The organism is Snodgrassella sp. B3088 (genome assembly GCF_026535815.1).
GTDB classification, from domain to species: Bacteria; Pseudomonadota; Gammaproteobacteria; order Burkholderiales; family Neisseriaceae; genus Snodgrassella; species Snodgrassella alvi_E.
The window spans coordinates 427-58,097 of record NZ_JAFNPG010000007.1; the positions used below are offsets into that span (position 1 = coordinate 427).

The following is a 57,671-nucleotide window of genomic DNA, read 5'->3' on the forward strand; positions in this document are numbered from 1 at the left end:
ACGTACCCTCAGCAAACAGACCGCCAGCGGTACCCAGTATTACCTCTACGATGCCGAACACCGCCTAATCGAAGTTCGTATCGAAAAATTAAACCGTACCGAACGTTACGGCTATGTCTACGATGCCTTAGGCCGACGTATCGAAAAACANCCAGATAGACCGGGCGGGCAAAGCCTGCAACCGTACCCGTTTCCTGTGGGACGGGCTGAGAATGATTCAGGAAACCCGTACTGACAGAAGCAAAAGCGTCTATATCTACACGGATGAAAGCGGCTATGAACCCTTAGCCAGAGTGGAGACCACCACCGGTACGGAACAGAAAGTGCTGTACTACCACACCGATGTCAACGGCGCCCCGGAAGAACTTACTGATGAAGATGGTCATATTGTATGGGCATGCAGCTATCAGCTGTGGGGCAAACCGATACAGGAAATCGAACACAGTCAGATACAACAGAACCTGAGGTATCAGGGACAGTATTTAGACAGAGAAACGGGCTTACATTACAATACTTTCAGGTACTATGACCCGGATATAGGCAGATTCACGCAGCCGGACCCGATTGGGTTGCTGGGTGGGTTTAATTTGTATCAGTATGCGCCTAATGGGTTGANATTGGATTGACCCTTGGGGTTGGGCTCCTTGGAAGAAAGGAGGCTTTGATGACTGGTTTAATAATGCCTCACTCGATGAAATCAGGGCTAATAAAAAAGCAGTTGAAACAGCTTTACGCAATGGTGGAGGCAAACATGAAATGTTCCCTGTTAGCCTAGCAGCAAAAGCTAAATCATTAGGGTTTACTGCTCAGGAATTAAAGGCAATGACAGTTCCCACTAAAGATATTTATTTTGTTGATGTTACAAATAAAAAAACTGGGGCACTAATTCAAGGAGATCATCATGGTACTAAGGCTGGTTCATATTTTCATAAAGAGTTAATTAAAAGATTAAATAGAGCTAAATCGAAAAAACAAGCAATGGATATAATTGAACAAACCCATAAGAAGCATATGAGATATAAATCAGGATGTTAACTAAGGAATAGTTAAATATGAATAAAATTGATATAAATAAAGTTACCATTCAATTATGGATAGGNCAATAACTTTTTAGAGGAAGAAAAATATCAACAATATTTTCAACAGTTTGAGGGTATACAAAAGGATGTATTAAACCCAAAACCAAGATGTTTATTTTGTGCAGATATTGGAGAAATCGCTTATATTACAGAAAAATTAGTTGTATTAGAAAGATTTAGTTCTTCTCAGAAAATTGAATACATTATTGATAGCATAAAAGTGAATAAAAATGAGAAAAAAAGAATTTATGAGAAATGCATTGAATTAGGTATATCAAAAGCTAATGCTTTATTTTGGTATAAAGCAAGTGAATTAACACTTAAAAAACCATACAAAGAAAACTATAACGGACTTAAATATATCGGAATATTTAATATTTAAGTTTTATTATTAACATACAAATTATTGATAATAGTTGAGATTATATATAGAAGCCTAAATTATTTTGCTTAGGCTTTTGATTAGAAAATATTTATTATCTGTTTGAATTTATATACAACTATAGTTATTAACCCTCCTCTACTTCAGGCTAAGGACGCTACCAGTACGACAACCTCGACCGACTGGTGAGTAAAAAACATACTCAGCAAGGACAGACCGATTACCACTATGACCGCACCGGCCTAATCGAAAGCTGTCGTAACCAAGTCTATTGGGAAACCTGCAATACGATGCCGAACACCGCCTGACCGAAGTTCGTATCGAAAAATTAAACCGTACCGAACGCTACGGCTATGTCTACGATGCCTTAGGCCGACGTATCGAAAAACACCAGATAGACCGGGCGGGCAAAGCATGCAACCGTACCNTGGGCTGAGAATGATTCAGGAAACCCGTACTGACAGAAGCAAAAGCGTCTATATCTACACTGATGAAAGCGGCTATGAACCCTTAGCCAGAGTGGAGACCACCACCGGTACGGAACAAAAAGTGCTGTACTACCATACCGATGTCAATGGTGCCCCGGAAGAACTCACTGATGAAGACGGTCATATTGTATGGGCATGCAGCTATCAGCTGTGGGGCAAGCCGATACAGGAAATCGAACACAGCCAGATACAACAGAACCTGAGGTATCAGGGGCAGTATTTAGACAGAGAAACGGGCTTANTACGCAGCCGGACCCGATTGGGTTACTGGGTGGATTTAATTTGTATCAGTATGCGCCTAATGGGTTGACTTGGATTGATCCGTGGGGGTTGTGTAATGTAGCTAACAACTCAAAACTGAATAAAAAAATAAAAGAAGCACAATCAGGAAAAGATGTAAGTGTTAATTCATTTAAAGAAGCCGATCAAGTATTATATGGCGCTTTTAATAACACCCGAAAAGTTACCGGAGCTGGGAATAAATCGACAGACAAAACATCTAAACAAAAAAAAGAATTTAAACTTAGACCTTTAGAAAAAAACAAAACTGCTGTATACCATAAAGATTACCAATTTAATAAAAATGGTGTTTTATATGGACATGAGGGATTACCAGATGGCCATCCTCATAAAACAGTACCACATATTAATGTTTTAACACCAAATGGTGAAAAAATAACTATTTATATTGAGAGGTAATATGCAAAAAATTATCAGCTTTATTGAAAATGAAATTAATTCATTAAATGGAAATAATAAAGAATTATATTTAAAACTATATTTGTTAAAACAACTTACTGTTTATTTATCGCAAAATAAAATTGAAGGAAAAGTGGAAAAAATAATTCCACTAATAAACACGTATACAGGATATTCTGAATATAGAGTAATGAATGATTGTGAATCAGATAATAAAGAATTATGGATAGAATATATTTACGAAAATAATAAAATAAGATTAAATACAGGGGACATTTTAGTAAAAATGAAATATTCAAAATAATGTGAAAATTTTATTATTATGAGTAATCCCTAACATAAAGATACCATCAAATTTTAATAAGAAATTTATATTAAAAAACAAAATATTATATAATTTATGATTACTACAATAACTTTTTTGGGCAATATCACCCGCCACTACTAAAACAGCTATCATAATATTTAGAACATTGTCGGCTGCTTACAACTTACTCCACTTCCGTGGCCTGCAATATACCTACGACGCACACGGCCGTACCCACTTCCTGTGGGACGGGCTAAAAATGATTCAGGAAACCCGTACCGACAGAAGCAAAAGCGTCTATATCTACACTGATGAAAGCGGCTATGAACCCTTAGCCAGNAGTAGAGACCACTACCGGTACAGAACAAAAAGTGCTGTACTACCACACCGATGTCAACGGTGCCCCGGAAGAACTCACTGATGAAGCCGGTCACATTGTATGGGCATGCAGCTATCAGCTGTGGGGTAAATCTACGCAATTATTAAGATACGCTTAGACAATATAAAAACATCTTAGAAATTGGAAGTAGATCAACACATTGAAATGTGCTGTTGCCTACTAATATGTTTAGATTAAAAATGGTGATTAATCATGAAATATTTGCTCAATAAAAAATACTTGAATTAAAGTGAACTTGAAGTTTTATACTTAATCATCAAAACATTTCAAGATAAAAACCATGAATTCATCATTTAAACAAATCTTTCCACTAGGTGAAGAAAATATCAATTATGCTCAATATTTTATTGGTCAGAGCTATTTAGCTAATCTGGCTGCTATTGATGGAAATGTTGATGTAGACGTTAGCAATGTTACTTTCGAGCCCGGCTGCCACAACCATTGGCACAAACATTTAAATGGCTATCAAATTTTACTTGCTACTGCCGGTCAGGGTTGGTATCAAGAAGCAGGCAAACCGGCACAATTACTTAATCCTGGCGATGTAGTGGTTATTCATGCCGGAGTCAAACATTGGCATGGAGCAACGAAAGATAGTTGGTTCAGTCATGTGGCCATTACCAAAGGTCAAAGCGAATGGCTGGAACCCGTAGTAAGCAGCGATTACAACGCTCTGTAATTTTTAATCTAGAGGAGTACTGCAATGAAAAAACAGACAGCAGGTCATGAACTTTTAGGCAAATTTGCACCTCAGTTTGCTCATTTTAATGATGATGTTTTATTTGGTGAAGTTTGGTCACGAGAACAACAATTGCCAGCACATCAGCGCAGCATGATTACTATTGCAGCATTAATCAGTGCCGGTAATTTCGAGCAATTAAGTGCCCATCTGAATATTGGCAAACAAAATGGCATCACCAAAGATGAAATTGTTGAAATTATTACTCATCTGTCCTTTTACGTGGGCTGGCCGAAGGCTTGGTCTGCATTTAATCTAGCCAAGCAAATTTATCAAGACAATGAAAAGTAATTTGCTCTAAACTTCAAATGTATTCAGATATTTGATAATTTTGAAATTTTTCCTTGGTCAAACTTAAGCTCAGACACTATAGCTAATTTGCCAGCTAATATTTATATACCTGTCATTTAATCTTAACAAAACATCGGTGTTTGAGCACTAAACGGAACTAATCAAAGGAGTAAAACATGGCTGTTCAAAATAAAGTAGTCATCATAACCGGTGCATCATCAGGTATTGGCGCAGCAACTGCACGCTTACTAGCTCAAAACGGAGCAAAAGTCGTACTTGCTGCGCGCCGCGAATCACAGCTTCAACAACTACAACAACAGATTACTCAGTCTGGCGGTGAGGCCGTTTATCAAGTTACAGATGTGCGCCAGCCGGAAGAAATGCATGCATTAGTTGAGCTGGCTCAAAAACATTTTCAGGGTGTAGATGTGATATTTAATAACGCCGGTATTATGCCCAACTCCCCTATCAGTGCTCTTCAGACAAACGACTGGAATAATATGATTGATATTAATCTGAAGGGCGTGCTAAATGGAATTGCTGCGGTCATGCCTATTTTCACGAAACAGAAATCTGGCCATATCATCACTACCTCTTCAATTGCTGGCTTGAAAAGCTTCATGGGCTGTGGTGTTTATGGCGCAACTAAATTTGCCGTACGTAATCTGATGGAAGTTATCCGGCAGGAAAGTGCCACTGAACAAACCAATATCCGTACTACTACTTTGTATCCTGCAGCGATCAACACAGAGCTGTTACAAAGTATTTCTGATGAAAATGTGCTGCAAAGTATGACTCAATTATACAATCAGGTTGGCATAAGCCCTGAAGCCATTGCTCGTGCTGTTAACTTTGCCATTGAGCAGCCGGAAGATACCAATATTAGTGAGCTGACTATCTATCCAACTAAACAAGCTTAATCAAATTATCTGGAATACAATATTTGTAGTAAATACGAAAGCAAAAGCTTTATGCTTTTGCTTTTTGTATATCAATTTAATTTGTTACTGCAGAAATCAACAATAATTACTGAATTAGTTTAACTTATTATTTAATAGTGCATTTTACAGATCAATACCATATCAATAAGCTTTTAAAAAGTTTATAGTATTTTTATTACAATTAAATATTTGTTTACTGGTCTCAATGATTTCTTTTGATGTATCAGCTCTTATCATTAATTTGTAAATGACATATACTTTGAAGTTTAAAACATTATACTGAGCAATATTTTCTCATGGTTGAACTTAAGTAATAGAAAAGCCCGAGCAATGCTCGGGCTTAAAACATTTTTTATTATAATCAGATTATTTATCTGATTATATCAATCAATGTTATTTTCGATGAGTGCGCAGGTAATCCAGAGTTTTCAGTTGAGCAATCGCCGCAGCTAAAGCCACATGAGCTTTGGCCAGTGAAACATCATCCTTGGCCTCATGGATACCGGATTCGGCTGCTTTTTTGGCTTCTTCGGCACGCTGCTGATCCATTTCTTCACTGCGAACGGCCACATCTGCCAAAAGCGTAAGCTTATTCGGCTGTACTTCCAGAACACCGCCTGATACTGCTACCAGAATTTCTTCTTTCTGGTCAGGTACGGTCAAACGAAGAGCACCAGGACGCACCAAGCTCATAATGGGTTCATGGCGAGGGTAAATACCTAGCTCACCTTCCAGAGTCGGCACAACAACAAAGCTGGCTTCACCTGAATAGATGTTTTCTTCGTTACTCACCACTTCCACTTGCATGGTACTCATCAAGCGCTCCTTAGTTTAGGGTTTTCGCTTTTTCAGCAGCTTCTTCAATATTGCCTACCATGTAAAAAGCTTGTTCAGGCAGGTGATCGTACTCACCATTCAGAATAGCTTTAAAGCCGGCAATGGTATCACGCAGTGAAACATATTTACCCGGCGCACCGGTAAACACTTCTGCTACGTGGAATGGCTGTGACAAAAAGCGCTGGATCTTACGTGCGCGGTTTACGGTCAGTTTGTCTTCATCAGACAATTCATCCATACCCAGAATCGCAATGATATCGTTCAACTCTTTGTATTTTTGCAAAGTAGTCTGTACACCACGTGCAACGTCATAATGCTCCTGACCAATTACAGCGGGGTCTAGCTGGCGTGAAGTAGAGTCCAGCGGATCCACTGCTGGATAAATACCTAAAGAAGCAATATCACGGCTTAACACCACGGTTGCATCCAAGTGAGCAAATGTTGTGGCCGGAGATGGGTCAGTCAGGTCATCTGCAGGTACATACACGGCTTGGATAGAAGTAATGGAGCCAGTTTTAGTAGAAGCAATCCGCTCCTGTAGACGACCCATTTCTTCAGCCAGTGTTGGCTGATAACCCACAGCAGACGGCATACGTCCTAGCAAAGCTGATACTTCAGTACCGGCCAGAGTGTAACGGTAAATGTTGTCAATGAACAGCAGTACGTCACGACCTTTACCATTTTCATCTTTTTCATCACGGAAGTATTCCGCCATGGTCAGACCAGTTAAAGCTACACGCAGACGGTTACCAGGTGGTTCGTTCATCTGACCATACACCATGGCCACTTTATCCAGTACGTTGGAGTCTTTCATCTCGTGATAGAAGTCATTACCTTCACGAGTACGTTCCCCTACACCGGCAAACACAGACAAACCACTGTGTGCTTTGGCAATGTTGTTAATCAGTTCCATCATGTTAACGGTTTTACCAACGCCGGCACCACCAAACAAACCAACTTTACCGCCTTTGGCAAATGGACACAGCAGGTCAATCACCTTGATACCCGTTTCCAGCAATTCAGTAGAGCTGGAAAGCTCATCAAATTTCGGTGCCTGTTGGTGAATGGAGCGGGTAGTACTGGTCTGAATTTCGCCAGCTTCATCCACCGGATGACCCAAAACGTCCATAATCCGACCCAACGTAGCTGTACCAACCGGTACAGTAATCGGTGCGCCGGTATTAACTACGGCCATACCGCGTTTCAGACCATCGGAAGTACCCATAGGGATGGTACGCACGATACCATCACCCAGTAACTGTTCAACTTCAAGAGTCAAATCAGTATCAACCAGTTTAAGAGCGTCATACACATTGGGTATGGAATCATGTGGGAATTCTACGTCCACTACCGCACCAATGATTTGTACGATTTTGCCTTGGCTCATTATCGCATCCTAAGTTTATTTGACCTGTACTGCTTAAACAGCAGCAGCACCGGCCACAATTTCTGACAACTCTGTGGTAATCGCTGCCTGACGCGATTTGTTATACACCAGACGCAATTCTTTAATGGCATTGCTTGCATTATCGGTAGCAGCTTTCATCGCTACCATACGCGCAGCCTGCTCGGCAGCCATATTTTCAGATAAGGCCTGATAAACCACAGACTCTAAATAACGGCGGACTAAAAATTCCAGCACCTGTTGTGGCGAGGGTTCGTATACATATTCCCAGCTGTATTCCTTACTTTCAGATACCTGATCCAGAACATTCTGCCCGATGGGCAGCAGTGTTTCCAGACGTGGTTCCTGACGCATGGTATTGATAAAGCCGGCATAAACCAGATAAATGGCATCCAGTTTACCTTCTGCATAACGCTGAAAAATTTCCGTTAACGGACCCAGCAATGTAGCCACTCTAGGTGTATCACCTAGACCCACAGCACTGGCAATGACATTCAAACCCACTCGGTTACAGGCGGCCAGTCCTTTACTGCCGAGACATACAACTTCGGCCTCCAGCCCCTGCTGATTGCATTCTTGCACTTTACTGAAGAATGCTTTAAGGATATTGGCATTCAGACCACCACATAGTCCTTTATCAGTCGTAATAACAATAAATCCTACTCGCTTACTGTCATTATTACTGCGCAACAGCGGGACGTTGTGATTAGAATGGGTTTGTGCCAGATGGCTCATCACCAGACGAATTTTATCGGCATACGGACGCGCCTGACGCATCCGTTCCTGAGTCTTCCGCATTTTAGAGGTTGACACCATCTGCATCGCTTTAGTGATCTTTTGGGTATTTTGAACACTGCGAATTCGGGTGAGAATCTCTTTTCCTACTGCCATTTCAGACTCCTTTCAATGACACGTTTACGCCTGATAGCCGTAAGACGATTTGAAGGTCTTCATGGCGTTGTCCAATGCTTTGGCATTGTCATCGCTTAATGCACCGGTGGCATCGATGTCCTGTAATACATTTGGACACTGAGTACGCACATAGCCCAAAAATTCTGACTCAAAATTCAATGCCTTGGACACAGGAACATCATCATATGAGCCATTATTGATTGCCCACAGAGTTAGTGCCATTTCACCTGTACTCAACGTGCTGAACTGTTTCTGTTTCATCAGTTCGGTCACAACTTCACCATGACGCAACTGTTTGCGTGTTGCTTCGTCCAAATCAGAAGCAAACTGAGAAAACGCTGCAAGTTCTCGATACTGAGCCAATGCCAGACGAATACCACCACCCAGTTTTTTGATAACTTTAGTCTGAGCAGCACCACCTACGCGGGATACAGAGATACCAGCATTAATGGCCGGACGAATACCGGAGTTAAACAGGTCGGTTTCTAGGAATATCTGTCCGTCAGTAATGGAAATTACATTGGTTGGTACAAATGCAGAAACGTCACCAGCCTGTGTTTCAATAATTGGCAATGCAGTTAATGAACCGGTTTTGCCTTTTACTGCACCTTTGGTCAGTTCTTCTACTTCATGTGCGTTAATACGGGAAGCACGTTCTAGCAGACGTGAGTGCAGATAGAATACGTCACCCGGATAAGCTTCGCGGCCAGGTGGACGGCGCAATAGCAGGGAAATTTGACGATAGGCTACGGCCTGTTTGGACAAGTCATCATAGACAATCAGGGCATCTTCACCATTATCACGGAAGAATTCACCCATACTACAACCAGCATACGGAGCGATATATTGCAGCGCAGCTGCTTCAGAGGCAGTAGCTGCTACAATAATGGTATGATCCATTGCACCATGTTCTTCCAGTTTGCGCACTACGCTAGCAATGGAAGAAGCTTTCTGGCCGATGGCTACATAAATACAGATTACGCCGGTATCTTTCTGGTTAACAATAGCATCCAGAGCCACGGCTGTTTTACCTGTCTGGCGGTCACCGATAATTAATTCACGCTGTCCGCGGCCAATAGGCACCATTGAATCAATGGCTTTCAGACCAGTTTGCATTGGCTGATCAACAGATTGACGTGCAATTACACCCGGAGCAATTTTTTCTACCGGAGCAGTATGTGTAGCATTAATCGGTCCCTTACCATCAATGGGGCGACCCAGTGCATCTACGACGCGTCCTACCAGCTCACGGCCTACTGGCACCTCCAGAATACGCCCAGTACAGGTAACTTCGTCACCTTCTTTAATGTGTTCGGATTCGCCCAGAATCACGGCACCTACAGAATCGCGCTCCAGGTTCATGGCGAGACCAAATGTATTGCCGGGAAACTCGAGCATTTCACCTTGCATCACGTCTGACAAGCCATGTACGCGCACAATCCCGTCAGTTACAGACATTACGGTACCACGGGTACGTAATTCTGTATCTACGTTCAGGTTTGCGATTTTAGCTTTAATCAAATCGCTAATTTCAGCAGGATTAAGCTGCATGAAAACTCTCCTAATTCATCAATGCCGTATGCAGGCTGTTTAATCTACCCTGCACCGACAAATCCAATACTCGGTCACCAACTTCTACTTTTATGCCACCAATTAATTCTGGGGCAACCACCTGATGCGCTTTCAACCGTGTGTTGAAATGGGCTTCCAGATCCACTACTACTTGTGCAAACTGCGCTTTATCAATAGGGTAGGCTGTGTATACGGTGGCTTCTTTTATGTCGTTAAGGGACAAAGAATAGTCTTGGAATAACGTATAAATTTCTGGCAAAACTGTTAAGCGTTTGTTCTGCGCCAGCACAAAAATGAAGTTTCTCAAATCTTCTGCGGGCGTAAAATCCACTAAAGACAGGATTTCTTTTGCCTTTTCAGTGTATTCGCATTCCGGCTCATCTATTAGCAACTGCACTTTCGGTTGCAGTATGATTTCAGCCAGTGTTTTCAGTTCGTCCAACCAAGACTCAATCTGATTCTGTTCTTGCGCCAGACTAAACAATGCCTTGGCATAAGGTCTGGCTATGGTTGCGAACTCAGCCATGGGATTACAGCTCCTGTTTCAGGTTCGCCAGTAAATCAGCGTGACGTGAAGGATTAACTTCACTGCGCAGGATAGATTCGGCACCTTTTACAACCAAATCTGCTACCTGCTGCCGCAGTGCTTCACGGGCCCGGTTAGCTTCCTGCTCTACATCAGCTTTTGCCTGAGCCATGATACGGGCAGCTTCTTCGGATGCCTGTGTTTTGGCATCCTCAACAATCTGCGCGGCACGCTTTTCCGCATTGGCCACCATTTCGGAGACCTGACTGCGACCCTCGGCCAAGATATCAGCAACACGTTTTTCCGCCTGAGCAAAATCGTTTTTTCCACGTTCGGCAGCAGCCAAACCTTCGGCAATTTTGTCGGCACGGGCATCAAGTACTTTGACGATGGGTGGCCATACGAATTTCATCGTAAATAGCACAAACATGACAAAAACAAGTACTTGTGCAATTAGGGTTGCGTTGATATTCACGATTAAACCTTTAGAATTTGTGTTTATTAATTAATACAGTTAACAACCAGCAAATCTAAGTTTATCAGCCGCCGATTTTGGCGAAGTACAAGAATGATACGCCCAGAGAGATAATGAACGCAGCATCAATCATACCCATGATAATGAAGAATTTACCCAGCAATGAGTTCATTAATTCTGGCTGACGGGCAGAAGATTCCATGTATTTTGCGCCCAGCATACCGATACCGATAGATGCACCCATGGCAGAAATACCAATCATCAAACCACAAGCGATAGCGATTAAACCACCCATTTACTTCACTCCTTAAATAAAAGAAAAGAATACTACAATAAATAAATTACCCTTAATGGGAATCGTGAGCCTGACCCAAATATACGAAGGTCAGCACCATAAAGAGATATGCCTGTAAAGCAATGACTAAAATATGGAATATGGCCCAAGCCAGACCTGCAACAATCTGGAGAATGAATAAAACCACATCGCTTACGCCTGCAGCACCGGACATACCCCAGGCACCACCCATTAGAGCGATCACCATAAATAAAATTTCACCGGCATACATGTTACCAAACAGTCGCATACCATGAGACAGGGTCTTGGAGAAAAATTCGATGATATTCATCAGAAAATTAGGGATGAACAACCAAATTTTGTTACCAAACGGTGCACTGAATAATTCGTGTATCCAGCCACCCAATCCTTTGATTTTGATATTGTAAACGATACACAGAAACAAAACAGATATCGCCATTGCCATGGTGGTATTCAGGTCAGCCGTGGGAACAACGCGAAGAAATGCATGATGATCACCCGTAGCATGCTGCCATGCCCAAGGCAACAAATCTACAGGTAGCAGATCCATAATATTCATGAACAGAATCCACATGAATACAGTTAAGCCCAGAGGAGCAATGGTTTTTCGGGATTTCTCATTGTGAACCATATCTTTGCAGATACCGCCCACAAATTCAATTAGTAGTTCGACGGCGGCTTGAAAACGGGTAGGCACACCTACTCTCATACGACGAGCGGCTACAAACAGAATAGCTGAGGCAATGATGCCAGTCAGTATGGAAAAAAATAGGGTATCCAGATTAAGAAAGGAGAAATCAACCATATTGGTCTGGTAATCTGGTGATTTCTGAGTGTAATTGATTAAGTGGTGGCTGATATATTCGCCCGGAGTCATCTCTGTGCCGCTCATAGTAACAATCTTTTTCTAAATGTGAACAATCCAGCCTGACTGACCAGTATAAGTCCTGTCAGGAAAGCAAACCAGTTAACTGCGGAATAGCACACGTAAACCAGCAACATCATTAGGCATATCATGAGAATTTTGCTGATTTCGGCCATTAATAGTGTTGCCGGTAATAGCGCCGGTAATTTTTTTGCGGCGATGATGGTTAGCATCGCCAATAATGTAGGTATCAGGTAACTCAGTCCACCTAATACTGCCGACCAGATAGCAGAATATTTCCACAACCATGCGGACACACAAACTGCGGCAAACAACATGACTGTTTGCCAGAACATGATCCACTTCATTCTGTTACCTTAAAAAACACTGCGGTAAGCTGCGCTAATATAATCAACTAATACTATATCGTCAAGTAATTTTGTGAAATTTTGTTAAATAAATTTTAGCTAATTTATTAATTTTTCTATATATTTCTTTAACATTGCCAAATTTGATAACTGAATTAAACAATTTTGCCACAATTAATCTGTGATTGCAGGATTTATTCCAGTCCCATTTTTTGTAATAAATGACTCAAGGTTTCGGGATTATCAAATTGTAAGATGATACGGCCGCTGCGCTGGTTGCGGCTTTGTACTTTCACGGGTACGCTAAAACGTTGCTCCAGTGCAGCTTCTATTGATTGAACTTCGCTGCTTTTTTCAGCCGGATGGGGAGTGGCGGTTTCTGGTTTGGCCTGTGCTTGCTGGCAACGGCGCTCCACTTCGCGCACTGACCAGCCATTCTGGGCTGCTTTCTGAGCCAGATCAATCTGCTGGATAACAGGTAAAGTCAATAAAGCACGGGCATGACCCATTTCTAACTGCCGGCTGTACATTAAGTCTTGTACTGGTTGCGGCAGATTGAGTAAGCGCAGACTATTGGAAATGCTGCTGCGGCTGCGTCCTACAGCTTTGGCCACTGTTTCATGAGTGAGTCCAAATTCATCTACCAGTCGCTTCAGGCCTTGTGCTTCTTCAATCGGATTGAGATTTTCGCGCTGAATGTTTTCAATGAGTCCCATTGCCAGTGCTGCTTCGTCAGAAATGCTTTTGACGACTACTGGAATTTCCGCCAGTTCGGCTAGACGGGCAGCTCGCCAGCGGCGTTCACCGGCAATCAGCTCATATTGCTGCAGTCCCATTTCCCGTACAATCACTGGCTGAATGACACCTTGCGCGCGTATGGATTCAGCCAGCTCTTGCAATGATTCGTCATCAATTTGAGTACGTGGTTGATAACGTCCGGGAATAATATCGCTAATTGCGACTTTGGTTAAACGGTCGCCACCGGTGATATCACTGCCGGAACCAAGTAGGGCGTCTAGCCCTGCACCCAAACCTTTTGCTTTAACCATGTATCGCTCTTTAATTTATTGGTTGACACTTATTGTTGTGCTGATGTTATTACCATGAAAATGAATAATTCTATGTCTGTTTAGTGGCTGTGCGCTGCAAAATTTCGTCAGCGAGCGCGAGATATGCTTTGGTACCAGTGGCTCGTGGGTCGTACTGCAATGCAGGCATGCCATGACTGGGAGCTTCGGCCAATCGAATATTACGCGGGATAGGGGTACTGAATAGCTGATCAGGAAAATGAGTCATTAACTGTTCATCCACCTGTTTGGCCAGTAAGCTGCGTGGGTCATATAATGTGCGCACAATACCTAGTATTTCGAGCTGAGGGTTGATGGCCTGACGGATTTTACGCACAGTAGCAATAAGGTCGGAAATCCCTTCCAGTGCATAATATTCGCATACCATTGGTACAATGATGTGACGTGCAGCTACTAATCCGTTGATGGTTAATAGGGTTAATGTGGGCGGGCAATCAATAATGATGTAATCATATTTATCGGCTACCTGCGCCAGCGCATTTTTCAAACGCATTTCTCGTGCCAGCTCTTGTACCAGCTCGACTTCAGCACCAGCCAGAGCTCTATTTGCAGGCAGAACATCAAAGCCGCCATGTTGTGCAGTAATTATGGCGTTGTTTATCTCTTCATTACCTAACAACACGGCATAGACGCCGTTGGTGACGTTACCTTTATTGATGCCGCTGCCAGTTGTGGCATTACCCTGCGGGTCGAGGTCAACAATCAATACTTTGGACTTTTTTTCCACCAGTGAGGCTGCCAGATTAACAACGGTGGTAGTTTTCCCCACACCACCCTTCTGATTGGCTACGGCAATAATATGTGCACTCATGCATGCTCTTTCTTGCGGACAATCACCATGTGACGTTCTGCATCCAGATGGGGGACACTGAGTTTATCCACACGTACCAGCTCAACATTTTCAGGCAAACGTTCGATTTCCTCATATGGATACACGCCTTTCATAGCCGCCCAATATCCACCTTTTGCCATCAGTTGTTTGGTAATGGTGACAAAATCGTTTAATTCGGCAAACGCACGGCTAGTGATTACATCAAACTGTTCACCCACCATGGCTTCTACGCGAGCGGTAATCACTTGTACGTTAGTTAAGCCCAGTTCGATTACTGCCTGTTGCAGAAATGAGGTTTTTTTGCTGTTGGCATCCAGCAAAGCAACAGGCAGATCCGGACGGGAGATAGCTACAGGGATGCCTGGCATACCACCGCCGCTGCCAACATCTATCAGACCACGGGCTTTTTCCACATAGGGCAGTAGCGTCAGGCTATCGAGGATATGATGACTAATAACATCCTGATCATTACGCAACGCGGTGAGGTTGTAAGTGCTGTTCCATTTTTTTAACAGTTCTACAAAAGCCAGCAGTTGTAATTGCTGTGGTACGGTCAGGTTGATATTCATTTGCTGCAAACCTTGTTGCAGCATCGTTTTCATGTCGCTCATGCTGTTTTTGCTCCCTCAAAACCCCGTTTTAGGTGGACCATCAGTAAAGCAACCGCTGCCGGTGTGATACCGGAAATACGGGACGCCTGTCCTACAGTTTCGGGACGATACTGATTTAATTTTTGTTGTACTTCGGCGGAAAGGCCTTTTACCAATGAGTAATCAATGCTATCTGGCAGTTTCATTTTTTCCAGATTCTGGCGATGGCTGATTTCTTCGTTTTGTCGTTCAATATAACCCTGATATTTTGCCTGAATTTCCACTTGTTCTGCCGCATCACTATTCAGTATTTCCTGTTGTGCATTGGGCAGAGTCATTAAGTCGGCATAGCAAACGTTTGGCCGGCGCAACATGTCCAGCAGGCTGGATTCTTTGCTTAAAGGCTGACCGAGTACGCGTTGTTGCTCAGCTATCGGCAGATTAAGAGGTGTATACCAGACATGGCTCAGGCGTTGGAGTTCGCGTGCGACAGCTTCCTGCTTGTGCTGAAATATTTGCCACTGTTCATCATCCACCAATCCTACGCTGCGCCCCAGCTCGGTAAGCCGCATATCGGCGTTGTCTTCTCGCAGTTGTAGGCGGTATTCAGCACGGCTAGTAAACATGCGATAAGGTTCGGTCACGCCTTTAGTAATGAGATCGTCAACGAGTACGCCTAAATAAGCCTGATCACGTTGCAATACTAGGGGTTCAGTTTCTCGGGTATACAATACGGCATTAGCACCGGCGAGTAATCCTTGTGCAGCAGCTTCTTCATAACCAGTTGTCCCGTTGATTTGTCCGGCAAAAAATAGGCCGGAAACAGTTTTGGTTTCAAGACTTGACTTAAGGTTACGAGGGTCAAAATAGTCGTATTCAATGGCGTAACCAGGACGTAAGATATGGGCATTCTGCAAACCGGGCATGGAATGAACCAGTTGTAGTTGGATATCAAACGGCAGGCTGGTGGAGATACCATTAGGGTAATATTCGTGTGTAGTCAGCCCTTCCGGCTCCAGAAAAATTTGGTGACTGTCTTTGTCTGCAAATCGATTGATTTTATCTTCAATAGACGGACAGTAACGCGGGCCGACGCCTTCAATTTTGCCGGTGAACATCGGGCTACGGTCAAAACCGCTGCGAATAATGTCGTGGGTTACGCTATTAGTATGGGTAATCCAGCAAGATATCTGTTGTGGGTGCATAGCAAGGTTGCCACGTACAGAAAATACTGGAGCAGGATTGTCTCCTGGCTGTTCCTGCAATTGACTGAAATCAATGCTGCGCCCGTCTATCCGCGGCGGTGTACCGGTTTTCAATCGTCCCTGCGGTAAATTCAAATCTCTGAGACATCCAGATAAATGTTGTGCTGCGGGGTCTCCGGCACGGCCACCAGCATAATTTTCTAATCCGATGTGAATTTTTCCGGCCAAAAATGTACCCGCAGTCAGCACAATAGCGCGGCTGCGAAAGGAAACTCCCATAGATGTCATAACGCCAACTGCTCGGCCGTTTTCAACAATAATATCTTCTACTTGCTGCTGAAATAATTGCAGGTTAGGCTGGTTTTCCAGCATGGAACGGATGGCCGCTTTATATAGAATGCGATCAGCCTGCGCCCGTGTTGCACGTACTGCCGGCCCTTTTGATGCATTCAGACGTCTGAACTGAATTCCGCTCTTATCTGCTGCCAATGCCATTGCGCCACCCAGTGCATCCAGCTCACGCACTAGATGGCCTTTGCCTATGCCGCCGATAGACGGATTACAAGACATTTGTCCCAGCGTTTCGATATTGTGAGTCAGTAATAATGTGCTTGCACCCATGCGCGCAGCAGCCAGAGCGGCTTCTGTACCCGCATGGCCGCCACCAACCACAATCACATCGTATTCAATCGGATAGTTCATTTTGACAACAGTTGATTCCATAACGTTGTTTTTTCACGGAACAACGCTTAAGCAAAAGTGTATTATTTTACGCGAGCTGCAGCTGTTTGTCAGGCCGATAAATTGATAAACGGATTTTACTTCCAGTAGTTGCCTGAACGGTGCATTGATTTAACGGCTGTGCACAGCCTGCCAAGCCGCATCCAGTCTGGCACCGGCGGCCTGCAATGCTGCATCGGCTTGCTGCCGCTGCACATCGGCCTGATTAAAATCACTTTGCAAGCGGGTAACATTATCCTGTGCATTCTTCAACTGTAGCTGTGCTGACTGCAACTGGGTTTGCAGCTGTAAGGCACGGCTCTGGCTGGCACTTTGCCCAGACAATGCGGCCTGATAGGCTTTCTGTGCGCTGAGCAATTCTACATCTGCTGGAGATTCTGCCCATGCCGATACGGCCAAACCTAAAATTATCCATAAGCTGTATTTTGCTTTCATGCCTGATTACTTTCTATTAGCAAAATTAATGGCTACATACGTGCTGATATTGCTGCTCGGCAGCAGAACCACTGGTGATACCCATCGGACGCAGATCGGTTTCGCCAAAATGATCCTGACGAATCAGCTCACCATGCGCATCCAGCAATTCGACATCAAGCACGCGGAACAATTTGCGGCTGCAGTCTATCTGAGTAGTGCTCAATGCAGTTTTATAGGCTGGTGTGTTGCTGTAATACTGCTGTTTCGGGTCGATAACGGTTTTACGGTCACGAAAGGTTACCATATTACCCTGACGTTTAATGCTGCCGCTATCCAGTGCATATTGAATATTACCGCTGGCTGATACACCCAGCTCAATCCAGCTGCCGCTGGCTTTGGGCACGTTGGTGGTGGTACAGGCAGCCAAAATAGAAGATATAGCCAAACTGGCTGTTAGGTGACGGATACTAATGATTTTCATGCTGATTCCTTATAACAGCAATTGGTTAGCTGTCGGAAATAGAGGTAAGTTGCAGTACAATACCCGTTTCAGATTCAGTGTAACAGGTGTTTTGTGACTCATGCCGTGCAAATTCTACACGATGTTTTCGGCTATCCCGAATTTCGCGGGCAACAGGCTGAAATCATCGACACGGTGGCAAGTGGCCATCATGCACTGGTATTAATGCCTACCGGCGCAGGTAAGTCTTTATGTTATCAAATTCCAGCCTTAATGCGCGATGGTGTGGCCATCGTTGTGTCACCGCTGATTGCACTCATGCAGGATCAAGTCACAGCTTTGAATGTAAATGGAATTGCAGCTGCTTGTGTTCACGGTGGTACTAGTGGCGAAGAGATACGGCGTATTGCCGATGATATTGCTTCTGAACACCTGAAATTATTGTATGTAGCACCGGAACGGCTGGTTATGCCACGCTTTTTACAGTTTCTACACCAAACGCCTATCAGTCTGTTTGCTATTGATGAGGCACATTGTGTAAGTCAGTGGGGACATGATTTCCGCCCCGAGTATCAGCAGCTGGCAATACTAGCAGATGAGTTTGCCTCTGTACCACGGATTGCGCTAACGGCTACCGCAGACAGCGCCACACGTGCTGATATTCAGCATTATCTGGCTTTAAATGATGCTCGCCTTTTTGTTTCCAGCTTTAATCGTCCCAACATTGATTATCAGGTTGTGGAAAAAAACAATGGCAAAAAACAGCTATTACAGTTTATTCGCAGCCAGATGCCGGGTGAAAATGGCATTGTTTACTGTCTCTCGCGCAAGCGAGTGGAAGATATTGCCGCTTTTCTAACAGAAAACGGTCTGACCGCTCTGCCCTATCATGCTGGACTGGACTGGGAGACCCGCAGCCAAAACCAACGCCGTTTTACACAGGAAGATGGCATTATTGTGGTAGCGACAGTGGCTTTTGGAATGGGTATCGATAAACCTGATGTGCGTTTTGTCGCCCATTTGGATATGCCAGCCAGTATTGAACATTTCTATCAGGAATCGGGCCGCGCTGGCCGTGATGGCCTGCCTGCTACCAGCTGGCTGTGTTATGGCCTGAATGACTGGGTATTGCTGCGTGAGCGGATTCAGCTGGCTGAGCGTGATGAAGCGCAAAAACTCATTGATTTGCAAAAATTGGATGCGATGCTGGCTTTCTGTGAAACGGCCGATTGCCGACGCCAGCTGTTATTGCGCTATTTTGGCGAAGACAGCCAGCCATGCGGCCATTGTGACAACTGTACTGACCCACCAACTCGTTTTGACGGTACTGTATTGGCGCAAAAGCTGCTGTCCTGTGTGTATCGAGTGGGGCAGCGTTTTGCCACTGGCCATGTGATTGATGTGTTACGTGGGCGCAAGTCGGAGTGGGTGTTGCGCTATGGCCATCAGCAGTTATCCACTTTTGGAATCGGCAATAAACTGACTGTTAAGGAATGGCGTACGGTGGTACGGCAATGTGTTGCTGCCGGTTATCTTAATGTTGATATAGCCAATCAGGCTTTGCAATTAACTGAGCAGGCACGCGCAGTATTAAAAAATCAGCAGCAAGTCTGGCTGCGCCCGCTGAAACATGACAAAACCCGCAGTAGCCGTAATAATGATATTTGGCTGCGCACCGAGCGCGAAGAACGCTTATGGCAAACCTTGCGCCGTTGGCGCAAAGAGCGCGCCAGTCAGAATAATGTGCCTGCTTATACCATTTTTGCAGACCGTACCTTACAGGATCTGGTCCAACATCCCCCATCCAAGCTGGCAGATTTAAATCATATCTATGGACTGGGTGAAAGCAAAATAAAGCATTTTGGTGCCGATATTCTGGCTTTGTGTCGCGAATGGGCACAATAATGGTTTAACGATTAGGCTGCTTAAACAACTTCCCGATTCTTGACTTGTAAACAGCTTTCGCTTATGCCCTTCACTTTCTCACACCCTGCCATTATTTTACCTTTATACCGTTTCAACAAATGGTTTTCTATGACCGGATTGATTATTGGCAGCATGTCACCAGATTTTGAATATTTTATTCGCATGAAAATGTTCGGTATCTATGGTCACGCCAATATCGGTATTTTTCTACTTAATATCTTATGTGGATTAGCAGTAGCTTTTATTTTTCATCTAATTATCCGCAATCCTTTCATTCTGCATTTGCCCGCTTGTTTGCAGCAACGTTTAAATGTTTATCTCAGATTTAACTGGACGGAGTATTTTTGCCGCCACTACTTGGTAGTTATCTTTTCGCTGTTTCTAGGTAGTTTATCGCATGTATTATGGGATGCATTTACTCACCCATCTGGCTGGTTTGTCAGCCATAGCCTTGTGCTAAAACAGTCAATTGCCTTGCCTTTTTTACAGCCATTGCCTGTGTACAAATTGTTGCAGCACGGCAGTTCCATCGGTGGTTTGTTGGGTATTGCTGCCTTCATCCTGTTGATGCCGCGGTCTGATTTAGCCGTTATGCGCATTGATTACCGTTATTGGCTACTGATTGCAGTATTTGCTTTGCTGATAGCGGGCATTCGTATTAGTTTTAATCCTGATTGTCTGCGCAGTGGTCATTTTATTGTTACTATTATTACGTCATTTTTTCTCAGTACATCGTTGGTTTCACTTTATACAATGTACAGTAAAAACCGCACTGAAAACTTGTTGCAAGGCGATCACCAATAACTCATTTTATCAATTGAACTATATAAGTTATTAGCGATGGCACGAATCATTAGCTTCGCCGCCAACAAGCAAGAAATGACCATTTTTTACACTGCACTTTCATTTTTCTAAATTATTGATTTTTATAAATTAAATATCATTGTCAACTCGATTTGATGCGCTATATCAAATAAAAGCAAAAAATGCTGCTTTATTCAAAACAGCAATCCCATATATAGTAAAAAAAAGAGCAACAGGGGTACTTTGCTACTAAATATAGTATCTATTATTTCTATATACCCCTTGCAAGGCCAATTGTTATACCTGAAAGACATGCAGTAACTGCTACCAGATGTTAGCGGCAGCAGCAGAAGGACTATCAACATGAAACCCATTGTAATTAAGAGAGATGGTTGCCGCGTTCCCTTTGATGCAACGCGTATTGAAGAAGCTGTACAGCACGCGGCCAGTGCGGCAAACATTATTGACAATACCTACTGTGCACAGGTAGCTGCTCACGTCAGCAGCAGCATGTCCAGTCGTGAATGTGTGGATATTCATGATATTCAGCAGGCAGTAGAAGACCAGTTAATGGCCGGTCAGTATAAAGAACTGGCACGAGCCTACATTGAATACCGTCATTCGCGCGATGTTGCGCGCGAATCTCGCGGACATCTCAATCGCGAAATTCAGGGTTTGGTAGAACAAACCAATTTCAGTCTGCTTAACGAAAATGCGAACAAAGACAGCAAGGTAATTCCCACCCAGCGCGACCTACTGGCTGGCATTGTGGCCAGACATTATGCTCAGCAACACCTGTTACCACGCGATGTGGTATTAGCACATGAGCGGGGAGAAATTCATTATCACGATTTAGACTACGCACCGTTTTTTCCAATGTTCAACTGCATGTTGATAGATCTAAAAGGCATGCTGACCAACGGATTTAAAATGGGCAATGCTGAAATCGAACCTCCTAAATCTATTGCCACAGCTACCGCTGTTACCGCACAGATTATCGCGCAGGTGGCTAGCCACATTTACGGTGGCAGCACCATAAACCGGATTGATGAAGTGCTGGCACCTTTTGTCCGTACCAGCTACGACAAACACTTTGCCGTAGCTCAGGAATGGCAGATTGCCAATGCTGAAGACTACGCCCGTACTCGCACCGAAAAAGAATGCTACGACGCTTTTCAGTCACTGGAATACGAAGTCAACACCTTGCATACTGCTAATGGTCAGACTCCTTTTGTCACTTTCGGCTTTGGTCTGGGCACCAGCTGGGAAAGCCGGCTAATTCAAACCGCTATTCTGCGCAATCGATTAGCTGGATTGGGCAAAAATGGCAAAACGGCTGTCTTTCCAAAACTGGTTTTCAGTATTAAAGACGGCGTGAACCACAAAGCGTCAGACATTAACTACGACATCAAGCAACTGGCTCTCGAATGCGCCTCCAAACGTATGTATCCGGATATCCTGAACTACGAGCAGGTTGTAGCTGTGACTGGTTCCTTCAAAACGCCGATGGGCTGCCGCAGCTTCCTCAGTCGTTATGAAGAAAACGGTCAGGAAATTCATGAAGGACGGAATAATCTAGGCGTAATCAGCCTGAATCTGCCACGTATTGCCATCGAAGCCAAACACGATGAAGCACGGTTCTGGCAACTGCTGGAAGAGCGCCTGCAACTTTGCCGCAAAGCCTTGATGACCCGCATTGCCCGTTTTGAAAACGTCAAAGCACGAGTGGCACCAATTCTGTATATGGAAGGAGCCTGCGGCGTGCGTCTGCAAGCCGACGAACCCGTAGCAAATATATTCAAAAATGGCCGTGCCTCCATTTCTCTGGGCTATATCGGCCTGCATGAAACCATTTATGCCCTGTACGGCAGCGACATCCATGTGTTTGACAGTGACAACCTGCGTCAGAAAGCCATAGCTATTGTCGAGAAACTGCGCCGTGCTGCCGACCAGTGGAAAACTGAGACCGGCTATGGCTTCAGCCTTTACAGCACTCCGAGCGAAAACTTGTGTGACCGCTTCTGTCGTCTTGATACCGCTGAATTCGGCGTAATTGACGGTGTAACCGACAAAGGCTACTACACCAACAGCTTTCATCTAGATGTAGAAAAAAAAGTTAATCCATACGACAAAATCGATTTCGAAGCACCTTACCCAAAAATGGCCAGTGGTGGCTTCATTTGTTACGGCGAATACCCTAATCTGCAACACAATCTCAAAGCATTAGAGGACGTATGGGATTACAGCTACCGTCATGTACCTTATTACGGCACCAATACGCCCATCGACGAATGTTATGAATGCGGTTTTAGTGGTGAATTTTCCTGTACCAGCAAAGGCTTTGTCTGCCCCAAATGCAGCAACCATGATCCGGCACGCGTATCCGTCACCCGACGTGTCTGCGGCTATCTCGGTAGCCCCGACGCCAGACCGTTTAACACCGGCAAACAGGAAGAAGTGAAAAGACGAGTCAAACATCTCGGCCAGCAGTGTGGTGCTCTGTAAACATGAATTACCATCAGTACTATCCGGTAGATGTCGTCAACGGTCCTGGTACGCGCTGCACCTTATTTGTTGCTGGCTGCGAACATAAATGCCGCGGCTGCTATAACGCAACCACATGGCGAACCGACTCCGGCAAGCCATTTGACCAGCAGTTGGAAGACCGCATCATCAGCGATCTTAACGACACACGTATTATCCGGCAGGGACTGTCACTCAGCGGTGGCGACCCACTGCATCCACATAACCTTAGCGCTATTTTGCATCTGGTGAAGCGAGTGCGGCAGGAAACAGAGCATAAAGACATCTGGCTTTGGACCGGCTACACACTGGCAGAACTATCAGTAGCGCAACAACAGGTGGTAGCAGAAATAAACACCTTGGTTGATGGTAAATTCATAAAGGAACTGCGAGATCCAGCATTAATTTGGCGTGGAAGTAGCAACCAGCAGATTCATTATCTGCGCCCAGCGTGATTCTTAATTCAGCATCGTTGAGATGCGCATTATTCAGCGCATCTCAACGATGCTTTTAAACAAACACTACAAATAAATTCTATTAATAAACCATCAACTTAGCCTGCAATACCAGTTCCTCCCTGCCAAATGTAGCGGAAATTGGCATAAAATTTGCCTTCGCTGAATAAATTTTTGGGATAATTTACGCTTCATTTTGCTTACAATCGCGAATTTAACTCTACCATAGTGCTATTTCCCTCAATTGATACAGCACAAATTTACCCAAATAAACCTTAGCCTACACCGTCTGCTTCTATGCTGTGTCTATAACCGACAACCGACCAGCAACAGAACCCAAACGGTTTTTTACGCACAGACACGGACACCACCGATGAGCATAATTGATTTAACCGCCAAACGCGCTGAAACACAGGCCATGCTAGATACAGCAGAGCTGCTGTTTGACCGCAACACCTGTGAAACGAAACTGGAACAGATGGCTGCGGACATCACAGCTGCACTCAGTGACAAATATCCACTGGTATTACCGGTAATGGGTGGCGCAGTAGTATTTACTGGGAAATTATTGCCATTACTGCGTTTTCCATTGGATTTTGACTATATTCATATTTCACGTTATGGCGATAAACTGCATGGTGGTAACTATCAGTGGCTGAGAGCACCACAAAACGCCGTAGTTGGACGCCATATACTGGTACTGGATGATATTCTTGATGAAGGGCATACACTAGCAGCCGTTAAAAAACAGATACTGGAAATGGGTGCAGCCAGCTGCGCCACCGCTGTATTTGCCAATAAACTGATTGATAAAGACAAGCCGATTACTGCTGATTTTGTCGGACTGGATGTCCCCAACCGTTACGTCTTTGGCTATGGCATGGATGCTGAAGGAAAATGGCGCAATCTAGATGAAATTTACGCGCTGGCAGAAGATTAGTAACTTTGTAGCAAACAAAAACTTTTCGTTATAATTTGCCACTATCTGGATATTAGAATTGGAAAATAAAATATTTTGGCTAAAAATATGATAATAAAATATTAAGTACTAACAGCCACCAACTCAAATTTTAAAATCATCATTCTAATCTTTCCCTCAACTAATACCCGTAAATTCAAGCTACTATATTCAATTAGCTTATCAGGTCTATGCCTGATAAGCTGCTTATAATATGTAAAATCTGGCCAGATATAAAATATAAAATCAGCAGCAATCTTTATCCTAAGCGCTAAAATTAATTCTACCGTAGCAGCATGCTAATCAACTGTAAATCAATTACATGCAAAAACTTGAGCTAATAAAAAAATTCTGCAAACTATCGCTTAAATCTAAGCGTATAGAAGATTCATTTTAATTATTAATATATCCAATCAGCATTTACACAAGGAGTATCAAAATAAAAAACCAGTATGGATCATAAAGCCAATATAAAATTGCTCATAAAGTGAATTTTTTTATGCAGATTTAGATAAAAATTTTAATTTTAAATTTTTAGCATATTTCAGCTATATTTATATAATAACATTCACTATTATGCAAACAGCAATACATAATAATCAAATAATATAAATATTTATATTATTCATATTATTTTTTTACATTAGTCAGTCTGCTCAATCTATAATTACATTAATTAGTAAATCATAATATTTATTTAACACATTCTTGACAAATATAAATATCCGACAGTATGATGGCCGAGCCGTATTCAATAGTACGGCCAGCTCTGGAAGGCTGTTTTATCAGACAGATAAACCATTGAATTTTTGCAATAAATGGTTTTTTAAATCTGTATACCAAGTCATTGACATACCTTTTCCATGGTAGACAATGGCAGGGAGGCATTATGCCTGCCGGTTCTGATTAACGGTCTTCCAGCCTTGCCATTCTTCTGCCGCCACATGCGTCTGGAAGCGCAAAGCGGTGTTGGTAGAATAATCAGGAAAGGCAGTGTTAATGACTATTTTTTTGGCAGTAAACCGCCATCTGGAGGCGTATATGTTACGCCTGTTTCCGCCAGCGAAATTTATAATCGGCGGAATACAGGTTCTATTGGGATTTGCCATATCAATTGGCGTAAAAACAACACCTTTGGGTAAGATGAACCGGCAATTTTCAGCATTAGCCTAAAATACCCCAGAAAACCGATTATTTACCTAATGAAACCTGACAACGTAGCAAATTGAGTATTATAATCAATAATGAAGTAGTTAAATTTTAATAACACTAAATTTATTGTATAAAGTATATTTTTTTCATTACTACAATTTTATCCGATTGTAAAAAGGGGTTGAAAAAATGCTTCAGAAAAAAGCTTACCTATCGAATTTCGGATGATGCCAGCATAGCAATAAAATACTGAGCATCATCTACCGATTAATGTTTATTTGTCTATGTTTCCTGGTTCTTTAGCTTTTAAGGGGCGGAACCAGGCTTTTTGCATTTTGGTACAACGTTATAATTTTAACATATCATCTGCATAATCCACAGTCATTTCAGTGCTTCATGGCTGCATGCCCCTCATCTCGCAACTGCAGAATTTTTCTGCCCTCGGTTTTGGCTTCAGCCAGTTTGCCGGTATTCACCAACTTACCAGTTTTATCAATTTCAGCAATCAACCTATCTATTTCAGACTGATAAACTTTCAGTTTCGGATTATTAGTCGGCGCCTTGGCCAGAGCGGATGGTTTTTGTGCCCGTGCAGCCACGGCCGCCGTACGCATATTAGCTAAAGCCTTACGTGCATCTGCAACGGTCTGAGCAGAATTGAATCGTGCATAGCTCATGGTAATCGCCCCCATATACATATTCACTTCATTCGCCTGTACAGTTACACTGGATACGGTCAGCGATAGACACAATATTCCTACTGACACGAAATCTTTTGTCTTCATTTGATTTTCCCATTATTACAATCATTGGTAGCATTGCATATGCAGCTACATACGCGGAACAACAGAGCAGCTTTATCCACTGTGGTGAATCAGGAAAGCGTACATCTCCTGACAAATTATTTTAACAAGTGCTCATCTTGATACAGAATCGGCCTAAGATATCTCTTTTAATAGCGCTTACATACTTTGTATCTGAATCAGTTTGCGTAGAAAAACATCACAGCGACTAAGCTGCTCTAATTCAATATATTCGTTAGCCTTGTGTGCCACCGTAATACTGCCAGGACCACACACTACGGTATTGATACCACTATTTTGAAACTGCCCCCCCTCAGTAGCGTAAGCTACTTTAGCCTGTTGTTCAACATCCACAAGACCAGCAATCAGCTTATGCAGGTAATGATTATTTGCATCATTTAAAGGAGGAACATTTACGACATGGTTTAGTTTGATAGCAGCTTCCGGCGCCACTTTGCGCATAGCCGGCAAAAGTTGGGTCGAAATATATTGCCGGATAGGCTCAATTAGTTCGTCGACTGTCATATGTGGAAGATTACGGTAATCAAATTCAAAAGCACAGTAATCAGGTACAATATTAATAGCTGTACCACCACGAATTAGGCCAGTAGAAACAGTAGCAAACGGAACATCAAATGCATGATCCAAATCAGCACGTTGCTGCAATTGCTGAGCCAGCTGATTAATAAAGACAATTAAACGAGCGGCATACTCAATTGCGTTTACTCCATCCGGAGTCAGTGAAGAATGTGCGTTTTTACCCTGTACCTCGCAGCAGAATGTATGAATTCCTTTATGTGCCACCACCATCTGCATCGATGTAGGTTCGCCAACAATACACGACTCAGGCTGTAGCCCCCTTCTCTCCAATTCTGCCAGCATCACCGGTGCACCCAAACATCCCACCTCCTCATCAAAAGACAAAGCAATATGCAAGGGTGCTTTCAGTCTCGCTGTCTGCATGGCAGGCACCGCAGCAAGCACACTGGCAATAAAACCTTTCATGTCACTGCTGCCTCTGCCATAAACACAGCCATCCCGCACATCGGCCACAAACGGGTCTGACAGCCAGTTCTGTCCATCTACCGGTACCACATCAGTATGGCCTGAAAATATCAATCCACCGGAAATACGACCATCTGTGGCAGGGATCGTTACAAACAGATTAGCTTTATCACCAGCAACATTTTGTGCCAGCCAGGGCGACAATTTCCGGCTTTCCAAATAATCTGCTACATAATTAATCAAGGCTAAATTACTCTGACGACTGGTGGTATCAAATGAAATAAGCTGACATAACCAGGAAAGGGTATCCACAAATAAATCTCCAAAAAATTTCCGGCTTAATAAGCCCCTATTTTATGCTTTTAACTTAGCATTGACATCAAACAATACACTGCTTGATGCTGATAATCGCTACAATATACATTTACTGAAAGGCACCACACATGAAACAGCATTTTGATTTAACAGGACATCCATATGTAGCTTTATGTGATTTACTTAAACTGACCGGACTGGCAGAAAGTGGAGGCCGAGCCAAACAAATGATTGCTGAAGGCTTGGTTCAACGTAATCAGCAGCCAGAGACACGTAAAACGGCCAAAATTATCGTCGGAGACTGTATCGGCGTGGGTAACACTGAAATCTACGTGATTAACACTCAGGTATGAATACGCTATCATCATTAACACCACCAGTACCACCGGAAGACTGGGAGTGCTGCAACAGCGATTGTGGCGAGGCCTGCGTCTGGCAGATTTATTATCGTGAAAAAGCCAACTATGAGGCACATCTGGCTCAACTCACCTCATCTTCTTGCGACCAATAATATTTATTCATGAGTATTGATTTACATTGCCATTCAACCATTTCCGATGGGGTGCTGACTCCAGAAGAAGTCGTTCAACGTGCACATGCCAACGGTTGCACGATGCTGGCGCTGACTGACCACGACCACACCGGCGGGCTGGCGGCAGCTCGTAAACAGGCAGAATTATGTGGCATCCAATTAATCAATGGCGTAGAAATTTCCGTAAGCTGGCGCGGGCGAACTATACACATCGTCGGCCTGAATATTGCACCCGAAGATGAGCTGTTGCAAACCTTGCTGCTGGGCCTACGCAGCGGCCGGCTACAACGATTACAGGCCATTGCCAGTAAACTGGAAAAAAAAGGTATCAGGGGTGCCTATGAAGGCACACTGGCACAGGCCACTAATATTGACATGGTAACACGCACCCATATAGCTGATTTTCTGGTTAATAGCGGCCATGTAAACAAAAAAGCAGACGCTTTCCGCAAATATTTGGCCGATGGTAAATCGTGCAGTGTCCGTCACCAATGGGCAGAACTGACCGAGGTTGTTGCTGCCATTCGCCATGCAGGAGGCATTGCAGTGATAGCTCACCCCATGCGTTATGAACTTTCGGCCACGGCACGACGTAATCTGTTCAGTGAATTCAAAGCTTGTGGTGGAGTAGCTATAGAAGTACACAGTGGCCGTTCCGGACTCAACGACCGTCTAAACTATGCCTTAATGGCACAACAATTCGGATTTTTGGCCAGCTGTGGCAGTGATTTTCATCGAGATGGTGATTTCGGCGGTGGCTTACTAGGCTGCTGCCCCGAATTACCACCTATCTGCGTACCAGTCTGGCATCATCTGACAGATTAACGGCATATGCGATTTAATTCAGACAAGTAAATCTTATAGGCCTAGATCACCAAATGCATATTGACGGTTTACTTAGTGCAAACAAAGTTTATCAAGCATTGTGTTATTGCTGCAAAATACACTCGGTTTGCTGCCTGCCCAGAGGCACACAAACAATAATGCAAAATTGTTAAACCGTCTTCCCGCTTTTTATTCGATGTCAATACAATTCAAATATTTGTATGCATAAAAACAGCGCATCATTCAATAAAGCAAATAAATTATACCGATGGACACCCTGACCATCATCAACGCATTACCTCAAACATAATAAAGCTACATTTCTAACGGATACTTGCATCATTTTTCTGATTATATTTCACCATCCATAGCAGCAATCACAAATAAGATAGCTGTTATACTGAGAGCATTTGGCTGGTTCAGCTAAACTCTCAATATAATCAACCCTGAGGATAAAGAATGAAATCTCGTGCCGCCGTGGCCTTCGCACCGGGTAAAGCATTAAAAATTGTAGAAGTAGATGTTGCACCGCCCAGAGCGGGAGAAGTTCTCGTCAGAATTACCCATACCGGTGTCTGTCATACCGATGCTTTTACTTTGTCGGGTGCCGATCCAGAGGGTGTATTTCCGACGATTCTAGGCCATGAAGGCGCTGGTATTGTGGTAGAAGTAGGTGCAGGGGTAACTTCGGTCAAACCAGGTGACCATGTGATTCCTCTCTATACCGCTGAATGTAGTAAATGCTTATTTTGCCGCTCAGGCAAAACCAATTTATGCACCGCAGTGCGCTCTACTCAGGGTAAAGGACTGATGCCTGATGGCACCACACGTTTTACCTATCAGGGTCAACCCATTTATCATTATATGGGCTGTTCTACATTTAGTGAATATACCGTTGTCGCGGAAGTTTCATTGGCCAAAATCAATCCAGCCGCCAGACCGGAAGAAGTGTGTCTGCTCGGCTGCGGCGTCACCACCGGCATTGGTGCGGTACACAACACGGCTAAAGTACAAGCAGGCGATAGTGTGGCCGTATTCGGGCTGGGTGGTATTGGGTTGGCTGTGGTTCAAGGGGCACGGCAGGCTGGTGCTGGACGAATTATCGCCATTGATACCAATCCGGCCAAATTCACGCTAGCCAGACATTTCGGCGCTACCGAATGCATCAATCCTGATGATTATGAAGAGCCCATCCAGCAGGTTATTATCCGTCTCACCGAATGGGGTGTGGACCATAGCTTTGAATGCATCGGCAATGTGGACGTAATGCGAGCAGCACTAGAATGTGCTCATCGTGGCTGGGGGCAAAGTATTATCATCGGTGTAGCTGGTGCCGGACAGGAAATCGCCACGCGCCCTTTTCAGCTGGTTACCGGACGTATTTGGAAAGGTTCTGCATTTGGCGGCGTGAAAGGACGATCACAACTTCCGCGTATGGTGGAAGAAGCCATGCAAGGCAAAATTGAGCTATCACCTTTCATTACCCATACCTTGCCACTAGCCGACATCAATCAGGCGTTTGAGCTAATGCACAGCGGAGAATCTATCCGCACCGTGATTTACTATTGAATCCACACCTTGCTATGGTTTCAATTTTAATCATAATACTGCGGTAAATCATATTCATCCAACGAGCAGAACGGATAAGCTACCATGACTGAAATCACACTGCTGAACAAACATAAACTTTTTAATGGCGAACAACGGCGCTACCAACATTACAGCCACTTCAACCACTGCAACATGACTTTTTCTATATATTTGCCATCACGTGCATTACAAGGGTACGCGCTGCCCGTAATCTATTGTCTTGCTGGCCTTACCTGCACTGATGAAAATTTTTCCATCAAAAGTGGTGCCCAGCGTTTTGCTGCAGAGTGGGGCATCGTTCTGGTAATGCCCGATACTAGCCCACGCGGAGCAGAAGTTGCCAACACCGATAGTTACAGTCTGGGACAGGGTGCCGGTTTCTACCTCAATGCCACTCAACAACCTTGGGCACAGCATTATCAAATGTACGATTATGTAGTCACAGAACTACCCGTACTTATCGAAAAGCATTTTCCTGTTACTAGTCAGCGCAGCCTGTGTGGGCACAGCATGGGCGGCCATGGTGCATTAATGATTGCACTGAAAAATCCACAACGCTATCTTGCTGCATCAGCATTTGCTCCCATTGCCCATCCCATGAACAGTGCATGGGGAAAAGAAGCATTTAGCACTTATCTGGGCAATAATCAGGCTGAATGGGCAGCTTACGACAGTACTGAGCTTATTCAGCTATACCCACCATCCTTACCCATTCTGATTGATCAAGGTAGTGTAGATGAATTTTACCCTGAACAATTACATCCTCAGGATTTCATAGTAGCAGCTAAAAGCAAAGGAACTGATATCCGTTATCACCTACGTGAACATTACGATCACAGTTATTATTTTGTCAGTACATTTATCGAAAGCCATATCAGCTTTCATGCTGAAGCATTCGGACTATAGGTCATCAGGCTTCAATCACAGATTCACGCGCAAAGGTTTTCTCACAATAATGACAGCGTAAACGGGTTTCGCCATGGCTCAACTGCACTGTAAAACGGCTTTGTACCGGTTCACCATGGCTGGCACAATTGCTGTTCGGACAGCAAAAAACCTCAGTAATGGCTTCTGGCAGCGTGAGCATGCGTTTACGCACCACTTTAAAATTTTCAATATCATTGACAGTTGCTCGAGGTGCAAACAAAGCCAGTCGGTTAGCCGCTGCATCATCCAGAAAATGACCAGCTATTTTAATGATATCTTTGCTGCCATTGGACTGGCTACTCAGATTAAAACCCACTGTAACCGCATTACCGGAATGCAGCAACTTGAACTGGCGCAGAATATTCAGCCCCTGCCCTACCGGAATGTGATCAATTACCGTACCGTCTTTAATCGCCTCAATACTTAATCTGGTCTGATTCATCATTGCTTTAACCTCGTGCACTGTCCGCATCAGTTTCTTCATTCAAAATTGCTGCCAAAATCGCCTGACGCGCATACATACCATTATTCGCTTGCTGAAAATAATAAGCATGAATACTCTCATCGACATCCGCATGAATTTCATCTACCCGTGGTAAAGGATGCAGAATTCGCATATTCGGTTTTGCCTGCTTCAACATAGCCGCACAAAGACTAAAATGACCATTAATTCGTGCAAATTCTTGCTCATCAAACCGCTCCCGCTGTATGCGTGTCATATACACAATATCAGCCCAAGCCAGCGCTTCCTCAAGATTATCTGATGTGCGACAGACAACCCCGTCCTCGTCCAGCTGCTCACAGATATAATTTGGCATGGCCAGAGTGGGAGGAGATACAAAAATAAACTCACAGCCCCAGCGGCTCAGAGCCTGAGCCAGTGAGTGTACTGTGCGCCCATATTTCAAATCACCAATCATGGCAATCTTCAAATTCTGCAAGGTTCCCTGTGTTTCGTATATCGTCACTAAATCCAGTAAAGTTTGCGACGGATGCTGATTTGTACCATCACCAGCATTAATCACGGGAACATGAGCAAATTCACTAACAACACGTGCTGCACCGTCTTTAGGATGGCGCATAACGATTGCATCAGCATAATTACTGATAATTCGTGCCGTATCAGCCAAAGTTTCGCCCTTTTTGGCACTGGTATTGGCACCATCAGCAAAACCGATAACTTTTCCTCCCAGCCGTTGAATCGCCGTCTCAAACGACAACCGTGTTCGCGTAGAAGGCTCAAAAAAACACGAACCAATTAATCGTCCCTTCAACAACTCAGTCTGCGGCTGCCGCTTTAACTGCAACGCAAGCGTCAGTAAGAACTCCAGTTGCTCTGTGGATAAATCATTTATCGAAATAAAATGTTGGCGAAAAAGCGGATTAGCCATAATTTAACTTTCAGCATTTAACAACAGGCATAAAAAAACCCGCTTGGAAACGGGTATACATATGGTCATTAACTGTTCAAAAGCAACAACTGCTTCAGACACAACAATAAGCTGGCTGCAAATATTGTCATTTTTCAGTTACTCCATATTAACTAAGTGAATTATCTCATAAACACTCCCACGGTAAAAGCCAGCCACTTTGAGTTACAATAAACAAATCATTGCCCATTTACTCCTGATTACATTGATTTACCATCAACTGGCACTGAATGTGCCCCTCTACCCACTGTTAACATACGCCCATCCAACCACCTTGCCGGCAGGAACAAGGGTAGCCGTACGCTTTCGCAACCGATTGGTAGCAGCCATAGTATGGGAAAGTGATATACAGCCGGAAATAGACCTTAGCAAAATACGACCCATTGAGAACATTTTATCGGATGGCTGGCAATTGCCCGCAGACTGGCGTGCACTACTTAGCTTTACTGCGCGCTATTATCATTATCCTCTTGGACAAGCTGTGATGGCGGCCCTACCCAAAGGTCTGCGTCAGCCTCAAGCCGTGCCATTACCGAAACAAGAACACATTTACAGCCTCAATGCCCTTGGACGCATCCAGCCAGCACCTCCGGCTCGTTATCATAAACAAAATGCATTATGGCAGAGACTATTAGCCGCTCCAGCCACTCTGCACCAGCTTAAAACCATACATACTCAGGCATCACAATATCTTAAACAGTGGCAACAACAAAACTGGATAGAAGCCAGTCACATACCGGCTTGTGGACCTATACCGACCAGCCGGCATCAGCTCAATCAGCAACAGCAACTAGCCAGTGCAGAAGTACAAACCAGATGTGGACAATTTGCCCCATTTCTATTGTATGGCATTACTGGCAGTGGTAAAACCGAAGTCTATTTCGACATCATGTCCAATATAATGCAGCAAGGTAAACAGGTACTGTTTTTGCTGCCCGAAATCAACCTCACACCGCAGCTTATGCAACGGGTACGCCAGCGTTTTCCACATACAGTTACTACTGTATTACACAGCCAGACCGCAGCCGGACAACGTACCACCAACTATCTTCAGGCAGCTCTGGGGCAGGCAGCTCTGGTCATCGGTACACGTCTGGCCATATTTACCCCCATGCCTAATCTAGGCCTGATTGTTGTCGATGAAGAGCACGATTATTCATTTAAACAAGAAAGTGAATTACGCTATCAGGCACGTGACCTGGCTGTCTGGCGGGCGCGGCAGGCAGCTTGCCCAGTGGTACTGGGTAGTGCCACTCCGTCATTAGAAAGCTGGTATAAAACGCGGCACGGAGATTACCAATTACTGCAACTGAGCGAGCGGGCACACTCCAACGCCCAATTGCCACAAATACATTTACTCGATATCCGCCGCTTACCACTGGATAATGGTATCAGCGATATCATCAAGCAAAAACTGCAAACCAATGTCGCTCGCGGTGGTTTAAGCATGGTTTACCTAAACCGAAGGGGTTTTGCCCCAGCTTTATTCTGCGATGCTTGCGGTCATACTTTCGGCTGCCCGAATTGCTCCGCCAACCTGGTTTTACATCAGCATGCAGGTCTGCTACGCTGCCATCATTGTGATTTTCACCAGCCCATACCCCCATCCTGCCCTGAATGTGGCAATCAGGACTTGACCGCCGTTGGACAAGGCACTCAGCGCATTGAAGAATACCTGCAGCATCTACTCCCTAGTGCACGCATTCTTCGGGTAGACCGTGATAGCACTGCTCACCGACAAGACTGGTCGGAAATCTATCACACCATTATGCGTAAAGAAGTAGATGTATTGGTCGGCACCCAGATGCTGGCCAAAGGCCATGACTTTCCCCATCTCAATCTAGTGGTGGTTTTAAATGCAGACAACAGTCTCTATAGCGCCGATTTCCGTGCTCCTGAACGTTTATTTGCCGAATTAATGCAGGTAAGTGGCAGAGCCGGCAGAGCCGACTGCACTGGTGAAGTATGGGTACAAACGCGTCAGCCGGAACACAAAGTGTACCAAGCTTTGGCGGCACAGAATTATGTAACTTTCGCCACGGCAGAACTGGCAGAAAGACAAGAGCTGGGCATGCCGCCATTTAGTTATATGGCCGCCATCCGCGCAGACGCTCACACCATGCACGAGGCGCAACAGCTTTTACGGCAAGCACAACAAGGAATCGAGCAGCAGCATGCCTTACCTGCCAATGTCAATGTCTTCGGTCCAGTACCGATGCTGATGGCTCGACTGGCTGGGTACGAACGCGCACAAGTATTTCTAGAAAGTAAAAACCGGCGCGACCTACACCGCAGCATTTCATTATGGCAAAATTGGCTCCTGCATCTGGAAAAAAGCAACCCTCATACACGTTGGCTAATAGATGTCGACCCACTGGAAATGTAGCTATACTCCATATATATTTTTTCCTGAGAGTTTGCTTAAGGCTATTCCATACCAGACATGCGTTTCAAGTATCGGAACAACTAAACAGTCATTCTAATTTTCACAGTTACTCATAATTTACAAATATAATTATCAAAAAAAACGGTCGCTAGCTGGGACAGCAAACGACCAGATTTATTCAAATAATTTGTTTAAGCGCGACCGGTCAGACCGTGCCATGCGCGCGAAAGCCAAGATTTCTGTTTTTTCTGACGCGTCACTTCATTACCATCATAACCAACTTGTGACTCTTTCGGAAATGCACCAAATGGCTTAACAGCATAATTTTCCAGTTTATAACCAGCATCCAGCGCCTCCTGATAATACTGATCAAACAATTCAACCAGATCCTTACGCGGATGAGGCAAAATATCACTGTCAAACCAATGTTTCTGACCAGCAGCGGCTAGACGCGGTATGGAGTATTTATGACTGAACTGAGTACCCATATCTGAATAATGCAGAATTTTCATCTGTTCAATCGGCATCCCTTCTCCATCGACACAATTCCAAGCCGCCTTATAAGCCTGTACCCATTCCGGATGTTGCTTAAACTTTGCCATCATTTTCTTATGCGAATCAGGGTCAGCACGCAAACTAGCCAGCTCAGGCAAAATCGATTTAGCTTTGGCGCAATCCCAGACACAAGTACACAATCGAGTAAATCGTTTACCCTTAGCATGATCATGTACTTCTTTAGCCGCAACAATCGCTTCGCCTTCAATCGGATGTGCCCACAATTCCGCTATATCAGCCAATACAATCATATCCGCATCCATATAAATGGCGCGTCCCTCATAATTACAGGCGGCTGGGATCCCCCAGCGAAAACCGGAAAATGGCGTTGCCCACTTTTCTGTATGCCAGCCTGCACCCGTTTGTGGATCAGAATACCACGGACTGTTCGGATCATGACTTAATTGCATCCAGACGATTTCTACCGGCCGCGATGTGTGTTTATGGATACTGTAATCCACCACCATCATCTGCTCCAGATCACAGTTATTCGGGTCACAACCCACAAAAACCTTAATAACATCGTTGCTCATGCATAGACTCCCGATTTCGCTTACATTTTAAGAATAATTGTAATATTACAGCAAAAAATACCAAGGCAAATGATAAAAATAATCAAATAACACTTGATTTGGGGCAAATAATGCCACAACACTAGACTAAAATTTGCCACATCTGAATCATAACTCGCTACGAAATACTATCTTTCAGCCTACCCAAAACCATACTTAACCAACATTATCAGCCACTGTCTTAAAAATATTATAAGACTCAAGCAACTTATCCATATCATAAATATAGCTGACTGCCATCACTTCATCCGGTTGCAAACGCAAGACATATCCTTCTAACTGCTGCCTAACTGTTTCTGGTGCGCCCAATAAAGTACAAGCGGTAAAATTTCGTACGTATGCTTCTTCTTCAGCTGTCCACAAACCATCCATAGACGGTACTGGCTGATGCAGCGCTTTCCGATTATTCCGAATCAGCCCCAGCACAGACTGCAACTGCGTCGTTTGTAAATAAAGAGCCTCATCATCAGTAGCAGCCGCCACCAGATTTAGACAGAGCATAAAAAAAGGTGCAGCCAGTTGAGCAGACGGCTGGAATCGCTCACGGTAAATAGCAGCTGCTTCATCCAGAAAACGCGGAGCAAAATGCGCCGCAAAGACATAAGGCAAACCCAGACTGGCTGCAAGATATGCACTGTCGGTGCTAGAACCCAATATATATAAGGGAATATGAGTGCCCATACCCGGATAAGCCTTTACTAACCCCTGCTGTTGCTCATCACCTAGATAACGTTGCAACTGCACCACATCATCCGCAAATTTAAGCGAAACATCGTTCAACTGGCGCCTCAGAGCAGCTGCGGTTACTCTGTCTGTTCCAGGCGCTCGCCCCAGCCCTAGATCAACTCGGTGCGGATAAATTGTAGCTAGAGTGCCATATTGTTCAGCCACCAGCAACGGACTATGGTTAGGCAACATCACACCGCCACTGCCTACACGAATATGATGCGTATGACTCAGCGTATGGCCGATCAATATCTGTGTCGCCGAACTGACCACCATCGGCATATTATGATGTTCAGCAATCCAGTAGCGTACAAACCCCAGCTGTTCGGCTACCTGTGCCAGACGCAACATATTCCGTATTGCCGAAGCTGCCGTACCATTGTCTCGACGCGGCACCAGATTCAAAATTGAAACAGGTATCGCCATAAAACTTCCCGTCTTTAAAATACACAACAGAGACTAAGTTATTCCGTTCTTCACCAAATTACAAATATATTCAATTCAAATACAAAAAAACCACTGCAGGAAACATGCAGCGGTTTAAAAAAAACTGATAACAAATTATTCTGGCAATAGTTCAATTTTACTAGGGTCCCGACCTTGCTGCTTCAACGATACCACTGAAGTAAACAGCATATCACTGGAAGAATTCAGAACAGTTTCGGCAGAATCCTGAATCTCGCTGATAACAAAGCCAATGGCCACAACCTGAGCTGCAATGGCTGGATCAATTCCGAACATACTACACGCTACTGGAATCAGCAGTAATGAACCTCCCGGTACACCGGAAGCGCCAAGTGCACATACTGTAGCCAAAATACTCAGCAATAATGTTTGAATAAAGCTTACATCCATACCCAAAGTATGCACAGTAGCCATCGTCATCGTCGTAATTGTAATTGCTGCACCATTCATACTCATCGTTACACCCAAAGGAATAGAAAGTGAGTATATTTCTTCGGGCAACTGCATACGCTGAGCCAGACGAATATTTACTGGAATATTGGCGGCCGAACTACGAGTAAAAAACGCCGTAATGCCACTATAACGCAGGCATGTAAATACCAGTGGATAAGGATTTTTACGGAAATTCAAAAACACAATCAGTGGATTGATTACCAAGGCCACAAATACCATCAAACCAAGTAATACTCCAATCAACTCAAGATAATTTTTTAATTTAGCCAGACCATCACTAGTAAAATGCGAAGCCACCAAACCCAGAACTCCGTAAGGAGCAATGGCCACCACCAGCCGTACCACCCAGATAGTTGCATCAGACCAGTTTTTAATTACCGATTTAGTTGCTTCACTACTGTGACGTAAAGCAATACCCAATGCCGTCGACCATGCTAAGATACTGAGGAAATTGCCAGTAGCCAATGCATCGATCGGATTATCCACAAACTTAAGGATAATATTCATCAGAATCTCAGCTACACCTTCGGGCGGTTTCTCGGAAGCCGGCGGCACATCCATCACCAAATGCAGTGGATACAAATAACTCACCGTTGAAGCCAGTATTGCAGAAATCAGCACCGTTATAGCATACAGCCAAGCCACCGACTTAATACTGGAAACATTATCAAACTTATTATTGACAATCGAAGATATCACCAGTACGAAAACCAGAATAGGTGCAGCAGCACGCAAAGCCTGAATGAATACCCTGCCAAGAAATTCCAGTTTAACCCCGTATTGCGGTAAAAAAGCCGCGATAAACGCGCCAATAATCATACACACTAACATGCGTACAATCAGATTACTCTTAAACAATATCCATAAAAGTTTCTTCATTTACAATCCTTAGTTACAGCCGGATAAAACATATGTAAAACAGATTAAAAACCATCCAGCCATGCATAAAAATTCATTGCATCAAATCAAGTTTTTGAATCCATTTCCATCCACCTCCACAACAGCCTAAACTTAACAGAAAACCATTACAACTTAGCAGCTGGATAACAAGTTTAGCATTAAAATAGCCTGAACCTACGAATAAACATATAACAACCAAAAGAGTTAAAAAACAGCAGCTCTTAATTAACTCAACTCAAATAGATCAAGCAGCCCAAAATACTAAAATGCTATACTGCAAACCTCAAAATCGCCTGATACAGCAATCAATGAACAAAGCTTCACAAAATTACATATTATGTATGAAATGGGGGCAGAAATATGGCGCGGAATATGTCAACCGACTATATCACATGGTAAAACGTAATCTGACCCTGCCATTTACCATGATTTGCCTGACAGATGACGCGAGCGGCATCCATCCTGCAATTCAATGCCATCCACTGATACCATTAAACTTGCCTGCAGGCTTACCAGAACGCGGCTGGAACAAACTGACCACTTTTAGTGCCAACCTGTTCGGTTTACAAGGCACAGCCCTATTTTTAGATATAGATATCGTTATCATCGATAACATCGATTGCTTCTTCACCCAGCCATCCAGCCGTCCCGATGAAGTCTGGATTATCCGTGACTGGAAAAAACCTTGGCGCAAAGTTGGCAACAGTTCTGTTTATAGATTTCAAATTGGTGCAATACCAGATTTAATGGATTATTTTCGCAATCATTTTCAACAAATTCGGCAACAATTCCGCCATGAACAGGCTTTTTTATCATGGTATGTGCGTGAACATCATCAACTTAGCTATTGGCCAGAAAACTGGTGCCTGAGCTATAAGTACAATGTATTAAAAAAAATGCCTTATGCAATATGGCAAGCACCGGAAAAACCTGATTTTGGTAAAATCATCGTTTTTCATGGCGAAGTTAATCCTCCAGATGCCATCAAAGGTGGCGGAGGTAAATGGTACCGTAAAATTTTACCGGCTCCTTGGCTAAAAAATTATTGGCAATAATAACAAACCACTATGAAAACAGTTCAGACTCACAGTAAATTCTTCATTATTGGTAATGCTGACGAACAAAACTCCATAGCACACCTGATTCAGCATGATGACATCGTAGTCCGCTTTAACAACCCCAATCCAAACTGCACACTTAAAGCAGATTGGATATTCATTGCCAATGGTTACACCCAGATTAGACATCTGGTAATCGAACATCAATTTTTAAAACCCGAAACTCAAATATTTTTCCGCTATAGTAAAAAAGATATTTTCTATAGTCGCTACCAGAACATCCCTATGCATAAACGCATAAAATACCTATGGCGTTTTCCCAAATGGATAAAAAAATCGCAATTGGATCAATATTTCATCAACACCATACCAAGCAACATTTACCGCCACTGTGCCGACTCACTGGGTTTCCGTCAACCTAGTACAGGACTTCTTGCCATTGATTATATTTGCCAGCAGTACCCAAAAAATACCGTATATATTCACAACTTTACTAGTGAAGGCTGGACCGGACATAACTGGGACGACGAAAAACAACTAATCCATACCTGGGTAAAAACAGGGAGAATAATTGCTATTTAAAAAACTTCATTTATGCGTCAAGGCAAATAAAGCTGATTTCAACAACAATTTAGCCGCTTTATCCCACAAATGAGTACGCAGCAACAACAAAATTGTTGTACGAATTGACAAACGTTTCACGACAAAAAGCTCAGCCGCCTTGTGCAAAATTGCTTTTTTTTCTTTTTCTGGCATAGCTGTTTTTGCAAGCTTCCGGCATAAACGAAAATAGTACAAATGAGCCTTATACAGCAAATAAGCACAACATTTCTCATCACCTACAATAGTTTCAGCATAAAATGCTTGAGTGAGATAAGCTTCGATACCATAAACCTGCTTTGGACTCATTTTCTGCACAATAGAATTTGGCCATATACGATAATGCACTAAAACCTGCGGATAATAAAAATAAGTTTGGCATTCATGCAGCAGACTAGGTGTATTCGCAATATCTTCGTAGGCAGGAATAGTAAAACGGCAAACTTTTGTCGCCAACTGGCGTCGGAAAACTTTATTCCAGAAATAATGTTTCCCATCCATAATAGCAAGATGGAACAAGTTTCCATTTTTCTGATGCAGTAAAGTATTGGTCGGAGCAATCGATAAATGCTCCTTCGATTTTAACTTACCAGTATTATCAAAAAATACATCATAATCAAATAGAAGTACATCTGGACGGTATTGTTTCAAAATACCCATAATCTGTTGGACAGCTAGCGATTCAACCTTATCATCCGAATCAATAAACCAAATATACTCAGCTTGAGTTGAATGTAAGAGACATTGGCGTACCTGCGTAATACCTTTATTTTCCTGTCCACACAACACGCGAATAAACGCATCTGGGTAAATTTGCTGATATTTTCGGATAATAGCCAGCGAGTCGTCCTGCGAACAATCATCATAAAAAATCACTTCAACATTAGCCGGCAAATTTGGCAATAAAGATTCCAGCAATTCAGGTAGATAAACTCCTACATTGAATACCGGAATCAGAATACTTAACTCTATTTTGCCCATATCAGCGAAAATATCCTTCATCTCCCACAAACTTATTCTTCAAAATCACTTTGTATAATAGGTACCATTAGTCGTTGCGCACATCTTGATACAGACAGCTGACGACAGCCCATACGTAACTGCGCCGCCAGCCGACGGTATTTAAAACATAAATAATGATAAAAATGGTTAGCCTGTGGTTTAACATTATTTTCAGGTGTTATCGTTGAAACAAAAGAAACAGGAGGGTTCAAACCATAATTAGCACATTGATCCAGTTGAATGGCAGCAGCCGGATAAACCTGCCAGCCATTTAAGTCATAGGACCGGCATAAAAAAGCGTCAGCCAATGCCGGAGCCGTAAACTGCGCTCTGTTTAACAGCTTACGTGCTCCTGATGGAAATAAAACATAAGCAGCAGCACCTGTTCGATCCTGATATAAACGTCGCAATTCATAACCCGCAATCAAAGCCAAGCTTTTTCGATCCAGCCACTTTCTCCGGTGCCTAGTTTCCAGATTCACATAATCTAACTCACAAGTCAGAGAAGATATAGTTGTCAAAAGTTCAGCCGTTTTATGTGAAAGCAACGCATCATCTTCAAGAATTAACCAAGGCTGACCAGTTTCCAAAACAAATTGCCAGGCTGCTTTATGGCTCAAAAAACAGGCTAATTCTGCCGGACGTAATTTACGCTCCCAACCATTTGCCTGATGCTCATACTGATCAGATAATATATCTTTCGTACTCACCGCATCCAGACGCCGCATGGGAATCTGTAAATGAGTCAGCTGCTGACGCTGGAATCTCAGTCGCTCGGCAGAATGTTCCAGATTAATTACTAAAGCAGAAATCATCTGTTACTTTCATTACAGATATTTATTACAATGAACCATCAAGTCGGTTTGGGAACAAAATATTCTCAATTTCAAGAATCCTATCCATCCGGCGCTGTACCTTACTTTTTCGAATAGAAAACAATTTTCCATTGGTTCGCAGATTTTCATGAACCACCCGCGCGGCCTGCAACTGCTCTATATAAACCCGTTGTTTGGGGGCGAGTAAATTATCCTCACGATCAAAAATCCAGCAAAAGCCCACTGGCAAATGAGCAACTTTATAGCGAGGATGGGCAGAAGCTTGGTCTGCCGCAATTACAGATTGTAATACCTCTTGATCCCATATTGTCGGCTGAGCAATACACTGACGGTTCCATTCAGCCAATAAATGTCTGACAGCAGCTGTATCCTGAAAAAATAAAGTAGCCGAAACTAAATGACCATCACCCAAATCATAATAAACAGCTATATCACAATCCAGACCAGCCAAATATTTCAACGGTGAAACATGGAAAACCGCATCCACATCGACATACAACATCGGACCACTCACCAAATCGCGCTCATGCATCAAATAGTTCGACTTAAAAGAGGTATTAGCTTCCCATCCCCCCTTACTGGGAATCGTTGTAGTTTTAACTTTTATATTTAAACGCTCAGCAGAAGCACACATCCGCTTCGCTTCATGCGTATAAAACTCATCATCCGTATGATAAGCCACCACTGTCACCCCATCAGCAGCAGAAGCTTTCATTTCCTCCGTTACCACTTCAGCTAGCGGTACCACAACCCGACGATTCTTCGCACGCCAAGCATACTCCCTACCCAGTTTAACCATTATTAATATTCTCAAACATGAACGATATTAATTATAACCGCGACCAACCATACATGCGTATTACATCCAGTCTGCGTCGCCAATGTCGCCCCTTCACAAAAAATCTTATAAATTTTTGCCAAAATGTCAATTTAAAGCGCACTCGATGAGGAATATCAGAATCCAGTGACTGAAATGCCAATGGTTCAGCCAGAAATCCCTCTTTTAACAAACCACCACAATAATGCCAAACTTTATCGATCGGATAAAAAAGATTATCACTGGCCAAAAGCATTTGTTTTGCCCCTTGCAAAGAGACAATATAACAACAAGCTAGAGAGGGAGCAAAATCACATTCACAGGCAATCATCCCATTATGCAAAGCATGTAAACGATAAATTTTCCACTTAACAATTGCCTTGACCTCCATCATCCGCCAAGCTTTACGCTTTATCACTTGCCAAAATGCTGGACGAATAAGTTGTTTTTGGGAAAGTGATTTTTTAATTTCCACAGCATCAATATCATAATATGGGCGCTTCAAAGTCAGATTCAAAAAATCAAATGAATGATAATTTTTTTCTTCAGCAATTAAAGAAACCAGCTCAGAGCTCAACTGAACATCATCTTCCAGCACTAAAGCAAAAGGAATACTCTCATCTACCATCCGCTGCCAGACGGCTCGATGAGATAAAGCACAGCCAAACTCTCCGTTAACAGCCTTACGTTTACACTCTAAGGCAAATCTCGGCTGATTTAAAAATACTTTCTGCTCATCCGTTAAACAATTACCATCAACAGCACTGATTCGTTCGAAATCAATCCCCAAATTCCCCAATTGCCGTTTAACGAAAATTAACCTATCTGAACGTCTATCCAGATTTATTAAAAAGGTTTTGAGCATTTATTCAACACCATACCAACTAAATCATAATTTATTCATAAATTATAACCAAAAACCACAAAACAATTCACAGATATTGTTTCTCTTAAAACCACTGAAACCAACATATACTGCTAAAATACGAATCTAACTTAACCAATAACCCCTATCAGATTCACAACAATTTAAAACCACAACTCTCCAAAAGTAATTTAACAATGCCGCAACAAACTATTATTCTAGCTATGTCGAGCTATAGCGACTTCGCCTCTGCCATCAAAACTCATCTAGAATATCATAATTACAAAGTTATCTTTATTGACAGTACTTCAGAAACACTGAAAAAAAAGATTGAAGCTAATTTTCATTATCCCAGTCTGAAAACGCATATCATTAATACTATCCGAAAAATATTTTTGTTCGACTTCACCTATAAAGCTGTACTGAAAGAACAAATCTATCACCAGGAGCTATATGACAAAATCCAGAATACACTAGGAAATCATAATTATGACTATACACTGGTTATACGTCCGGATCTGTTTTCCATCGCAACATTAGAGCTTCTGAAAAGCCATACAAAAAAGAAATTTATTGGCTATCAGTGGAATGGTATCAAACGCTTTCCCAAAACCATTCCAACAATAAATTTGTTCGATCGTTTTTTTGTATTTGATCCTTTAGATGTAAATAATCCGGAATATAGCCAATTTCATTTGAAAGGGATGAGTAATTTTTATTTTGACATGTACCATCCACAACCAGTACCCCATAAAGGGCTCATTGCTTACTTCGTAGGCTTACATGTTGACAACAGAACAAAAGCCCTCCAAACCTGTGCAAAAGCACTAATAGAAAATGGCGTGAATTTAGATTTCAATATCAAATTGCGCCCGTCCGAAGCAAGCAAAGCAGTCCAATATACAGAACAAAACATATGTTTAATTGCTCAAAATATTTCTTTTGAAGACAATTTAAAGCACGTTAATAAGGCTGACATACTTATAGATATTGTTAACCCGATACACAATGGCTTATCATTTAGAGTATTTGAAGCCTTGTACTATAGGAAAAAATTAATTACTAATAATTCATATATAAAGAATTATGATTTTTACCATCCTGATAACATTTTTATCTGGACAGAAGAAAAAGACTTGCAGCAATTAAGTGATTTTTTAGTCAGACCATTAATCAGCATTCATCCTGATATCATATCGAAATACAGTTTTGCCAATTGGATAAAAAATATTCTGGACGATTCACCTTACAAAGAAATATCAGTTATATAACATTGAAGCTACTGCCCAATATAGCTAGGCTAAAACCTTACATGCTTAATTGAAAATGAAAGGATTGAGATACAAAATACAGATACGTAAATCTTTTAAAAACCGTATCTTGTATTTTGTATATACGAACTATTATCAAAAAATCAGTACAGTTTTATCATTAAAAATTCAATAAACAACATTTGAAAAAATAAGCATTATCAAAATAAAACATGAAAATCAATTATTTACAATAGCTAAATGTTAACATCAGCTGAACTTCTGTTTTCACCAAACTGCATACGGTGTAGCACTGCATAACGACCGTTTCTGGCTAACAAATCCTTATGTTTACCTTGCTCAACAATTCTACCCTGATGCATCACCACAATATTGTCAGCAGTTTCAATAGTTGAAAGCCTATGAGCAATAACAATTGTAGTCCGATTTTTCATCAGAGTTTCCAGAGCTGATTGAACCAACCTTTCAGATTCTGTATCCAGTGCACTAGTGGCCTCATCCAGAATTAAAATAGGCGCATCTTTCAACAGTGCACGCGCAATGGCCAGTCTCTGTCTCTGACCACCAGAAAGTTTCATCCCTTGATCACCTACTTGAGTTTGTAAACCTTCAGGCATATTACTAATAAAAGACCAAGCATTAGCGGCCTTTGCAGCCTGAATAATATCAGCCTCTGTAGCCTCAGGGCAGCCATAAGTAATATTATTGGCTATAGTATCATTAAACAAAACAACATCCTGACTAACTAGCGCCATCTGAGAGCGGAGACTTTTTAATTCAAAATCTTTTACATCAATTCCACCAATACTTAAGTGCCCACTAGTCACATCATAAAACCTTGGAATCAGATTAACTGTAGAGGTTTTACCGCAGCCTGACTCTCCTACTAACGCAACAACACTGCCCTGTTTAATCGTCAAACTCAAATGGTCAATCGCATTTTTATTTGCTTCACCGTAACGTAACGTTACATTATTAAAAGTTATATCACCTATCGGTGAAACAAGCTGTTTTACCCCAAGATTTTTTTCTTCAGGCTCGTCCAGAAAATGGAAAACACTATCTGCAGCCATCAAACCTGTCTGCAACACACTAGACATATTAGTAATTCGCTTCAATGGATCAAACATCATCAGCATAGCTGATAGAAAAGACATAAAATCACCGGCAGTAAATCCTGCATGACTGGCTCTTTTAGCAGCAACATACAAAATAATCGATAAAGAAGTTGCAATTAATAATTGCGTCACAGCACTGCCTATAGAAGTATAAGACTGGCGTCTTACTGCAAGGCTTCGTAATGCTTTATTAGTCTTTTCCAAACGATTCTGTTCATAATTTTGACCGCCATAGATACGTACCACTCGAGTACCATCAATGGATTCAGACAAAATCTGCATCACCTGACCAAGATCATTCTGACTTCGTGTAACCAATCGACGGATGCGTTTATTAATAATCCTTACACACCATGCAATCAAAGGAATGGTCACAAAAGTAATTAACGTAAGTTGCCAATCAAGATAAAACAACCAGATTAATAAACCAAGAACGGTAACACCGTCTTTAGCAAACACAGTAATCACATCAAAACCGGCTGCAGTAATCCCTTTGGCGTCATTCGTAATCCGTGACATCATACGCCCACGGCTATTTTCCTGATAGTAGCCGATTGGAAGCATCATCATTTTGGCAAACAAATCCCGCTGAATTACCTGAACCATCTGATTCGAAATATATGCACTAGTGTATTCATTAATATAATTAGCAATACCACGAAAAATAAATAAACCGACAATTTCAAATGGAACCCATTTCATGGCTTCCATGTTTTTTTCGACGAATCCATTATCGATGATTGGTTTCAACAAATAAGCAAACAGAGGCCCTGTTACCCCTACCACAACCATAGCCAGCACAGAGATAAAGAAATACTTTACAAGTCCCCGCATATAGGGGAACAACCTCTTATACAGATTCTTCGGTGAATAGGCATTGGTTTCTTTACTTTTTTTCATTCGTTACCTAGAACAATCAAAACATAAATGTTATATAAGTTTAATATAGATCATTAATACATTGTATTAATCAAAATCTTTCAAATACAAAAACTTTTAAAATATTAAACACCGCAAGCAATTATCCAAGCTAATTATCCTATCTAGCCTAAATCATCACATCAATCATAACTAAGTATATTCTACCAAAACAAGAAAATCTTGCATGGAAAGTTTAAAAAGATTCATATTTATTGATAATAAAAATATTGATTAGTTAATATTAAAATTATGAGAACATCTATATTAGATAATAATAAATTTAATTACAAACAAACATATTTATTCGTAGAAAATAAACAATGTCTAGTAATCAATTAAAACTTTCTAAATAAAATTTAATACCAAATAATCTCGCAAGATTGATTAAAAAAAACACAACACTTAAAATAATTAGTTTCAAATTGCCAAAAACTCTAGTTTGAATTTGTTTCATGAGAAATAAAACTATTTTATTAGCCATGCCACCAAGTAATGGTATCGTAGACTTAATTGCAAAAAATTTGCAATTTCATGGGTATGAAGTATTTCGTGTGGATAGCATATTAGATTTTGAATATACAAGCATCAAAGACCGAATATCCAATTTTTTTATTAAGCATGCCTTACGTAACAATAATTACAAAGAAAAATTAAAAGCGAAACAATGTTTAAATAAAGCAGAATTACTAATTGGAAACAAACAATATGATTACACTATTGTTATCCGACCAGATTTATACCCTAAAAGTGTTTTAGAAATGTTAAAACAGCAAACCAAAATTAAATTTATAGGATATCAATGGGATGGACTGAAAAGATTTCCGGTAATAAATCTTATACATTTATTTGATAAGTTCTATATATTCGATCATACAGATATAATAAATAAAGAATATAAAAAATACCATCTACATAAGACTACAAATTTTTATTTTGATATGCTTACGCCCCAAAATATAAAAAATGATGTGATGCAGGCTTATTATATTGGAGATCATCAAACTTGTCGCGTACAAGCAATTGAGCAATGCATAACAAATCTTACCGCCAATGGAATTAAAACGAAGTTTATTATCCCAACAAGCAAAAGAAAAGATATTAATTGCTATCAATCTAAGCATATCATTTTTGGCAAAGAAAACCGTATTAATTATTTTGAAAATTTAAAAAATGTGAATGCATCAGATATACTGGTCGACTTTGTTGTTGGAGGACATCATGGTCTTTCTTTTCGTCATTTTGAAGCTCTTTATTATCAAAAAAAATTAATTACAACAAATATATATGTAAGAAAGTATGATTTCTATCGCCCAGAAAATATATTTATATGGGAAAATAAAACACATAATGATATAAAAGATTTTCTAAAAGAACCTTTTAAACCAATAAAAGCTGAAATATTCCAGAAATATAGTTTCAAAAACTGGATTGAACAAATCCTTTACTCATAAACTTAATAAGGTAAACTATTAAAATATAACAAATACCTATAAATTTTTTGTTTTATATGATTTTTTATGTACAATTTGCTCGTAAAAAGTTATACTAAAAAATTGATTTAAATAAATTTTACAACCAGCAATTTTTCTGACGCAAAGTAATAAGTAAGCAAAAATTGTGAAATATTGTTATCATGATTATTAGGTTTTTGGTGTGACGCATTATGAATTCAACCGACTTTCAATCTATTCTTACCTCTGCGCAACAATACTATGCACAGAACTTACAAAACATTGATCAAACATATATTAATAATGTTTTAGAAAAATCTAATGACTTTGAAGTAATATCTTTTGATATTTTTGATACGCTTTTAACTCGATTATTTGAATGTCCTATTGACTTATTCGCTTACGTAGAAAATCAGCTCCAAGTGAATAATAGTAATTTAAAAGATTTTGCTAGAAATAGACTCCTAGCAGAAGCACAAATACGAGATATTTTACATCGGCAGAAAAATAGAGATGAAGTGACATTAGATGAGATTTATGACTATCTTTTTGATACAAATAAATATGATAAAAATTTACTAAATAAAGCAAAAAAATTAGAGCTAATAGCCGAAATAGATAGCAATATCAGTATAGAAGATAATAAAAAACTAATTTTAGAATTAAAAAAGCTTGGTAAAAAAATTATATTTGTTTCTGATATTTATTTATCTAAACAATTTATTGAAACCCTTCTAGAAAAAAATCATTTGAACTTATATGACGAATTATATGTCTCATCTGACTTATTATCATCAAAACATAGTGGAAGAATTTGGAAATATGTTTTAGAAAACAATACAGGCTATAAAATATTGCATATAGGCGATAATAAAGTTGCAGATGTTATACAACCTAGAAAATTTCATATAAATACTTATCATTATAAGCGATTTTTAGGACAAAGAAGATTAGGTGCACAGCTTTGTCAAGAAGTAGTCCCTTTTTCATTAATGAATAAGGTGTATCATTTAACTAATGGTATCTACTCTTTGAAAGAGTTTAATGAAGATTCATTCTGGAATGGTTTAGGGGAAACACTTGGAGCTTTAATTTTATATAGTTATACTTCATGGTTAAAAAAACATATTAAAAAAAATGAAATCAACCACATTTATTTTTGTGCAAGAGATGCACAATTAATTCAGAAAGTATGGCAATTACTTGATTTAGATAAAGAATGTAATACAACTTCCAGCTATCTCTATCTTTCAAGAAAAGTCTTACGCTTTCCTACATATTACATAGAACTTAAACAAAATGGAAAACTTTCAAGTGACTCTTTGACTTCAATAGTGAATGAATCTTTACAACATACCGATACTTATATAACATATTTTAATCGTTTAGGAATCGATGCGCAAGATATCTTAAATACTAATTTTGTTCAGAAATTTGGTTCAATCAAAAATGCTTTTGATTTTAAAAAAATTGACAAATTAAAAATATTTATACAAAAAGAATTAACTTCTATTTTGTTAAAAAAATTTGAAGAAGAATATACAGAATCAATAGAATATTTCAAACAAGAAGGGTTATTTGAAGTAAATAAAAAAATAGCGATAATAGATTTAGGTTGGAGTGGCTCAATTCAATTGGCATTGAGTAAATTTCGTTCACATATGGGTATCGAAAGTAAAATATATGGATTCTATTATGGGTTATTTGGACAAACTGCTTCAGGAAGACTTTATAAAAATGGTCCAATGAAAGCTGCTTTTTTTAATATTTTTTCTTCTATATCCGAAAAAAAATTATATCAAAATTGTGTAAATATTTTAGAAAACTTACATTCAGCAGATCATGAAACTACCATAGGTTATAAGAAAGATGAGAAAGATATTTATCCTTGTTTAAAGGATGATAAAAACAGTATTTATATTGAACAATATCTCAAAAAAATTTCTATTTTTCAGAAAGGTGTGTTAAGTACAATTGAAAAATGGAAAAAAAATAAATCCGTTTATGGTTTGCAAAAAAATTATATCAATACCGAAGTTGCAAAAGCAGCAATTTTTCAAGTTTGTATTTCTCCTCTTAGATATGAACAAACATATTTGGGAAGAATTAAACATTCTGCACTTTTTGATCATCAAATAATGCAATGTTTAATAAACCAACAATTACCTCAGAATCTAAAACAAGTCCGATTTTCATTTGGGGGACCGGGAGGATGGCAATGTGGTACAATTCAGTATTGGAAAGAAAATCGTAAAAAAATTAAACCGCAAGTATATCAATTTGCCCTCCAATATTTTAATGAATATCCTAAATTAATTAAAAATTTTATTGAAAACTAATTATGTTAAAATCAGCAAATCAACAATTATATCCAATAAACTATTTTGAAAACAATACTGTTGACAATCTGAAAAGGGATGGTTCAGTTGCTATTATAATGAGGACCAAAAATAGGCCCTTATTGTTAACTAGGGCTCTTGAAAGTGTAATTCAACAATCGTATTCTAACTGGCATTTATATTTAATCAATGATGGTGGTGATGCTAATGAAGTAAATGAGTTGGTGGAGATTAATTTACCTTATTTAAAAGACAAAATAACAGTAATTCATAATTCTACTTCTTTAGGAATGGAAGCTGCATCAAATTGCGGTTTTGATATTGCCACTGAAGAATTCATGGTCGTACATGATGATGATGATTCTTGGCATTATAATTTTTTACAAGAAACAGTAAATCATTTAAATTCCAACCAAAATGCAGTCGCTGTTGTAACAAAATGTTTAGTTATATATGAAGAAATAAATGTAGACACCGTTAAACAGTTACGTACAGAAGATTGGTCTCATTGGCAACAAACTATAGATATAGGGTACTTGTTAAGACAAAATATTACACCACCAATTTGTCTGTTAATTCGCATGAATGCGGCAAAGCAAATCGGAAAATTCAATGATCAGCTTCCAGTGCTAGGGGACTGGGATTACAATCTAAGATTATTTAGAATAGGTGAAATACATTCTATAAATGAACAATTGGCTTTTTATCATTTAAGGGCTTCTTCTAATAATATATATGGTAATTCAGTCTGCGCGGGGGCAAACCTGCATCATAAATATCAGATAGAATATAGAAACTCAATTGTTAGAAAGGCTTTATCTGATAATTCAGCAAATTATGGTATTTTACATTTACTTTTAAACGAAATGGATAAAAAAAATACTGAATTAACAAATAAAATTAATGAATTAAATCATAAAATAAATGATATTCAAGGCAATGTGTGGTATTTAAGAAGAAAATCATTTCCTCTGAAAACAATTGCAGCAAAAATTAGGGATACAATAAGAAAATGGAAGAAAAAATAAAAAAAATTAATATAATTAATTTATTGACGTTGTTTTTAGATAAAAAATTTTATTATTGGAGTAATCCTGGCAATTCTGGTGATGCATTGATAGCTCATTCTACTTATTTATTATTTGATTCTTTAAATCTTAATTATGAAATAATAAATGATACATCACTACTCAAAAATCAAACCATATTATTTGCTGGTGGTGGTAATTTAGTTGAAGGAAAATACGATGAAATGTATAAAGAGATTTTAAAATCTGTCAAGAATAATTCCTGTATTGTTCTTCCACATACAGTTTTAGGGTATCCTAATTTATTGAATGAAACTTTTGGAAATTTAAAGATTCTTTGTAGAGAAAATTATTCCTTTAATAACTGTATTTCTAGCCAAGCTAATATGGATAATGTATATTTATCTGATGATATGGCTTTTTATTTCCCGAAATACTATTTTTCAAATTTTGAACAAAAAGGAATAGGCACCGCATACTGCTTTAGAACTGATGGAGAATCAGCAAATCTATTCGATTTACCAAGAAACAATATGGATATTTCTTTATCTTGGAATGGAAGTCTATGGTCTAATAAACATCTAGCTAAACATGTTTCGTTAAGTTTAGCTGGCTATTTGTCGAATTTTGAGACCATTGAAACAGATCGTCTTCATATTGGAATACTAGGTTCTATATTAAAGAAAAAAGTAAAATTATTTGCAAATAATTATTTTAAAAATAAAGCTGTTTATGAAAATTCGTTATTAGAACAGTATCCTCATACCTGTTTTATAGATATTAATCATCTCCATTAAGAGTATCTGAATAAATTTGTTATATCATTAGTATAAATAGAGTATGTTAATTTTTTTAATATACTCTATTTTAATAATATTTAGTTTTATTGTGGTAAGGTAATTTTTTGATATGAATCTAGGTTTAAAATATTCTTTATCCAATTGCCAAAACTATATTTTTGTATGATTTCAGAATCAATTACAACCATCGGTTTAGCAAGAAATTCTGATAAAAAATTGTAATTTTGTTTTTCCCAAATCATTATATTATTGGGATGAAAAAAATCATAATATTGAACGAATGGATTAGTTGTAATCAATTTTTTTTGATAATATATTGCTTCAAAAACCCTGAATGATAAACCATGATGTATGGGATTAACTATATCAACTAAAATATCTGAATAATTAATATTAGATATATTTTCATGAAAGCTTAATTTATTTTTAGCTCCAAAAGTAATAAGATTTTTTTGTTTATATTTAGAAATTTTCCAAGGATCGTCTGTTGGAATTATGAATTTTAATTGAATATTATTTTTATTTAATTCAAATGCACAACTATCAATTGCACTTATCCGTTCATCTATATGTGACCCAACAAAATAAGCAATTTTTCCGGTATGACTAATAGGTGCAGGTTTGTTAACATCAAAATAAAAATTTGTTATTCCACTCAAATGGAATTTCTTAAAATCATTGTTTTGGATATCGTTAGAATCAAATACATAAAAACTATCAAATAAATCAATAGTTGCCAAAACTGCTGGAAACCGGGTTAAACCATCCCACTGATATCCTATCATTGATTTAGTAACCCTTGTTTTAATGAGTTGCAACAATTTTAAAGGATAAGTATCAGGTCTTATGATTAAAGCATAATCATATTGTTTAGACGATAAATACATTTTTGTATTATCGACTAACAATTTTTCTTTAAGCAAATGTTTATATGAATAATCCCTAAAAAAGATTTTACGTACTAAATGAAATATTCTATCTAAAACATTTTTATATCTAAAATTTTTAATATATTTAGGGTTGCTATCTACAAATGTAACATCAAATTGATAATATTCCAAATTTTTTATTATTTCAGCAAAAATATCATTATGCTTTGGCATAGCAAGAATAATCCGCTTTTTAACCATCCAGTAGCCTCAAAAACTTTAATACTTCCTTTTAATTATACTTTAATCAAATTGATGGTGAAAATATACCCAAAATTTAAGACCTCTATAACACACATTATTTATAGAGTGCATTCTCATGTGCAAAATTTTATAATACGTATATATAAAGCGTTATCCCTTTTACAAGAGCCATTTCAAAATAATTAATTATTTTTGATTTTCTGAAATAAATGTTGTAGGAATGAAATGAATATATTAGTTACAGGCGGAGCTGGTTTTATAGGTTCCGCCCTAATCAGATTTTTGATCGAACATACAAATCATCAGGTTTTGAACTTAGATAAATTAACCTATGCTGGAAATTTAGAATCTTTATCGTCAATAGCACGAAATCCAAGATATCATTTTTATCAAGCAGATATTATTGACTCCTATGCCCTAGCCAAAATTTTTGAAAATTTTCAACCTGATGCAGTAATGAATCTGGCGGCAGAAACACATGTCGATAGATCAATTAATGGGGCTTCAAATTTTATTCAGACCAATATAATAGGAACATTCCATTTACTAGAATCTTCTCGTATATATTGGCAAAAATTAAGTAAAGAAAAACGGCTATCTTTTCGTTTTCATCATATATCTACTGACGAAGTATTCGGAGACCTCAAAGATAGTAGTCTTTTTTTTACAGAAATGACACCTTATGCACCTAGCTCACCATATTCTGCCAGTAAAGCCAGTTCAGACCACCTTGTTCGAGCATGGTACCGCACGTATGGCCTGCCCATTATACTTACAAATTGCTCTAATAATTATGGTCCTTATCATTTTCCAGAAAAACTTATACCGCTTAGTATCTTGAATGCTTTATCCGGCAAATTATTACCAATATACGGTAATGGTGAGCAGATAAGAGATTGGTTGTATGTTGATGATCATGTAAGAGCACTTTATACCGTTTTGACAAAAGGTAAAACCGGTGAGAGCTACAATATTGGTGGGCACAACGAACAAAGAAACATCGATGTTGTTAACCAAATATGTGATCTCCTTGAAAAATTAGCTCCAAAAAAACCCATTGGAATTAATAAATATAGAGATCTCATTACATATGTTAAAGATAGGCCTGGACATGACATTCGTTATGCAATAGATGCTAGTAAGATTAAGAATGAACTAGGCTGGGTACCAAAAGAAAGTTTTACCTCAGGTTTAACCAAAACTGTTAAATGGTATATTGAAAATCCTGTATGGGTAAAAAACATACAGACTGGCGAATATAAAAATTGGATAAAAAAACAATATAATAATATTTGAAGTATATATATATATAAAACAGTATTTATTGACTATATACTACTTTTAAGTTGAAATTTAGTTAACAACCTAAATAATTTTAATAAGGTTTGCTTTTTATTAATTTGACAAAATAATTCGCTATAAAACAATTTTTAATGCACATGCGAAATTAATATACTTAGTTAAAATCAATCTGAAAAATTTACATTTAGGTTATAATATTCCCCTTTTACATTAGCTTAAGACTTGCCAGAAAGAAAATCATGAAACGGAAAGGTATTATTCTTGCTGGAGGATCTGGTACGCGGCTGTATCCTATTACATTAGGAACTTCAAAACAGCTATTACCGATTTACGATAAACCTATGATTTACTATCCGTTATCTATTTTGATGATGGCTGGAATTAATGAAATACTTATTATTTCTACTCCAGAGGATTTACCAAATTTTCAGAAACTTTTTCATGATGGTAGCTCTATTGGGATTAAAATTGAATATAAAATACAACCATCTCCAGATGGTTTAGCCCAAGCATTTATTTTGGGAGAAGAATTCATCGGAGAAGAAAACGTAGCTTTAGTATTAGGAGATAATATATTTTACGGGCAAAGCTTTGGACAACAATTACAAATTGCTTGTAATCAGACTATAGGCGCTACTATATTTGGTTATTATGTTAACGATCCTGAGAGATTTGGTGTTGTAGAGTTTGGGGCAAATGGCAAAGTACTTTCAATCGAAGAAAAGCCTTCCCATCCTAAATCCAATTATGCTGTTACCGGATTATATTTTTACGATAATCAGGTTGTTGAAATGGCTAAAACTATACGTCCTTCAGCAAGATCCGAATTTGAGATTACAGATATAAATAATCTTTATTTAAGTCAACAACAATTAAATGTTCAATTGTTAGGAAGAGGTTTTGCATGGTTAGATACAGGTACACATGATTCTTTGATAGATGCCAGCCAATTTGTACAGACTATTGAAAAACGGCAGGGTTTAAAAATTGCATGTTTAGAAGAAATTTCATTCAATAACAAATGGATAACAATTGAACAACTATATGAGCGTGGGAAATTTTTAAATAAAACCAGCTATGGACAATACTTATTAAAATTATACAACGAATATCATAAATAATTTATTATGAATATAATTGACACTCCTATCAAAGATTTATTAATAATTGAGCCTCACATTTTCGAGGACGAACGAGGCTGGTTTATGGAAAGCTTTAATCAACAACTGTTTGAAGAAGCTTTAAATAAACGTCATCTACATAGTCCTGAATTTGTTCAAGACAATCATTCTTTGTCCCATAAAGGTATTATTAGGGGTCTACATTATCAAATTTCACCACACGAACAAGGAAAATTAGTTCGTGTAGTCCAAGGCAGGGCTTGGGATGTAGCTGTTGACATTCGACCTGATTCTATAACATTTGGGCAGTGGTATGGAGTAGAACTATCGGCTGTCAACCATCGACAGTTTTGGATTCCTGCAGGTTTTGCACATGGATTTTTAGCTCTTGAGGATGATACTCAGTTTCTTTATAAAACAACTGATTTTTATTTTAAAGAATGTGAGCGTAATCTTCGCTGGAATGATCCTGAACTAGCCATTTCATGGCCTATCAGTTCTGATATGGTAGTCAGTTGTTCACATAAAGATGCTCAGGCTCATGATTTTGCCCATCTTAAAAATTGTTATAGCTAAAATCTTAAAAAGATAATTTATAAATCAATTTAATTTATATTTTTTAAATATAATTCTATTTATTAATTCTTGTATAGTTACTGCCATGATCCCATCCTGTTACCTTCGTTAAATCGATTTTACGGTTTATTTTATCATGAAGACTGTTTTTACTTTTATTTGGATTGTTTCCATCCTCATTGTTGCAATAATTATA

The 57,671-nt window shown here is 40.4% G+C and carries 59 protein-coding genes and 1 pseudogene; 31 read left to right on the forward strand and 29 right to left on the reverse strand.

All coding sequences use genetic code 11. The features are described from left to right. Positions 1 to 212 precede the first annotated feature (212 nt). From J3U75_RS04695 to J3U75_RS04740, 10 genes and pseudogenes are all read left to right on the forward strand, one after another. Positions 213 to 626, forward strand: coding sequence for an RHS repeat-associated core domain-containing protein (locus J3U75_RS04695; RefSeq protein WP_323811350.1), 414 nt, complete (start codon positions 213 to 215; stop codon positions 624 to 626). A 130-nt stretch (positions 627 to 756) separates the two neighbouring features. After that, on the forward strand, positions 757 to 1,035 hold the full coding sequence (locus J3U75_RS04700) for a hypothetical protein (RefSeq protein ID WP_267390802.1): 279 nt from the start codon (positions 757 to 759) through the stop codon (positions 1,033 to 1,035). An 87-nt stretch (positions 1,036 to 1,122) separates the two neighbouring features. Then, positions 1,123 to 1,461 (forward strand): annotated as a pseudogene (locus J3U75_RS11395) (immunity 22 family protein); the annotation flags it as partial. A gap of 414 nt (positions 1,462 to 1,875) precedes the next feature. Next, on the forward strand, positions 1,876 to 2,259 hold the full coding sequence (locus tag J3U75_RS04710) for an RHS repeat protein (RefSeq protein ID WP_267390804.1): 384 nt from the start codon (positions 1,876 to 1,878) through the stop codon (positions 2,257 to 2,259). Further along, on the forward strand, positions 2,232 to 2,648 hold the full coding sequence (locus J3U75_RS04715) for a hypothetical protein (RefSeq protein ID WP_267390805.1): 417 nt from the start codon (positions 2,232 to 2,234) through the stop codon (positions 2,646 to 2,648). The genes J3U75_RS04710 and J3U75_RS04715 overlap by 28 nt, the downstream gene beginning before the upstream one ends. A 1-nt stretch (position 2,649) precedes the next feature. Continuing rightward, a complete protein-coding gene (locus J3U75_RS04720) occupies positions 2,650 to 2,952 on the forward strand; it encodes a hypothetical protein (protein WP_100140250.1) in 303 nt (100 codons plus the stop codon). 374 nt (positions 2,953 to 3,326) lie between these two features. Then, positions 3,327 to 3,452 carry an RHS domain-containing protein gene (locus J3U75_RS04725; protein WP_267390806.1) on the forward strand — a complete coding sequence of 42 codons (126 nt, stop codon included), beginning with the start codon at positions 3,327 to 3,329 and terminating at the stop codon, positions 3,450 to 3,452. Positions 3,453 to 3,635: 183 nt separating this feature from the next. After that, positions 3,636 to 4,034 (forward strand): cupin domain-containing protein, encoded by a 399-nt coding sequence (locus tag J3U75_RS04730; protein ID WP_267390807.1) that lies wholly within the window; start codon positions 3,636 to 3,638, stop codon positions 4,032 to 4,034. A 24-nt stretch (positions 4,035 to 4,058) separates the two neighbouring features. Next, on the forward strand, positions 4,059 to 4,385 hold the full coding sequence (locus J3U75_RS04735) for a carboxymuconolactone decarboxylase family protein (protein WP_100141190.1): 327 nt from the start codon (positions 4,059 to 4,061) through the stop codon (positions 4,383 to 4,385). A 176-nt stretch (positions 4,386 to 4,561) separates the two neighbouring features. Then, complete coding sequence (locus J3U75_RS04740) at positions 4,562 to 5,305, forward strand: SDR family oxidoreductase (RefSeq protein WP_267390808.1); 744 nt, start codon at positions 4,562 to 4,564, stop codon at positions 5,303 to 5,305. 414 nt (positions 5,306 to 5,719) lie between these two features. On the opposite strand, the gene J3U75_RS04745 is transcribed toward J3U75_RS04740, so the two are convergent. The 15 genes from J3U75_RS04745 to J3U75_RS04815 form a co-directional block, all read right to left on the reverse strand. Next, positions 5,720 to 6,142: a F0F1 ATP synthase subunit epsilon gene (locus tag J3U75_RS04745; protein WP_100156701.1), complete on the reverse strand. Its 423-nt coding sequence runs from the start codon at positions 6,140 to 6,142 to the stop codon at positions 5,720 to 5,722. A 10-nt stretch (positions 6,143 to 6,152) separates the two neighbouring features. Continuing rightward, entirely contained in the window at positions 6,153 to 7,550 is a 1,398-nt protein-coding gene (gene atpD, locus J3U75_RS04750; RefSeq protein ID WP_100100496.1) for a F0F1 ATP synthase subunit beta, read from the reverse strand. 33 nt (positions 7,551 to 7,583) lie between these two features. Beyond that, on the reverse strand, positions 7,584 to 8,459 hold the full coding sequence (gene atpG, locus J3U75_RS04755; RefSeq protein ID WP_100141186.1) for a F0F1 ATP synthase subunit gamma: 876 nt from the start codon (positions 8,457 to 8,459) through the stop codon (positions 7,584 to 7,586). A gap of 24 nt (positions 8,460 to 8,483) precedes the next feature. Continuing rightward, positions 8,484 to 10,031, reverse strand: a complete 1,548-nt coding sequence (atpA, locus tag J3U75_RS04760) for a F0F1 ATP synthase subunit alpha (protein WP_100151587.1) — start codon at positions 10,029 to 10,031, stop codon at positions 8,484 to 8,486. A 10-nt stretch (positions 10,032 to 10,041) separates the two neighbouring features. Further along, on the reverse strand, positions 10,042 to 10,578 hold the full coding sequence (locus J3U75_RS04765) for a F0F1 ATP synthase subunit delta (RefSeq protein ID WP_267390810.1): 537 nt from the start codon (positions 10,576 to 10,578) through the stop codon (positions 10,042 to 10,044). Between the two features lie 4 nt (positions 10,579 to 10,582). Continuing rightward, positions 10,583 to 11,053, reverse strand: coding sequence for a F0F1 ATP synthase subunit B (locus J3U75_RS04770; protein WP_025331626.1), 471 nt, complete (start codon positions 11,051 to 11,053; stop codon positions 10,583 to 10,585). 64 nt (positions 11,054 to 11,117) lie between these two features. Further along, entirely contained in the window at positions 11,118 to 11,348 is a 231-nt protein-coding gene (gene atpE, locus J3U75_RS04775; RefSeq protein ID WP_025331627.1) for a F0F1 ATP synthase subunit C, read from the reverse strand. A gap of 52 nt (positions 11,349 to 11,400) precedes the next feature. Continuing rightward, positions 11,401 to 12,261, reverse strand: a complete 861-nt coding sequence (atpB, locus tag J3U75_RS04780; RefSeq protein ID WP_100141183.1) for a F0F1 ATP synthase subunit A — start codon at positions 12,259 to 12,261, stop codon at positions 11,401 to 11,403. Further along, positions 12,258 to 12,602, reverse strand: a complete 345-nt coding sequence (locus J3U75_RS04785; protein WP_267390812.1) for an ATP synthase subunit I — start codon at positions 12,600 to 12,602, stop codon at positions 12,258 to 12,260. The genes atpB and J3U75_RS04785 overlap by 4 nt, the downstream gene beginning before the upstream one ends. 194 nt (positions 12,603 to 12,796) lie before the next feature. Beyond that, on the reverse strand, positions 12,797 to 13,651 hold the full coding sequence (locus J3U75_RS04790) for a ParB/RepB/Spo0J family partition protein (protein WP_267390814.1): 855 nt from the start codon (positions 13,649 to 13,651) through the stop codon (positions 12,797 to 12,799). A 70-nt stretch (positions 13,652 to 13,721) separates the two neighbouring features. After that, positions 13,722 to 14,501, reverse strand: coding sequence for a ParA family protein (locus J3U75_RS04795; protein WP_100151582.1), 780 nt, complete (start codon positions 14,499 to 14,501; stop codon positions 13,722 to 13,724). Then, positions 14,498 to 15,133, reverse strand: coding sequence for a 16S rRNA (guanine(527)-N(7))-methyltransferase RsmG (gene rsmG / locus J3U75_RS04800; RefSeq protein ID WP_100141179.1), 636 nt, complete (start codon positions 15,131 to 15,133; stop codon positions 14,498 to 14,500). Before rsmG ends, J3U75_RS04795 begins: the two co-directional genes overlap by 4 nt. Next, positions 15,130 to 17,019, reverse strand: a complete 1,890-nt coding sequence (gene mnmG / locus J3U75_RS04805) for a tRNA uridine-5-carboxymethylaminomethyl(34) synthesis enzyme MnmG (protein WP_267391027.1) — start codon at positions 17,017 to 17,019, stop codon at positions 15,130 to 15,132. The genes rsmG and mnmG overlap by 4 nt, the downstream gene beginning before the upstream one ends. Before the next feature lie 150 nt (positions 17,020 to 17,169). Continuing rightward, on the reverse strand, positions 17,170 to 17,493 hold the full coding sequence (locus tag J3U75_RS04810; protein WP_100141177.1) for a hypothetical protein: 324 nt from the start codon (positions 17,491 to 17,493) through the stop codon (positions 17,170 to 17,172). Positions 17,494 to 17,518: 25 nt separating this feature from the next. Beyond that, positions 17,519 to 17,956, reverse strand: coding sequence for a surface-adhesin E family protein (locus J3U75_RS04815; protein WP_100156695.1), 438 nt, complete (start codon positions 17,954 to 17,956; stop codon positions 17,519 to 17,521). Between the two features lie 93 nt (positions 17,957 to 18,049). On the opposite strand from J3U75_RS04815, the gene recQ reads away from it, so the two are divergent. The 5 genes from recQ (at position 18,050) to J3U75_RS04840 (ending at position 24,583) form a co-directional block, all read left to right on the forward strand. After that, positions 18,050 to 19,840 (forward strand): DNA helicase RecQ, encoded by a 1,791-nt coding sequence (gene recQ / locus J3U75_RS04820; protein ID WP_323811351.1) that lies wholly within the window; start codon positions 18,050 to 18,052, stop codon positions 19,838 to 19,840. A 63-nt stretch (positions 19,841 to 19,903) separates the two neighbouring features. Further along, entirely contained in the window at positions 19,904 to 20,665 is a 762-nt protein-coding gene (locus tag J3U75_RS04825) for a DUF4184 family protein (RefSeq protein WP_100141174.1), read from the forward strand. A 363-nt stretch (positions 20,666 to 21,028) separates the two neighbouring features. After that, on the forward strand, positions 21,029 to 23,170 hold the full coding sequence (gene nrdD, locus J3U75_RS04830; protein ID WP_267390816.1) for an anaerobic ribonucleoside-triphosphate reductase: 2,142 nt from the start codon (positions 21,029 to 21,031) through the stop codon (positions 23,168 to 23,170). Positions 23,171 to 23,172: 2 nt separating this feature from the next. Then, positions 23,173 to 23,643, forward strand: a complete 471-nt coding sequence (gene nrdG, locus J3U75_RS04835) for an anaerobic ribonucleoside-triphosphate reductase-activating protein (RefSeq protein ID WP_267390817.1) — start codon at positions 23,173 to 23,175, stop codon at positions 23,641 to 23,643. A 379-nt stretch (positions 23,644 to 24,022) separates the two neighbouring features. Further along, on the forward strand, positions 24,023 to 24,583 hold the full coding sequence (locus tag J3U75_RS04840; RefSeq protein ID WP_267391028.1) for a hypoxanthine-guanine phosphoribosyltransferase: 561 nt from the start codon (positions 24,023 to 24,025) through the stop codon (positions 24,581 to 24,583). A gap of 905 nt (positions 24,584 to 25,488) precedes the next feature. On the opposite strand, the gene J3U75_RS04845 is transcribed toward J3U75_RS04840, so the two are convergent. From J3U75_RS04845 to argE, 3 genes are all read right to left on the reverse strand, one after another. Continuing rightward, entirely contained in the window at positions 25,489 to 25,710 is a 222-nt protein-coding gene (locus tag J3U75_RS04845; protein WP_267390818.1) for a hypothetical protein, read from the reverse strand. A gap of 429 nt (positions 25,711 to 26,139) precedes the next feature. Beyond that, positions 26,140 to 26,538, reverse strand: a complete 399-nt coding sequence (locus J3U75_RS04850; RefSeq protein ID WP_267390819.1) for a cytochrome b562 — start codon at positions 26,536 to 26,538, stop codon at positions 26,140 to 26,142. A 177-nt stretch (positions 26,539 to 26,715) separates the two neighbouring features. Next, entirely contained in the window at positions 26,716 to 27,873 is a 1,158-nt protein-coding gene (gene argE, locus J3U75_RS04855; RefSeq protein WP_267390820.1) for an acetylornithine deacetylase, read from the reverse strand. Positions 27,874 to 28,004: 131 nt separating this feature from the next. Here argE and J3U75_RS04860 point away from each other — a divergent pair, with 131 nt between their 5' ends. From J3U75_RS04860 to fghA, 5 genes are all read left to right on the forward strand, one after another. Then, positions 28,005 to 28,229, forward strand: a complete 225-nt coding sequence (locus J3U75_RS04860; RefSeq protein WP_267390821.1) for an RNA-binding S4 domain-containing protein — start codon at positions 28,005 to 28,007, stop codon at positions 28,227 to 28,229. After that, positions 28,226 to 28,387 carry an oxidoreductase-like domain-containing protein gene (locus J3U75_RS04865; RefSeq protein WP_100141167.1) on the forward strand — a complete coding sequence of 54 codons (162 nt, stop codon included), beginning with the start codon at positions 28,226 to 28,228 and terminating at the stop codon, positions 28,385 to 28,387. The genes J3U75_RS04860 and J3U75_RS04865 overlap by 4 nt, the downstream gene beginning before the upstream one ends. A gap of 9 nt (positions 28,388 to 28,396) precedes the next feature. Continuing rightward, the gene (locus J3U75_RS04870) at positions 28,397 to 29,233 is read left to right on the forward strand and encodes a PHP domain-containing protein (protein WP_267390822.1); all 837 of its coding nucleotides are present in this window, start codon (positions 28,397 to 28,399) and stop codon (positions 29,231 to 29,233) included. Positions 29,234 to 29,692: 459 nt separating this feature from the next. Further along, positions 29,693 to 30,802, forward strand: coding sequence for an S-(hydroxymethyl)glutathione dehydrogenase/class III alcohol dehydrogenase (locus tag J3U75_RS04875; RefSeq protein ID WP_267390823.1), 1,110 nt, complete (start codon positions 29,693 to 29,695; stop codon positions 30,800 to 30,802). Between the two features lie 84 nt (positions 30,803 to 30,886). After that, a complete protein-coding gene (fghA, locus tag J3U75_RS04880; protein WP_323811352.1) occupies positions 30,887 to 31,729 on the forward strand; it encodes an S-formylglutathione hydrolase in 843 nt (280 codons plus the stop codon). Between the two features lie 4 nt (positions 31,730 to 31,733). On the opposite strand, the gene pyrI is transcribed toward fghA, so the two are convergent. Together pyrI and pyrB are read right to left on the reverse strand one after the other, a co-directional pair. Beyond that, entirely contained in the window at positions 31,734 to 32,192 is a 459-nt protein-coding gene (pyrI, locus tag J3U75_RS04885) for an aspartate carbamoyltransferase regulatory subunit (protein WP_267391030.1), read from the reverse strand. A 7-nt stretch (positions 32,193 to 32,199) separates the two neighbouring features. Beyond that, positions 32,200 to 33,141, reverse strand: coding sequence for an aspartate carbamoyltransferase (gene pyrB / locus J3U75_RS04890; protein WP_267390824.1), 942 nt, complete (start codon positions 33,139 to 33,141; stop codon positions 32,200 to 32,202). 244 nt (positions 33,142 to 33,385) lie between these two features. Between pyrB and J3U75_RS04895 the strand changes: the two genes are divergently transcribed. Next, positions 33,386 to 35,566, forward strand: a complete 2,181-nt coding sequence (locus J3U75_RS04895; protein WP_267391031.1) for a primosomal protein N' — start codon at positions 33,386 to 33,388, stop codon at positions 35,564 to 35,566. A 191-nt stretch (positions 35,567 to 35,757) separates the two neighbouring features. Here J3U75_RS04895 and J3U75_RS04900 read toward each other — a convergent pair whose 3' ends face one another. From J3U75_RS04900 to sstT, 3 genes are all read right to left on the reverse strand, one after another. Further along, on the reverse strand, positions 35,758 to 36,654 hold the full coding sequence (locus tag J3U75_RS04900) for a glycosyl transferase (protein ID WP_267390825.1): 897 nt from the start codon (positions 36,652 to 36,654) through the stop codon (positions 35,758 to 35,760). A 195-nt stretch (positions 36,655 to 36,849) separates the two neighbouring features. Further along, complete coding sequence (locus J3U75_RS04905; RefSeq protein ID WP_267390826.1) at positions 36,850 to 37,845, reverse strand: LLM class flavin-dependent oxidoreductase; 996 nt, start codon at positions 37,843 to 37,845, stop codon at positions 36,850 to 36,852. 135 nt (positions 37,846 to 37,980) lie between these two features. Further along, positions 37,981 to 39,216, reverse strand: coding sequence for a serine/threonine transporter SstT (gene sstT / locus J3U75_RS04910; protein ID WP_267390827.1), 1,236 nt, complete (start codon positions 39,214 to 39,216; stop codon positions 37,981 to 37,983). 329 nt (positions 39,217 to 39,545) lie between these two features. On the opposite strand from sstT, the gene J3U75_RS04915 reads away from it, so the two are divergent. Together J3U75_RS04915 and J3U75_RS04920 are read left to right on the forward strand one after the other, a co-directional pair. Further along, entirely contained in the window at positions 39,546 to 40,292 is a 747-nt protein-coding gene (locus J3U75_RS04915) for a hypothetical protein (protein ID WP_267390828.1), read from the forward strand. 12 nt (positions 40,293 to 40,304) lie between these two features. Continuing rightward, positions 40,305 to 40,877: a hypothetical protein gene (locus tag J3U75_RS04920; RefSeq protein WP_267390829.1), complete on the forward strand. Its 573-nt coding sequence runs from the start codon at positions 40,305 to 40,307 to the stop codon at positions 40,875 to 40,877. A gap of 6 nt (positions 40,878 to 40,883) precedes the next feature. Here the strand turns inward: J3U75_RS04920 and J3U75_RS04925 are convergent, their stop codons facing one another. Genes J3U75_RS04925 through J3U75_RS04940 form a run of 4 tightly spaced genes read right to left on the reverse strand, consistent with a single transcriptional unit; the run spans position 40,884 to position 44,415 of the window. Further along, complete coding sequence (locus J3U75_RS04925) at positions 40,884 to 41,876, reverse strand: glycosyltransferase family 2 protein (RefSeq protein WP_267390830.1); 993 nt, start codon at positions 41,874 to 41,876, stop codon at positions 40,884 to 40,886. 32 nt (positions 41,877 to 41,908) lie between these two features. Beyond that, positions 41,909 to 42,712 carry a glycosyltransferase family 25 protein gene (locus J3U75_RS04930; RefSeq protein ID WP_267390831.1) on the reverse strand — a complete coding sequence of 268 codons (804 nt, stop codon included), beginning with the start codon at positions 42,710 to 42,712 and terminating at the stop codon, positions 41,909 to 41,911. A gap of 25 nt (positions 42,713 to 42,737) precedes the next feature. Further along, positions 42,738 to 43,532: a putative nucleotide-diphospho-sugar transferase gene (locus J3U75_RS04935; RefSeq protein WP_267390832.1), complete on the reverse strand. Its 795-nt coding sequence runs from the start codon at positions 43,530 to 43,532 to the stop codon at positions 42,738 to 42,740. 31 nt (positions 43,533 to 43,563) lie between these two features. After that, positions 43,564 to 44,415, reverse strand: a complete 852-nt coding sequence (locus J3U75_RS04940) for a glycosyltransferase family 25 protein (RefSeq protein ID WP_267390833.1) — start codon at positions 44,413 to 44,415, stop codon at positions 43,564 to 43,566. Positions 44,416 to 44,612: 197 nt separating this feature from the next. Between J3U75_RS04940 and J3U75_RS04945 the strand changes: the two genes are divergently transcribed. Beyond that, positions 44,613 to 45,686 (forward strand): hypothetical protein, encoded by a 1,074-nt coding sequence (locus J3U75_RS04945; RefSeq protein ID WP_267390834.1) that lies wholly within the window; start codon positions 44,613 to 44,615, stop codon positions 45,684 to 45,686. Between the two features lie 236 nt (positions 45,687 to 45,922). Here J3U75_RS04945 and msbA read toward each other — a convergent pair whose 3' ends face one another. Then, entirely contained in the window at positions 45,923 to 47,704 is a 1,782-nt protein-coding gene (gene msbA / locus J3U75_RS04950) for a lipid A export permease/ATP-binding protein MsbA (RefSeq protein ID WP_267390835.1), read from the reverse strand. A 473-nt stretch (positions 47,705 to 48,177) separates the two neighbouring features. On the opposite strand from msbA, the gene J3U75_RS04955 reads away from it, so the two are divergent. From J3U75_RS04955 to J3U75_RS04970, 4 genes are all read left to right on the forward strand, one after another. Continuing rightward, a complete protein-coding gene (locus J3U75_RS04955; RefSeq protein ID WP_267390836.1) occupies positions 48,178 to 49,176 on the forward strand; it encodes a hypothetical protein in 999 nt (332 codons plus the stop codon). Positions 49,177 to 49,388: 212 nt separating this feature from the next. Then, positions 49,389 to 51,515: an HAD-IA family hydrolase gene (locus J3U75_RS04960; protein ID WP_267390837.1), complete on the forward strand. Its 2,127-nt coding sequence runs from the start codon at positions 49,389 to 49,391 to the stop codon at positions 51,513 to 51,515. Between the two features lie 2 nt (positions 51,516 to 51,517). Further along, the gene (locus J3U75_RS04965) at positions 51,518 to 52,543 is read left to right on the forward strand and encodes a glycosyltransferase (RefSeq protein ID WP_267390838.1); all 1,026 of its coding nucleotides are present in this window, start codon (positions 51,518 to 51,520) and stop codon (positions 52,541 to 52,543) included. Then, positions 52,528 to 53,340, forward strand: coding sequence for a polysaccharide pyruvyl transferase family protein (locus J3U75_RS04970; protein WP_267390839.1), 813 nt, complete (start codon positions 52,528 to 52,530; stop codon positions 53,338 to 53,340). The genes J3U75_RS04965 and J3U75_RS04970 overlap by 16 nt, the downstream gene beginning before the upstream one ends. Positions 53,341 to 53,426: 86 nt before the next feature. Here the strand turns inward: J3U75_RS04970 and J3U75_RS04975 are convergent, their stop codons facing one another. Next, a complete protein-coding gene (locus J3U75_RS04975; RefSeq protein WP_267390840.1) occupies positions 53,427 to 54,473 on the reverse strand; it encodes a hypothetical protein in 1,047 nt (348 codons plus the stop codon). Between the two features lie 228 nt (positions 54,474 to 54,701). On the opposite strand from J3U75_RS04975, the gene rfbB reads away from it, so the two are divergent. The 3 genes from rfbB to rfbC all read left to right on the forward strand — a co-directional run bounded on the left by rfbB (position 54,702) and on the right by rfbC (position 57,475). After that, positions 54,702 to 55,772, forward strand: a complete 1,071-nt coding sequence (gene rfbB, locus J3U75_RS04980) for a dTDP-glucose 4,6-dehydratase (protein ID WP_267390841.1) — start codon at positions 54,702 to 54,704, stop codon at positions 55,770 to 55,772. A 245-nt stretch (positions 55,773 to 56,017) separates the two neighbouring features. Beyond that, positions 56,018 to 56,899, forward strand: coding sequence for a glucose-1-phosphate thymidylyltransferase RfbA (gene rfbA / locus J3U75_RS04985; protein WP_100151555.1), 882 nt, complete (start codon positions 56,018 to 56,020; stop codon positions 56,897 to 56,899). Between the two features lie 6 nt (positions 56,900 to 56,905). Further along, positions 56,906 to 57,475, forward strand: coding sequence for a dTDP-4-dehydrorhamnose 3,5-epimerase (rfbC, locus tag J3U75_RS04990; RefSeq protein WP_267390842.1), 570 nt, complete (start codon positions 56,906 to 56,908; stop codon positions 57,473 to 57,475). Positions 57,476 to 57,671: the final 196 nt, after the last annotated feature.

Bases quoted from the DNA above. Each gene is read 5' to 3' on its own strand.
- J3U75_RS04700 (WP_267390802.1), top strand. From the start codon at position 757: ATGTTCCCTGTTAGCCTAGCAGCAAAAGCTAAATCATTAGGGTTTACT.
- J3U75_RS04720 (WP_100140250.1), top strand. From the start codon at position 2,650: ATGCAAAAAATTATCAGCTTTATTGAAAATGAAATTAATTCATTAAAT.
- J3U75_RS04730 (WP_267390807.1), top strand. From the start codon at position 3,636: ATGAATTCATCATTTAAACAAATCTTTCCACTAGGTGAAGAAAATATC.
- J3U75_RS04735 (WP_100141190.1), top strand. From the start codon at position 4,059: ATGAAAAAACAGACAGCAGGTCATGAACTTTTAGGCAAATTTGCACCT.
- J3U75_RS04740 (WP_267390808.1), top strand. From the start codon at position 4,562: ATGGCTGTTCAAAATAAAGTAGTCATCATAACCGGTGCATCATCAGGT.
- J3U75_RS04745 (WP_100156701.1), bottom strand. From the start codon at position 6,142: ATGAGTACCATGCAAGTGGAAGTGGTGAGTAACGAAGAAAACATCTAT.
- atpD (WP_100100496.1), bottom strand. From the start codon at position 7,550: ATGAGCCAAGGCAAAATCGTACAAATCATTGGTGCGGTAGTGGACGTA.
- atpG (WP_100141186.1), bottom strand. From the start codon at position 8,459: ATGGCAGTAGGAAAAGAGATTCTCACCCGAATTCGCAGTGTTCAAAAT.
- atpA (WP_100151587.1), bottom strand. From the start codon at position 10,031: ATGCAGCTTAATCCTGCTGAAATTAGCGATTTGATTAAAGCTAAAATC.
- J3U75_RS04765 (WP_267390810.1), bottom strand. From the start codon at position 10,578: ATGGCTGAGTTCGCAACCATAGCCAGACCTTATGCCAAGGCATTGTTT.
- atpE (WP_025331627.1), bottom strand. From the start codon at position 11,348: ATGGGTGGTTTAATCGCTATCGCTTGTGGTTTGATGATTGGTATTTCT.
- atpB (WP_100141183.1), bottom strand. From the start codon at position 12,261: ATGAGCGGCACAGAGATGACTCCGGGCGAATATATCAGCCACCACTTA.
- J3U75_RS04785 (WP_267390812.1), bottom strand. From the start codon at position 12,602: ATGAAGTGGATCATGTTCTGGCAAACAGTCATGTTGTTTGCCGCAGTT.
- J3U75_RS04790 (WP_267390814.1), bottom strand. From the start codon at position 13,651: ATGGTTAAAGCAAAAGGTTTGGGTGCAGGGCTAGACGCCCTACTTGGT.
- J3U75_RS04795 (WP_100151582.1), bottom strand. From the start codon at position 14,501: ATGAGTGCACATATTATTGCCGTAGCCAATCAGAAGGGTGGTGTGGGG.
- rsmG (WP_100141179.1), bottom strand. From the start codon at position 15,133: ATGAGCGACATGAAAACGATGCTGCAACAAGGTTTGCAGCAAATGAAT.
- mnmG (WP_267391027.1), bottom strand. From the start codon at position 17,019: ATGAACTATCCGATTGAATACGATGTGATTGTGGTTGGTGGCGGCCAT.
- J3U75_RS04810 (WP_100141177.1), bottom strand. From the start codon at position 17,493: ATGAAAGCAAAATACAGCTTATGGATAATTTTAGGTTTGGCCGTATCG.
- J3U75_RS04815 (WP_100156695.1), bottom strand. From the start codon at position 17,956: ATGAAAATCATTAGTATCCGTCACCTAACAGCCAGTTTGGCTATATCT.
- J3U75_RS04825 (WP_100141174.1), top strand. From the start codon at position 19,904: ATGCCCTTCACTTTCTCACACCCTGCCATTATTTTACCTTTATACCGT.
- nrdD (WP_267390816.1), top strand. From the start codon at position 21,029: ATGAAACCCATTGTAATTAAGAGAGATGGTTGCCGCGTTCCCTTTGAT.
- nrdG (WP_267390817.1), top strand. From the start codon at position 23,173: ATGAATTACCATCAGTACTATCCGGTAGATGTCGTCAACGGTCCTGGT.
- J3U75_RS04845 (WP_267390818.1), bottom strand. From the start codon at position 25,710: ATGGCAAATCCCAATAGAACCTGTATTCCGCCGATTATAAATTTCGCT.
- J3U75_RS04850 (WP_267390819.1), bottom strand. From the start codon at position 26,538: ATGAAGACAAAAGATTTCGTGTCAGTAGGAATATTGTGTCTATCGCTG.
- J3U75_RS04860 (WP_267390821.1), top strand. From the start codon at position 28,005: ATGAAACAGCATTTTGATTTAACAGGACATCCATATGTAGCTTTATGT.
- J3U75_RS04865 (WP_100141167.1), top strand. From the start codon at position 28,226: ATGAATACGCTATCATCATTAACACCACCAGTACCACCGGAAGACTGG.
- J3U75_RS04870 (WP_267390822.1), top strand. From the start codon at position 28,397: ATGAGTATTGATTTACATTGCCATTCAACCATTTCCGATGGGGTGCTG.
- J3U75_RS04875 (WP_267390823.1), top strand. From the start codon at position 29,693: ATGAAATCTCGTGCCGCCGTGGCCTTCGCACCGGGTAAAGCATTAAAA.
- fghA (WP_323811352.1), top strand. From the start codon at position 30,887: ATGACTGAAATCACACTGCTGAACAAACATAAACTTTTTAATGGCGAA.
- pyrI (WP_267391030.1), bottom strand. From the start codon at position 32,192: ATGAATCAGACCAGATTAAGTATTGAGGCGATTAAAGACGGTACGGTA.
- pyrB (WP_267390824.1), bottom strand. From the start codon at position 33,141: ATGGCTAATCCGCTTTTTCGCCAACATTTTATTTCGATAAATGATTTA.
- J3U75_RS04900 (WP_267390825.1), bottom strand. From the start codon at position 36,654: ATGAGCAACGATGTTATTAAGGTTTTTGTGGGTTGTGACCCGAATAAC.
- J3U75_RS04905 (WP_267390826.1), bottom strand. From the start codon at position 37,845: ATGGCGATACCTGTTTCAATTTTGAATCTGGTGCCGCGTCGAGACAAT.
- sstT (WP_267390827.1), bottom strand. From the start codon at position 39,216: ATGAAGAAACTTTTATGGATATTGTTTAAGAGTAATCTGATTGTACGC.
- J3U75_RS04915 (WP_267390828.1), top strand. From the start codon at position 39,546: ATGAACAAAGCTTCACAAAATTACATATTATGTATGAAATGGGGGCAG.
- J3U75_RS04920 (WP_267390829.1), top strand. From the start codon at position 40,305: ATGAAAACAGTTCAGACTCACAGTAAATTCTTCATTATTGGTAATGCT.
- J3U75_RS04925 (WP_267390830.1), bottom strand. From the start codon at position 41,876: ATGGGCAAAATAGAGTTAAGTATTCTGATTCCGGTATTCAATGTAGGA.
- J3U75_RS04930 (WP_267390831.1), bottom strand. From the start codon at position 42,712: ATGATTTCTGCTTTAGTAATTAATCTGGAACATTCTGCCGAGCGACTG.
- J3U75_RS04935 (WP_267390832.1), bottom strand. From the start codon at position 43,532: ATGGTTAAACTGGGTAGGGAGTATGCTTGGCGTGCGAAGAATCGTCGG.
- J3U75_RS04940 (WP_267390833.1), bottom strand. From the start codon at position 44,415: ATGCTCAAAACCTTTTTAATAAATCTGGATAGACGTTCAGATAGGTTA.
- J3U75_RS04945 (WP_267390834.1), top strand. From the start codon at position 44,613: ATGCCGCAACAAACTATTATTCTAGCTATGTCGAGCTATAGCGACTTC.
- msbA (WP_267390835.1), bottom strand. From the start codon at position 47,704: ATGAAAAAAAGTAAAGAAACCAATGCCTATTCACCGAAGAATCTGTAT.
- J3U75_RS04955 (WP_267390836.1), top strand. From the start codon at position 48,178: ATGAGAAATAAAACTATTTTATTAGCCATGCCACCAAGTAATGGTATC.
- J3U75_RS04960 (WP_267390837.1), top strand. From the start codon at position 49,389: ATGAATTCAACCGACTTTCAATCTATTCTTACCTCTGCGCAACAATAC.
- J3U75_RS04965 (WP_267390838.1), top strand. From the start codon at position 51,518: ATGTTAAAATCAGCAAATCAACAATTATATCCAATAAACTATTTTGAA.
- J3U75_RS04970 (WP_267390839.1), top strand. From the start codon at position 52,528: ATGGAAGAAAAAATAAAAAAAATTAATATAATTAATTTATTGACGTTG.
- J3U75_RS04975 (WP_267390840.1), bottom strand. From the start codon at position 54,473: ATGGTTAAAAAGCGGATTATTCTTGCTATGCCAAAGCATAATGATATT.
- rfbB (WP_267390841.1), top strand. From the start codon at position 54,702: ATGAATATATTAGTTACAGGCGGAGCTGGTTTTATAGGTTCCGCCCTA.
- rfbA (WP_100151555.1), top strand. From the start codon at position 56,018: ATGAAACGGAAAGGTATTATTCTTGCTGGAGGATCTGGTACGCGGCTG.
- rfbC (WP_267390842.1), top strand. From the start codon at position 56,906: ATGAATATAATTGACACTCCTATCAAAGATTTATTAATAATTGAGCCT.